The 57,671-nt window shown below is 62.0% G+C and carries 49 protein-coding genes and 1 riboswitch (2 of these 50 running past the window's edge); of the genes, 22 read left to right on the forward strand and 27 right to left on the reverse strand.

The window, feature by feature from the left end; genetic code table 11:
* Positions 1-878, forward strand: partial view of an ROK family protein gene (locus tag AMK05_RS19850; protein WP_064840802.1) — the 3' portion only. 40 nt of this gene lie to the left of the window's left edge; only the last 878 of its 918 coding nucleotides appear in the window; its start codon lies beyond the left edge, outside the window; the stop codon is at positions 876-878.
* Here the strand turns inward: AMK05_RS19850 and AMK05_RS19855 are convergent.
* The 10 genes from AMK05_RS19855 to AMK05_RS19900 all read right to left on the reverse strand — a co-directional run bounded on the left by AMK05_RS19855 (position 875) and on the right by AMK05_RS19900 (position 13,977).
* Positions 875-2,785: a beta-N-acetylhexosaminidase gene (locus tag AMK05_RS19855; RefSeq protein WP_064840803.1), complete on the reverse strand. Its 1,911-nt coding sequence runs from the start codon at positions 2,783-2,785 to the stop codon at positions 875-877. The two genes, AMK05_RS19850 and AMK05_RS19855, sit on opposite strands and share 4 nt — an antisense overlap.
* 174 nt (positions 2,786-2,959) lie before the next feature.
* Positions 2,960-6,106 (reverse strand): efflux RND transporter permease subunit, encoded by a 3,147-nt coding sequence (locus AMK05_RS19860; protein ID WP_064840804.1) that lies wholly within the window; start codon positions 6,104-6,106, stop codon positions 2,960-2,962.
* 25 nt (positions 6,107-6,131) lie between these two features.
* A complete protein-coding gene (locus AMK05_RS19865) occupies positions 6,132-7,271 on the reverse strand; it encodes an efflux RND transporter periplasmic adaptor subunit (RefSeq protein WP_064840805.1) in 1,140 nt (379 codons plus the stop codon).
* Between the two features lie 50 nt (positions 7,272-7,321).
* A complete protein-coding gene (locus tag AMK05_RS19870) occupies positions 7,322-7,930 on the reverse strand; it encodes a TetR family transcriptional regulator (RefSeq protein WP_064840806.1) in 609 nt (202 codons plus the stop codon).
* A gap of 214 nt (positions 7,931-8,144) precedes the next feature.
* Positions 8,145-8,576 (reverse strand): OsmC family protein, encoded by a 432-nt coding sequence (locus tag AMK05_RS19875; protein ID WP_064840807.1) that lies wholly within the window; start codon positions 8,574-8,576, stop codon positions 8,145-8,147.
* A gap of 210 nt (positions 8,577-8,786) precedes the next feature.
* Positions 8,787-9,566 carry an SDR family oxidoreductase gene (locus tag AMK05_RS19880; protein WP_064840808.1) on the reverse strand — a complete coding sequence of 260 codons (780 nt, stop codon included), beginning with the start codon at positions 9,564-9,566 and terminating at the stop codon, positions 8,787-8,789.
* Positions 9,567-10,457, reverse strand: coding sequence for an aldose 1-epimerase (locus AMK05_RS19885; RefSeq protein WP_064840809.1), 891 nt, complete (start codon positions 10,455-10,457; stop codon positions 9,567-9,569).
* Entirely contained in the window at positions 10,454-11,404 is a 951-nt protein-coding gene (gene araH, locus AMK05_RS19890; RefSeq protein WP_064840810.1) for an L-arabinose ABC transporter permease AraH, read from the reverse strand. The genes AMK05_RS19885 and araH overlap by 4 nt, the downstream gene beginning before the upstream one ends.
* Positions 11,405-11,421: 17 nt before the next feature.
* Complete coding sequence (gene araG / locus AMK05_RS19895) at positions 11,422-12,927, reverse strand: L-arabinose ABC transporter ATP-binding protein AraG (RefSeq protein WP_064840811.1); 1,506 nt, start codon at positions 12,925-12,927, stop codon at positions 11,422-11,424.
* Between the two features lie 66 nt (positions 12,928-12,993).
* Positions 12,994-13,977, reverse strand: coding sequence for an arabinose ABC transporter substrate-binding protein (locus tag AMK05_RS19900; protein WP_064840812.1), 984 nt, complete (start codon positions 13,975-13,977; stop codon positions 12,994-12,996).
* 212 nt (positions 13,978-14,189) lie between these two features.
* Here AMK05_RS19900 and AMK05_RS19905 point away from each other — a divergent pair, with 212 nt between their 5' ends.
* From AMK05_RS19905 to AMK05_RS19920, 4 genes are all read left to right on the forward strand, one after another.
* Positions 14,190-14,945, forward strand: a complete 756-nt coding sequence (locus AMK05_RS19905; protein ID WP_064840813.1) for a FadR/GntR family transcriptional regulator — start codon at positions 14,190-14,192, stop codon at positions 14,943-14,945.
* Positions 14,946-15,009: 64 nt separating this feature from the next.
* Positions 15,010-16,158, forward strand: coding sequence for a galactonate dehydratase (dgoD, locus tag AMK05_RS19910; protein WP_064840814.1), 1,149 nt, complete (start codon positions 15,010-15,012; stop codon positions 16,156-16,158).
* 152 nt (positions 16,159-16,310) lie between these two features.
* A complete protein-coding gene (locus tag AMK05_RS19915) occupies positions 16,311-16,712 on the forward strand; it encodes a DoxX family protein (RefSeq protein WP_064840815.1) in 402 nt (133 codons plus the stop codon).
* 76 nt (positions 16,713-16,788) lie between these two features.
* The gene (locus tag AMK05_RS19920) at positions 16,789-17,568 is read left to right on the forward strand and encodes an SDR family oxidoreductase (protein ID WP_064840816.1); all 780 of its coding nucleotides are present in this window, start codon (positions 16,789-16,791) and stop codon (positions 17,566-17,568) included.
* Positions 17,569-17,586: 18 nt separating this feature from the next.
* On the opposite strand, the gene AMK05_RS19925 is transcribed toward AMK05_RS19920, so the two are convergent.
* Both AMK05_RS19925 and AMK05_RS19930 read right to left on the reverse strand, forming a co-directional pair.
* Positions 17,587-18,804, reverse strand: a complete 1,218-nt coding sequence (locus AMK05_RS19925; RefSeq protein ID WP_064840817.1) for an adenylate/guanylate cyclase domain-containing protein — start codon at positions 18,802-18,804, stop codon at positions 17,587-17,589.
* Between the two features lie 64 nt (positions 18,805-18,868).
* Positions 18,869-19,894 carry a LacI family DNA-binding transcriptional regulator gene (locus AMK05_RS19930; RefSeq protein ID WP_064840818.1) on the reverse strand — a complete coding sequence of 342 codons (1,026 nt, stop codon included), beginning with the start codon at positions 19,892-19,894 and terminating at the stop codon, positions 18,869-18,871.
* A 92-nt stretch (positions 19,895-19,986) separates the two neighbouring features.
* Between AMK05_RS19930 and AMK05_RS19935 the strand changes: the two genes are divergently transcribed.
* From AMK05_RS19935 to AMK05_RS19950, 4 genes are all read left to right on the forward strand, one after another.
* The gene (locus AMK05_RS19935; protein WP_064840819.1) at positions 19,987-21,174 is read left to right on the forward strand and encodes a phytanoyl-CoA dioxygenase family protein; all 1,188 of its coding nucleotides are present in this window, start codon (positions 19,987-19,989) and stop codon (positions 21,172-21,174) included.
* A gap of 201 nt (positions 21,175-21,375) precedes the next feature.
* Positions 21,376-22,197, forward strand: a complete 822-nt coding sequence (locus tag AMK05_RS19940; protein WP_064840820.1) for an SDR family oxidoreductase — start codon at positions 21,376-21,378, stop codon at positions 22,195-22,197.
* Positions 22,198-22,294: 97 nt separating this feature from the next.
* Positions 22,295-23,206: an SMP-30/gluconolactonase/LRE family protein gene (locus tag AMK05_RS19945; RefSeq protein WP_064840821.1), complete on the forward strand. Its 912-nt coding sequence runs from the start codon at positions 22,295-22,297 to the stop codon at positions 23,204-23,206.
* Between the two features lie 277 nt (positions 23,207-23,483).
* Complete coding sequence (locus tag AMK05_RS19950) at positions 23,484-25,730, forward strand: glycoside hydrolase family 2 protein (RefSeq protein ID WP_064840822.1); 2,247 nt, start codon at positions 23,484-23,486, stop codon at positions 25,728-25,730.
* 48 nt (positions 25,731-25,778) lie between these two features.
* Here AMK05_RS19950 and AMK05_RS19955 read toward each other — a convergent pair whose 3' ends face one another.
* The 4 genes from AMK05_RS19955 to AMK05_RS19970 all read right to left on the reverse strand — a co-directional run bounded on the left by AMK05_RS19955 (position 25,779) and on the right by AMK05_RS19970 (position 30,144).
* Positions 25,779-26,894, reverse strand: a complete 1,116-nt coding sequence (locus AMK05_RS19955; protein ID WP_064838138.1) for an ABC transporter ATP-binding protein — start codon at positions 26,892-26,894, stop codon at positions 25,779-25,781.
* A gap of 3 nt (positions 26,895-26,897) precedes the next feature.
* A complete protein-coding gene (locus tag AMK05_RS19960) occupies positions 26,898-27,833 on the reverse strand; it encodes a carbohydrate ABC transporter permease (RefSeq protein ID WP_064838137.1) in 936 nt (311 codons plus the stop codon).
* Positions 27,830-28,783 carry a carbohydrate ABC transporter permease gene (locus AMK05_RS19965; protein WP_064838136.1) on the reverse strand — a complete coding sequence of 318 codons (954 nt, stop codon included), beginning with the start codon at positions 28,781-28,783 and terminating at the stop codon, positions 27,830-27,832. The genes AMK05_RS19960 and AMK05_RS19965 overlap by 4 nt, the downstream gene beginning before the upstream one ends.
* A 101-nt stretch (positions 28,784-28,884) precedes the next feature.
* A complete protein-coding gene (locus AMK05_RS19970) occupies positions 28,885-30,144 on the reverse strand; it encodes an ABC transporter substrate-binding protein (protein WP_064840823.1) in 1,260 nt (419 codons plus the stop codon).
* Between the two features lie 478 nt (positions 30,145-30,622).
* On the opposite strand from AMK05_RS19970, the gene queC reads away from it, so the two are divergent.
* From queC to queE, 3 genes are read left to right on the forward strand one after another with little or no spacing between them, the layout of a single operon-like run.
* A complete protein-coding gene (gene queC, locus AMK05_RS19975) occupies positions 30,623-31,333 on the forward strand; it encodes a 7-cyano-7-deazaguanine synthase QueC (RefSeq protein WP_064840824.1) in 711 nt (236 codons plus the stop codon).
* The gene (gene queD / locus AMK05_RS19980; protein WP_064840825.1) at positions 31,333-31,689 is read left to right on the forward strand and encodes a 6-carboxytetrahydropterin synthase QueD; all 357 of its coding nucleotides are present in this window, start codon (positions 31,333-31,335) and stop codon (positions 31,687-31,689) included. The genes queC and queD overlap by 1 nt, the downstream gene beginning before the upstream one ends.
* Positions 31,686-32,414 carry a 7-carboxy-7-deazaguanine synthase QueE gene (queE, locus tag AMK05_RS19985; protein ID WP_064840826.1) on the forward strand — a complete coding sequence of 243 codons (729 nt, stop codon included), beginning with the start codon at positions 31,686-31,688 and terminating at the stop codon, positions 32,412-32,414. Before queD ends, queE begins: the two co-directional genes overlap by 4 nt.
* A gap of 141 nt (positions 32,415-32,555) precedes the next feature.
* On the opposite strand, the gene AMK05_RS19990 is transcribed toward queE, so the two are convergent.
* From AMK05_RS19990 to AMK05_RS20015, 6 genes are all read right to left on the reverse strand, one after another.
* Positions 32,556-33,779 (reverse strand): adenylate/guanylate cyclase domain-containing protein, encoded by a 1,224-nt coding sequence (locus AMK05_RS19990; protein WP_064840827.1) that lies wholly within the window; start codon positions 33,777-33,779, stop codon positions 32,556-32,558.
* Between the two features lie 104 nt (positions 33,780-33,883).
* Positions 33,884-34,858 (reverse strand): class 1b ribonucleoside-diphosphate reductase subunit beta, encoded by a 975-nt coding sequence (gene nrdF, locus AMK05_RS19995; RefSeq protein ID WP_064840828.1) that lies wholly within the window; start codon positions 34,856-34,858, stop codon positions 33,884-33,886.
* A 198-nt stretch (positions 34,859-35,056) separates the two neighbouring features.
* The gene (nrdE, locus tag AMK05_RS20000; RefSeq protein ID WP_064840829.1) at positions 35,057-37,261 is read right to left on the reverse strand and encodes a class 1b ribonucleoside-diphosphate reductase subunit alpha; all 2,205 of its coding nucleotides are present in this window, start codon (positions 37,259-37,261) and stop codon (positions 35,057-35,059) included.
* Entirely contained in the window at positions 37,240-37,644 is a 405-nt protein-coding gene (nrdI, locus tag AMK05_RS20005) for a class Ib ribonucleoside-diphosphate reductase assembly flavoprotein NrdI (RefSeq protein WP_064840830.1), read from the reverse strand. The genes nrdE and nrdI overlap by 22 nt, the downstream gene beginning before the upstream one ends.
* Before the next feature lie 16 nt (positions 37,645-37,660).
* Positions 37,661-37,882: a glutaredoxin-like protein NrdH gene (gene nrdH / locus AMK05_RS20010; RefSeq protein ID WP_010068756.1), complete on the reverse strand. Its 222-nt coding sequence runs from the start codon at positions 37,880-37,882 to the stop codon at positions 37,661-37,663.
* A 263-nt stretch (positions 37,883-38,145) separates the two neighbouring features.
* Positions 38,146-38,371, reverse strand: a riboswitch (cobalamin riboswitch).
* A gap of 421 nt (positions 38,372-38,792) precedes the next feature.
* Entirely contained in the window at positions 38,793-41,054 is a 2,262-nt protein-coding gene (locus AMK05_RS20015; RefSeq protein WP_064840831.1) for a heavy metal translocating P-type ATPase, read from the reverse strand.
* Positions 41,055-41,125: 71 nt separating this feature from the next.
* Here AMK05_RS20015 and AMK05_RS20020 point away from each other — a divergent pair, with 71 nt between their 5' ends.
* Positions 41,126-41,548 carry a MerR family transcriptional regulator gene (locus tag AMK05_RS20020; protein ID WP_011426929.1) on the forward strand — a complete coding sequence of 141 codons (423 nt, stop codon included), beginning with the start codon at positions 41,126-41,128 and terminating at the stop codon, positions 41,546-41,548.
* A gap of 67 nt (positions 41,549-41,615) precedes the next feature.
* Positions 41,616-42,824, forward strand: coding sequence for a TIGR03862 family flavoprotein (locus AMK05_RS20025; RefSeq protein WP_064840832.1), 1,209 nt, complete (start codon positions 41,616-41,618; stop codon positions 42,822-42,824).
* 45 nt (positions 42,825-42,869) lie between these two features.
* Here AMK05_RS20025 and msrB read toward each other — a convergent pair whose 3' ends face one another.
* Positions 42,870-43,355, reverse strand: coding sequence for a peptide-methionine (R)-S-oxide reductase MsrB (gene msrB / locus AMK05_RS20030; RefSeq protein ID WP_064840833.1), 486 nt, complete (start codon positions 43,353-43,355; stop codon positions 42,870-42,872).
* A 198-nt stretch (positions 43,356-43,553) separates the two neighbouring features.
* Between msrB and AMK05_RS20035 the strand changes: the two genes are divergently transcribed.
* The 8 genes from AMK05_RS20035 to AMK05_RS20070 all read left to right on the forward strand — a co-directional run bounded on the left by AMK05_RS20035 (position 43,554) and on the right by AMK05_RS20070 (position 54,393).
* Complete coding sequence (locus tag AMK05_RS20035; protein WP_064840834.1) at positions 43,554-44,513, forward strand: helix-turn-helix domain-containing protein; 960 nt, start codon at positions 43,554-43,556, stop codon at positions 44,511-44,513.
* 165 nt (positions 44,514-44,678) lie between these two features.
* The gene (adh, locus tag AMK05_RS20040) at positions 44,679-46,187 is read left to right on the forward strand and encodes an aldehyde dehydrogenase (protein WP_064840835.1); all 1,509 of its coding nucleotides are present in this window, start codon (positions 44,679-44,681) and stop codon (positions 46,185-46,187) included.
* Positions 46,188-46,405: 218 nt separating this feature from the next.
* Positions 46,406-46,801 (forward strand): DUF779 domain-containing protein, encoded by a 396-nt coding sequence (locus AMK05_RS20045; protein ID WP_064840836.1) that lies wholly within the window; start codon positions 46,406-46,408, stop codon positions 46,799-46,801.
* Positions 46,802-46,919: 118 nt separating this feature from the next.
* Positions 46,920-47,627 carry an SDR family NAD(P)-dependent oxidoreductase gene (locus AMK05_RS20050; protein ID WP_064841458.1) on the forward strand — a complete coding sequence of 236 codons (708 nt, stop codon included), beginning with the start codon at positions 46,920-46,922 and terminating at the stop codon, positions 47,625-47,627.
* Between the two features lie 142 nt (positions 47,628-47,769).
* On the forward strand, positions 47,770-48,903 hold the full coding sequence (locus tag AMK05_RS20055; RefSeq protein ID WP_064841459.1) for a calcium:proton antiporter: 1,134 nt from the start codon (positions 47,770-47,772) through the stop codon (positions 48,901-48,903).
* Positions 48,904-49,033: 130 nt separating this feature from the next.
* Entirely contained in the window at positions 49,034-49,798 is a 765-nt protein-coding gene (locus tag AMK05_RS20060) for a bestrophin-like domain (protein WP_064840837.1), read from the forward strand.
* 175 nt (positions 49,799-49,973) lie between these two features.
* Positions 49,974-51,170, forward strand: coding sequence for an efflux RND transporter periplasmic adaptor subunit (locus AMK05_RS20065; RefSeq protein ID WP_064840838.1), 1,197 nt, complete (start codon positions 49,974-49,976; stop codon positions 51,168-51,170).
* Between the two features lie 40 nt (positions 51,171-51,210).
* On the forward strand, positions 51,211-54,393 hold the full coding sequence (locus AMK05_RS20070) for an efflux RND transporter permease subunit (protein ID WP_064840839.1): 3,183 nt from the start codon (positions 51,211-51,213) through the stop codon (positions 54,391-54,393).
* Positions 54,394-54,406: 13 nt separating this feature from the next.
* On the opposite strand, the gene AMK05_RS20075 is transcribed toward AMK05_RS20070, so the two are convergent.
* The 4 genes from AMK05_RS20075 to AMK05_RS20090 form a co-directional block, all read right to left on the reverse strand.
* The gene (locus AMK05_RS20075) at positions 54,407-54,730 is read right to left on the reverse strand and encodes a hypothetical protein (RefSeq protein WP_064840840.1); all 324 of its coding nucleotides are present in this window, start codon (positions 54,728-54,730) and stop codon (positions 54,407-54,409) included.
* Entirely contained in the window at positions 54,727-55,515 is a 789-nt protein-coding gene (locus AMK05_RS20080) for a DUF2092 domain-containing protein (RefSeq protein WP_064841460.1), read from the reverse strand. Before AMK05_RS20080 ends, AMK05_RS20075 begins: the two co-directional genes overlap by 4 nt.
* Positions 55,516-55,716: 201 nt before the next feature.
* A complete protein-coding gene (locus tag AMK05_RS20085) occupies positions 55,717-56,511 on the reverse strand; it encodes a hypothetical protein (protein ID WP_064840841.1) in 795 nt (264 codons plus the stop codon).
* A 515-nt stretch (positions 56,512-57,026) separates the two neighbouring features.
* Positions 57,027-57,671, reverse strand: the 3' portion of a protein-coding gene (locus tag AMK05_RS20090) for a TetR family transcriptional regulator (RefSeq protein WP_064840842.1). It continues 90 nt past the right edge of the window; only the last 645 of its 735 coding nucleotides appear in the window; its start codon lies beyond the right edge, outside the window — the gene reads right to left on this strand; it ends in the stop codon at positions 57,027-57,029.

Here is a 57,671-nt window from a genome sequence, read left to right on the forward strand (position 1 = left end):
GCGGCATCGCCCGCTCCGAGACGGACATCATTCCCCTCGGCCGGCGCCCGACGCCGAAGGACGATTTCGCCGCCTTCGTCGACACCCTGCGCGCCACCATCGCCGAAACCGGCGAGAAACCCAGCCGCATCGCGCTCTCCATCGCCGGCGTCGTCGACCCTGATACCCAGCGGCTGATCTGCGCCAACATTCCCTGCATCCATGACCGCGCGTTGGCCGCCGACCTCGAAGCCGAACTCGGTCTGCCGGCACTGATCGCCAACGACGCCGACTGTTTTGCAATGGCAGAAGCCGGCCTTGGCGCCGGCCTTGGCCATCGCATCGTTTTCGGCGCCATCCTCGGCACCGGCGTCGGCGGCGGCCTGATTGCCGATGGCCGCCTCGTCAACGAGGCCGGCGGTTTTGCCGGCGAATGGGGTCATGGCCCGATCATCGCGTCGGCAGCCGGCAATCCGCCGGCCGCCATCCCCGCCTATGCCTGCGGCTGCGGCCAGAAAGGCTGCGTCGATACGGTCGGCGGCGCCCGCGGCTTGGAACGGCTGCACAAGACGCTGCACGATCTCGACCTTTCCAGCGAAGAGATCATCGCGCAATGGCAAGATGGCGATGTGAAGGCAAAACGGACGATCGACGTCTATGTCGATCTCGTCGCCTCGCCGCTGGCGCTGACGATCAACATCACCGGCGCGACAATCGTGCCGGTCGGCGGCGGCCTATCCAATGTCGAGCCGTTGCTTGCCGAACTCGACCACGCCGTGCGCGCCCGCATCCTGCGTAAATTCGACCGGCCGCTGGTGGTGCGCAGCCAATGCCGCATCGAACCAGGTCTGATCGGCGCAGCGCTGCTGGGGCTGAAGGCTGAAGCGGCAGCGGCTTAAAGCACCGGCCACATCCGCACGATCGCTGCGAACCGATCCCAGTCTTTGCGCTCCAGAGGCGTCCATGCGGCTTCGGCAACGGCCGGAAGACGCGGAAAGACCAGCCGGTTGAAATAGGCGCGTGAGATGAAGTTTTCAGTCCAGATGCAGGCCTGGATACCGCGCATCTTCTCTCGCAGCGCCTGCGGCAGCTCGCCCTCGGCCTCGTAAGCATAGCTATGTTCCGGGGCCGAATGGCCTGCCCATGCCGCGCCGGGCTCGGCCCAGGCTTCGGACTGCGCCATGTCGAGATAATAGGCCTGCCCCGGCGTCATCACCACGTCGTAACCCTGCTGCGCCAGCTCGATGCCGACATCGGACTTTTCCCACGCCATCAGCAGCGTGCCGTCGCGATCGACGCCGCCGCCATGCGAGACCTCGTTCCAGCCGGCGAGCTTCCTGCCACGCTCCGACAGCATCGTCTTGATGCGTTTCAGGAAATAGGACTGCAGCTCGGCGGTGCCGGCAAGCTCCTCCCGCTTCATCAGCGCCTGACAGAGCGGCGAAGAAAGCCAGGCGCCCTGCGCCACCTCATCACCGCCGATATGGAGATACGCGCTCGGAAACAGCGCCACGATCTCGTCGAACACCTTGCCGAGAAATTCATAGGTGAATTCGACCGCGGGATTGAGGGCATTGTTGGGATAACCCTGCACCGCGCGATAGCTGTCCGGCGCCTCCTGCCCGTCGACGAGCTCCGGCAGCGAGAGCAAGGCTGCGGTGCTGTGGCCGGGAATGTCGATTTCCGGCACGACCTCGACACCGAGCGAGGCGGCATGCGCAACGATCCGCCTGATATCATCCTGCGTGTAATGGCCGGCGCGTGTTTCCGCCCCGTCACCGAGTTGCGGCACGAGGACCTCATCCGGCCCGCGTCGCGCGCCGATCTCCGTCAGCGCCGGATAGGCCTTGATCTCCAGCCGCCAGGCTTCGTCGTCGGTCAGGTGCCAATGAAAGATATTGAGCTTGTTCCAGGCCAGGATATCGATCAGCCGCAGGACGTCGGCGACCGGATAGAACTGCCGGGATACATCGAGAAGGCAACCGCGCCAGTCATAACGCGGCTGGTCGGCGATCGCGCCGAAACTGGGGAACTTGAAGCGCTCGCCATCGGCGCGGGCGCCATGCAGCAGCTGCGCCAGGCTGATCAGCCCATATTGCCGCCCCGTTTCATCCGCGCTCGACAGCACGACCTCATGCGCAGTGAAACGCAGCTCGTAGGCGAAGGCAGCAATCGACGATTCGGCAGAGAAACGAATACGCCGCCCGCCTTCGACGGCACTCAGCGAAAACGGCGCGTTATCGGCAGGATAAAGCCGCCGGTAGAGTCCAAGAACCAGGGAAAGCGTCTTGATCGCATCTGGCCGCGTTTTCTCGGCCGGATAAAGAACCACCGGCAGATCGCCCGCCTTGAGCCCGAGCGCCAGCGGCCAGGGCAGCAGCGCATAGGGTTCGTCGGCCCGGCCCGGCGGCAGAAGCTGCGGCGCCACACCGCCATCCCGGCCTTCGAGCATCAGATCGCCGAAATCGACCGGAACGTGCCGACCGTCGACAAGCGTCAGATAGGCAGATTTAACGCCTGATGTCACATGTTTCGGCTCTCGGGTCAGTCCCTCGACCGTGAACCGCCAGCGCCCGCCAGGCGCCACGCTCAGCCCCTCTGGCGGCAGGAACTCATGGAGATGCGCGACCTGCCGCTTGAGGCTGCCGCCGTCGCAGACATGCTTATCGGCAACCCGCGTCTCCGACGTGTAGGCGAGCGAGAAGCCGGACAGCGGCTCGGCGGAAAGATTGAAGAGCGTGAAGGTCAAGCGCCCGAAACTGTTTTCGACCGGGCGCCAGCTTGTTTCCAGACGATAATCGGCCATGGTCGCGCCCTCCGCTGGTCTCCTGGCATGCTTTGCAGCTTAGCTTTTTTGAGACGGCAAGGGAATCGGCGCAAACCCGGGCAAAGCCGACGGTGATGGGAACCGGCAGCGACACATTTTGGCGAGAGTCAGTGACTTATAAGGGAAAACGGCGCGGCTTTCGCCGCGCCGTCCTCACTCGGCTGCCAACGCCGGCGGATGTCTGTCATCCGCCTCTTCCTGGATGGCGTCGGCATTCCGGCCTGGCTCGTCCTTTGCCTTCGGCTCCCGGCCGAAGAACAGCGCGTAGCCGGCGGGCAGAACCAGGATGGTCAATACGGTCGCAACCAGGATGCCGCCCATCATCGCGTAGGCGAGCGGACCCCAGAAGACGCCGCGCGAGATCGGGATCAGCGCCAGGACGGCGGTCAGCGCCGTCAGCATGATCGGCCGGAAACGCCGCACGGCAGCACCGACGATCGCCTCCTGCCGGTGCATGCCGGCCTTGATATCCTGGTCGATCTGGTCGACCAGGATGATCGAGTTGCGCATGATGATGCCGAGCAGCGCGATGACGCCGAGGATCGCCACGAAGCCGAAGGGCGCGCCGCTGATCAGCAAGGCGGCCGCAGCACCGATGATGCCGAGCGGGCCGGTCGCCAGCACCAGCATCGCCTTGCCGAAATGCTGCAGCTGCACCATCAGCAGCACGATGATGACGGCGAGCATGATCGGCGCCTTGGCGGCGATCGACATCTGGCTTTCCGCCGCATCCTCGGCGCCGCCCTGGATCTCGACATTATAGCCGGCCGGCAGGCTGTCGCGCATGTCCTTCATGTCGGCATACATCTTCATCACCACGTCGTTCGGCTGCACGCCGTCGGGCAGCGTCGCCCGCACGGTGATGGTCGGCAGCCTGTCGCGCCGCCATTCGATGCCCTGCTCCATGACAGGCATGACCTTGGCGACCTGCGAGACCGGCACGAAACCACCGAAATCCGTCGGCACATAGACCGAGTTGACGGCCGACAGCAGCGAGCGGCTGGCATCCGGCTCGCGGGCGACGATCGAAACCGTCTCCTCGCCGTCGCGGAAATCGTCGAGCGCCGCCCCGGACATGGCGGTCTGCAGCATCTGGCGCACACGCTGCGAGGTGACGCCCAGCGCCCGAGCGCGGTCCTGGTCGATCACCAGCTTCATCGCCGGCACCTGTTCCAGCCAGTCGTCGTGGATGGCGCCGAGCATCGGGTTGGCCGCAAAGCGCGCCTTCACCTGATCGGCGATGGCCCGTACTTCCTGGCGGTCCGGCCCCATGACGCGCATCTGCACCGGCCAGCCTGTGGGTGGGCCGAGGAAGAGGCGGTCGACCTTGCCGCGGATCTCGGGGAAATCTTCCGCAAGGATCGTGCGCAGCTTGACGATCAGCCGTTCGCGCGCCGGTTCGTCATTGGCCATGACGAGAAGCTGAGCGAAGTTCGGGTTGCGCAGCTGCTGGTCGAGCGGCAGGAAGAAGCGCGGTGCGCCTTCGCCGATATAGGTGGCGATGAACTTCTTGTCAGGATCATCCATCATCTTGGCTTCGAGCGCCTTCGCCTGGACCTCAACCTCCTTGATGCTGGTGCCCTCGGGCAGCCAGAGATCGACGAGGATTTCCGGCCGCGACGATTGCGGGAAGAAATTCTGCGGAATGAACTGGAAGGCCCAGAGGCTGGTGACGAAGGTGCCGAGCGTCAAGAGCAGCACGATGACCCGATGGCGAACCGCCCAGCCGACCGTGCCGCGCAGACGCCGATAGAAGCCGGTGTCGAAGGCGTCGTGATGCTCGCCGGCGTGATGGCGCTGCTTGAGGATCATGTAGCCGAGCCATGGCGTGAAATAGACCGCGACGAACCATGAGGTGACGAGCGCAATGCCGACGACATAAAACAGCGAACGCACATATTCGCCGGCCGTCGATGCGGCAAAACCGACCGGAATGAAGCCGGCCGTGGTGATCAGCGTGCCGGTCAGCATCGGGAAGGCGGTCGAGGAATAGGCAAAGCTCGCCGCTTCGATCTTGACCAGCCCCTCCTCCAGCTTTCGCTCCATCATCTCGACAACGATCATCGCGTCGTCGACGAGCAGGCCGAGCGCGATGATCAGGGCGCCGAGCGAAATGCGCTGCAGGTCGATGCCGAGTTCATACATCAGCGCGAAGGTGGCGGCGAGCACCAGCGGAATGGCGATGGCGATGACGAGGCCCGAGCGCCAGCCGATCGACAGGAACGAGACGACGAGCACGATGACGAGGGCTTCGCCGAGCGCGTGCATGAATTCGCTGACCGCATCCGTCACAACGTCGGGCTGGTTGGCGATCTGGTCGACGGCGACGCCGTAAGGCAGCGCCTCCTCGAAGCGCTGATAGGTCGCCTCGACGCCCTTGCCGACATCGGTGACGTTGAAGCCCTTGGCCATCACGACGCCGACCTGGACGCTGTCATGGCCGTTGAAACGGTACTTGCGCTGATAGGGGTCTTCGAGCCCGGAACTGACGGTGGCGATATCGCCGAGGCGCGTCACCTGGCCGCCGGCGCGAAGGCGCAGCTCGCGGATATCGGCCGCCTTCTTCACGTCGCCTTCGACGGAGATGCGCACCGAACGCAGGCCGGTATCGACGGAGCCGGCCGGATCGACATTGTTCTGGCCCTTGATGGCGTTCTGAAGATCTAGGATCGTCAGGCCGCGCTCGGCGAGCGCCTTGGACGAGACGTCGATGTAGATCTTCTCAGGCTGGTCGCCGATGATGACAGCCTTCTCGACACCCGGTGTCGTCAGCAGCATATCGCGCGCCTGGATCGCGAATTTCTTCAGCTCCGGATAGGAATAGCCCTCGCCGCTGATCGAATGCAGCGTGATGAAGGTATCGCCGAATTCGTCGTTGAAATAGGGGCCGAGCAGGCCCTGCGGCAGCTCGCTGGAGATGTCGCCGACCTTCTTGCGCACCTGGTAGAAGGCATCCGCCACGTCTTTCGAATTCGTGTCGCCCTTGACCTGCAGGGTGATGATCGCGCTGCCCGCCCGGGTATAGGATTTGACCCAGTCGATATGCGGCGTTTCCTGCAGCTTGCGCTCGATCTTGTTGACGACCTGGTCTTCCATTTCCTGGATGGAAGCGCCGGGCCAGACCGCCTGGACGACCATGACGCGGAAGGTGAATTCGGGGTCCTCGCGCTGACCCATGCGCATCAGGCCGAGCACGCCGGTGATGATGATCAGCCCGAAGAGGAAGCGGGCGATGCTCGGATGGCCGATCGCCCAGCGCGACAGGTTGAAGGGCCGCTTTTCGGTGGTGTTGGCGTCCATGGTTTTCTTCCCTTTTGCGACGCAATCAGCGGACGGTCTGGTCCGTATCGGCGAGCGCCGACTGCTGGTTGGGCACCTTCACCTTCAGATTTTCGCTCATGAACTGCGTGCCGGCCGCAACGACGAGATCGCCGGTATCGAGGCCCTCGGTCACATGCACGCCGTCGCCGGTGAAATCGGCGACCTTGATGTCGCGGCCATGCACGGTCGCGGTGTCGCGGTCGACGGTCCAGACCATCTGCTTGCCATCCTTTTCAGCAAGCGCACTGAGCGGGATCGAAACGTAGCTGGCGGCGTTGCTGACATCGGCCTCGATCGTCGCCGTCATGCCGAGCAACACGCGCGGATCGTTCGGCAGGCTGACCCGCACCGCGAAGGTGCGCGACTGCTGGTCGGCGCTGCCGGAAACCTCCCGCACCTTGCCGTCGAGCAGCAGCTTATTGTCGGCCCAGAAGCTTGTCCTGACGGTTTTGCCCGGCTTGAATTCGGCAATGTCGTTTTCCGGAACCGCGATCTGCACTTCCTTCTCGCCGTCGACGGCAACGGTGACGACGGCGGCACCGGAACCGACGACCTGACCGGTATCGGCATTGATTGACGTGACGATGCCGTTCTGGCCGGCCTTGAGTTCGGTATAGCTCACCTGGTTCTTCGCCTGATCCAGCGCCGACAGGGCTGCATCGCGCTGCGAAATCGCCTGGTCGTGGCTCAGCGCCGCCTGTTCGAGTTGCGACTTCGGAGCGACGCTCTTGTCGAAAAGCTGCTCGGCGCGTCGATTGGCGAGATCGGCGGTCTCGACGCTTCTTTCGGCCGCGGCAAGATTGGCTTCCGCCGTTTTGACCGCCAGCTGGTAATCGGTGGCGTCGACACGGGCAAGAACGTCGCCCGGCGTCACCCGGTCGCCGATATCGACGAGGCGCTCGGTGATCTTGCCGGCGACCCGAAACCCGAGATTCATCTCCGTGCGTGCCTTGACTGAACCCGAATAGTCGAGCTTGCGGGTGTCGCCGGCCTTGGCGATCTCGACGACCTTTACCGGCCGGATAACCTCCTTGACCTCAGCTTTTTCTTCCGAGCAGGCGGAAAGGCCAATGCCGATGGCGCCGACGAGCGCGAGGCTCAGGGCGGACGGCATGCGATGGCTGAGGGTCTTGAGCGAAAACATCTTCCGCACTCCTGGATCGTTTGGGGGGTCTCGGCGGCGGCTGCCGTCCATTATTTCTTCAGCGCCCTGATCACGTAGTCGATCAGTTCGTCGACGCTCGCGCGGTTGGTTTTGGCAAGACATTGCGCCACCATTTGCGGATGGCAGAGATTGATCGTCGCCGCGCCGAAGCAACGTGACGCGACGACCGGGTCCTGCTCGGCGAATTCGCCGGCAGCGATCCCTTCGGCAATGATTTCGGCGATCAAATCATGGACGCGGTCGATATGTTTTTCGATGACATGCCAGTCGCGCTCGATCGCGACGATGATCATCTCATGCACCTTCATCTCGTCGAGCATCAGATCGAGCGTCAACTGATGCTGGGTCTCGACATAGCGACGCAGCCGCTCAGTGGCGCTGATCGGCTGATGGCGGATGTCGTAGGCGATTTGGTAGGCGGTGGCGAGCATGCGCCCGCAGAGCGCCTGGTGGATTTCCACCTTGGAGGCAAAGAACCGATAGATATTGGCCGGCGACATGCCGAGATCGCGGGCAATGTCGGCCACGGTCGTCTTGCTGTAGCCATAGTGGCGAAACAGCCGCTCGGCGGCATCGAGAATGCGGGTGACATTCTCCTGCCGGGTGACGTCGAGTGTATTTTCCGCGATGTCGTCCATAGTTTCGATGCCCGAATTACGACTGACGAATTTTGAATTTCGTCAGTCGTAAAATATCAGGTGTCATTTGTCAATACTCGAACGGGACAACGGGCGCCGTCAACCGATCGCGCCGATAGACAACCAGGATTTATATGGAGATGATGAACACCCGGTAAAATTGAAAGTGCCGCGTCTCGGAAGCACGCGGCACATCGTCGGCGCAGCGCGGGAATCAGCCGAGCTTGACGTCGAGCGTAATCGGAACGGCGGCAAGCGCCTTGGAAATCGGGCAGCCGGCCTTGGCCTTGTTGGCGAGTTCGGTGAAGGTTGCTTCGTCAGCGCCGGGAATACGGCCAGTGAGCGAAAGATGGATGGCCGTGATGGCAAAGCCGACCTCGACGCTTTCGAGCGTCACTTTGGCCGAGGTTTCCATATGCTCGGCGGTAAAGCCGGCCTCACCGAGAATCAAGGACAGCGCCATGGTGAAGCAGCCGGCATGGGCAGCGCCGATCAGTTCTTCCGGGTTGGTGCCGGGAATGCCTTCGAAGCGGCTGGCAAAGCCGTAGGGATAGTCCTTCAGGGCGCCGCTCTGCGTCGAGATCAGGCCTTTGCCGTCTTTGAGGCCACCGGTCCAATGGGCCGAAGCCGTGCGATTGATCTGCATGCCGTCCTCCTGTTTCGATTGTGCTTTCAGAGCATGATGCCGAAAAGTGTGCGCGGTTTTCGGACAACACCATGCTCCAACTGTTTCCAGGAAGCGGCAGGGCGCCGCTCCATGCCTGCGGGAGATCTGAGAGCCTTCCCGATGGACAATATAATGCTCTATCCCGAGAAGACGACAGGCCTGTAAAAATCGGCGGGAATCGAAGCGCTTTCAGGCGGGATGCTGCAAGACGCTGAGGCCGCCGTCGATCGTCAGGCAGGTGGCATTCATGAACGGGCACTCGTCGGAGATCATGAACACGGCCGCCATGGCGATCTCCTCAGGTGTGGCGATGCGCCCGCCGGGATGCAGCCTCATCGTCTCGGCTTTGGCGTCTTCCGGATCGGGGAAGCCGTTCCAGTAGTCGATGACCTTCTGCGTCGAGACATAGCCCGGCGCCAGCGCATTCACCCGGATATTGCGGGCGGCATATTCGAGACCCAGGGATTTCGTCATCCCCAGCAGCGCATGTTTTGCCAGCGGATAGGGAAATGTGTGCGGGATGACGGTGAAGGCATGTGTCGAAGCGATGTTGAGGATGACCCCGCCGCCCTGTTCGATCAGCCCAGGCAGCACCGCCTTGCAGCAGTTCCACGCACCCTTGAGATTGATGTCGAAGCAGCGGTTCCACACCTCGTCCGTCGTCTCGAGCGGTTCGGAAAAGACGTTGACGCCGGCATTGTTGACGAGCGCGTTCAACTGCCCGATCTCTTCATTCGCCTGCGCGACCAACGTCGTGATCGTTCCGGCATCGGTAATGTCGGCCGGCAAATAACCAAGCCGCCCACCGATGCCTTTGAGCTCTTTGGCCGACTTCGCCAGCAGTGCGGCGTCGCGGTCGACGAGAAAGACGGCGGCATCCTCCCTCAGAAAGGCCTTCGCCATCGCAAGACCGATACCCTGCGCGGCACCTGTTATCAGGATGTGCTTGCCCTGCAGGCGGCTGCCCATCTATCTCCCCTCCGTTTGAGCCGGCAGCCCCGACATCACGATCCTCACCGTACCGGCGAGACTTTCGCCGGGCGCAAGCCGCGCGAGCCCGCCGAAGTCAGGCAGGTGGTGGCCGTTCGGCAGGTGGCTCATCGGCTCGAGGCAGAAGAAGTCGCTCCGATCAAGCGGCATATAGAGCATGAAGCGCTCAAGCGCGCCGTCGGCTTCCAGCGCCGCCTGCATGCCAAGCTCCGGCCAAGCGATGGCGGCCCGCCCGTTCCAGCCCTCGAAGGCATTGTTCATCCATCTCTGCGGCAACAGCTTTTCCGATCTGAAATCGAAATCGTCGGGCACAGGTCCGGCCATGTCGGGCAGATGGTCCGGCCGCTCACTCCAATAACGATCGGCCGCAATCGTCAGTCTCGTCTGTGGCGTCCGTGCGAAGAAGGGATGTTGCCCGAGCCCGAAGGGGAGCGCCGCCTCGCCGCGGTTTTCCACGGACAGCGTCAGCACCAGCACATCGCCGGCGAGACGGATCTCCTGCCGGGTCAGATAGGCATAGGGTGAAACCTTGTCGGCGCTGCGGGAAAAGGAAAACTGCGCGTGTTCTGAACCGGAGTCTTCAAGCTGCCAGAGGCTGAGCCAGCCGTCGCCGTGCCGATAGAGCGGATCTGCGGTATTCGGCTGGAAGGCATAGTCGCGTCCGGCATAGGACATGGTGTTGCCTTCGACGCGGTTGCCGAACGGCACCATCGCAAAATTCGCCATCGCTCCGTCGGGCCCGCCGGCCGCCACGAGAAAGGGGATGCCTCGAAACGTCGCGGCGGTGACCGCGGCACCCCGGGGGCTGACCCGGACGGCGAGAGCGCCGTGCCTCAGCTCGATGTCGCTCACGGCTCGTTCTTGGTTCATCCACGTCGTCCGGCAGCCGAAGATCTCAAATTGTCGAGCAGCACCGCGATCAGCAGGATCAGCCCGCGCACGACATACTGGTAGAATGCCTGGATATTGAGGAGATTCATAACATTTTCGGCAATGCCCATGATCAGCACGCCGACGATGACGCCGCTCATGGCCGCCCGTCCGCCGGCCAGCGAAACGCCGCCGAGAACGCAAGCCGAAATGACCGAAAGTTCAAGTCCCGTCGCCGCATTCGGCTGACCGGAGGTGATGCGCGAGGCAAGCAGGATGCCGGCAATGCCGCAGACGAGGCCCTGCAACGCAAAGATCCAGATGCGCATGTTGACGACGTTGACGCCGGCAAGCCGCGAGGCCTCGGGATTGCCGCCGATCGCCAGCGTGTTCTTGCCGAAGACGGTGCGGTTGAGCACGAAACCGAACAGCAGGAAAAGCATCAGCATGATCCAGATCGGCATCGGCACGGTCAGGAAGCGCGACAGGGCCAGTTGATAGAAGGCAGGATCGTTGATCCCGACGGCGCGGCCATCCGAAGCGATCAGCGCCAGCCCGCGCACGATCTGCATGGTCGCCAGCGTGGTGATCAGCGCGTTGATGCGGAACCGGGCGATGACGATGCCGTTGACGAAGCCGACGACGGCGCCGCACAGCAGGGCCGCGAGCAACCCCAGCGGAATGGAGCCCGTAGCGTTCGAGACCATCACGGCGATCATGCCGGAGAAGGCGACGATCGACCCGACCGAAAGATCGAAATCGCGCGACGCCAGGCAGAACATCATCGTGCAGGCGACGATACCGATGGTGACGACCGACTGCAGCAGCCCCAGCATGTTTCGCTCGGTCAGGAAGTTCGGAACGAAGAGCGAGACGATCACAAAGGCGGCAGCGAAGATCACCACCAGCCCCTGTTCGCCGAGAAGGATTTTTTTCAACGCATTCATCGTCCGTATTCCTGATCTTAAATGGTGCCGGCGGCATTCTTGTCGGGCAGTGCCGCCGTCAGGATCGCGCGCTCGTCGAAATCCTGGCGGGCGACATTGGCCGCCACCCTGCCCTGGCACATCACCATGATGCGATCGCAGATGCCCATCACTTCGGGCAATTCGCTTGATATCACCACGATCGCCATGCCGCCCGCCGCCAGCTCATAGAGGATCTCGTAGATTTCCGATTTCGCCCCGACATCGATGCCGCGCGTCGGCTCGTCGATGACCAGCACCTTGATGCCCTGCTCGGAAAGCCAGCGGCCGAGAATGACCTTCTGCTGGTTGCCGCCGGAGAGATTGATGATGTCCTGCTTGCGCGACGGGGTTCGCACCCGAAGCCGGGCAATGAACCGCTCGGCAAGTGCCGCCTCCCTTTTCGGGCTCAGAATGCCGAAGGGCGAGAAATGCCGGCGCGACGAAATCGCGATATTCTCTTCGATCGATCGACCCTGGACGATGCCGTCGAATTTGCGGTCCTCGGGGCAGAGCACCATGCCGGCATTGATCGCCGCTTTCGGATTGTTCGGCGGGACGGCTACGCCGTCGATGGCGACCTGGCCCTGATGCCTGGCATCGGCGCCGTAGAGCAGCCGCGCCATCTCGCTGCGGCCGGCGCCGATCAGCCCGAAGAAGCCGACAATCTCGCCCCGGCGGACGGAAAAACCGATCGGGTTGCGCAGCTTCGGTCCCGACAGGCCCTTGACCTCCAGCCTGATGCCGCCGAGCGGACGTTCACGCCACCCCCAGACATTGCTGATCTCGCGCCCGACCATTTCCGAGATGATCTGCTCCCGCGTCGTCTCGGCAATATCGGGATGGTGGGCGGCAAGCTTGCCGTCGCGCAGCACCGTCATGCTGTCGCAAAGCCGAAAAATCTCGTCGAGGCGATGCGAGACGTAGAGAATGACCGTGCCATTCGCCCTCAGTCTGTCGATGAGGGAAAACAGGATTTCGCTCTCGCGCGAGGAGAGCGAGGAGGTCGGCTCGTCGAGCGCGATCACCCGCGCGTCGAGCATGACGGCTTTGGCGATCTCGATCATCTGCCGCGCGCCGATCGACAGCGACGCGACCTTGGCCGACGGATCGACATCGATGCCGATTTCCTCGAGCTTCGTCCGCACCGTCTCTATCAGCGTCTTTAAATGGATGACGCCGCCCTTGGCTGGAAAGCGGCCCAGCCAGAGATTCTCGGCGACCGTCAACTCCGGAACGAGCTGCAGTTCCTGATGGATGACGACGATCCCGGCATGAAAGGCGTCACGCACGGAGCCATATTTTTGCTCCTCGCCGTCGATCAGGATGCGGCCGTCATCAGCGGCCTGATCGCCGGAGAGAACGCGGATCAGCGTCGATTTGCCGGCGCCGTTCTCGCCCATCAGGCCATGCACCGCGCCCTTCTCGACGGAGAAGGAAACATCCGCCAGCGCCTGCACGCCGGGATAACCCTTGGAGATATGGTTGAATTCGAGGAAAGCCATCGCCGCTCCGCCGAGAGAACCCGGCAGCTGCAAGCTGCCGGGTATAAGATCATCCCGAACGGACGATCACTCGATGCCGAGATCCTTACGGACCTTGTCGTAGTCGCCGCGCAGCGCCAGCGAACCGGAGGTCAGCGTCAGCTTTTCCGGCGCCTTGTCGTTGGCGATCCAGTCGTACATGTTCATCGCCGTCTCGTAGCCGTGGCGCTTCGGCGAGATGATGACCGTGCCGAAGAAGCCGGTCGCCGCCGGCTTCTTGAACTCGTTGATCGCCGATTCCGCGCCGCCGATGCCGACACCGATGACATTGGCCGCCGGAATGCCGACCGATTCCGAAGCGCGGACAGCGCCGAGAACGGCTTCGTCGTTGAGGCCGAAGGCAACCCAGTATTTGACGTCGGCATGTTTGTTGAGAACGGTGGTTGCGGCATTGAGAGCCGCTTCCGTATCGGTCTTTGCCTGCGGCGCGTCATAGATGTTTTCGGCCGGGAAGCCGGCGGACTTCAGCACCGCGATGGCGCCCTCGACGCGGTCGACGGCGGTGGGCAGCTGATCGTAGGAGACCCGGATCGCGCCGACATTCTTCATGTCCCAGCCGCGCTTCTTGATCTCGTCGACGATCGCCTGGCCGACAGTCTCGCCGATCTTGGTGGCCGAGATGCCCATATGCGGCACCTCTTCCAGTGGTTTGCCGTCGGCGCTGACCAGACGGTCGTCGACCGTCATCAGCTTCAGCTGGTTGGCTTCGGCCTTGGCGACGATGCCGGGACCGAGCTTGACGTCGGGCGTGCAGATGATGAAGCCCTGTGCACCTTGAGCGCCGAGATTGTCGATGGCCGACTGGACCTTCTCGCCGTCTTCGGCGCCGATCTTGACGACCGTAAAGCCTTTTTCCTTAGCGGCCTGGTCGGCGAATTTCCATTCGTCCTGGAACCACGGCTCTTCAGGCTGCTTGACGATGAACCCGATCTTGACGTCTGCGGAAAATGCCGAGCCCGCTGTCAGGATGGCGAAGGTGCCAGCCATGATGGCTGCTTTGAACAAGCGCATGTCTCTCTCCCAAAATCCCAAAAAATCATGCAGCCGCCTCCCGGGCAGCGTCTTTGAATTAAGATAAATCATCATACCAGTCAATTGCCAATGTATGATGATTGCAATAATACGATAAAGGAGAAGCGGGCTGGAGGAAGCGTCGCAAAGCGGATCGAATTCGGATAATGAGGTTCGATTGCCTGGCGCCAGGGATAGAGCGGAGAGGTGAGTTGGAAACAAACGAGCGACAGGGCGGGGCCGAAAGCCCCGGTATCGAGCGCCGCCCGCGTGTACGCCGCAACGTGACAGCGGCGATCGCTCAGGATATCTGCGCGGAGCGTTATCCCTCGGGCTCGCCGCTGCCCCGCGAAAACGATCTCTGCGAACTCTACGGCGTCAGCCGCACCGTCATCCGCGAATCGTTGAAAGTGCTGGAATCCAAGGGGCTCGTCCGCGGCAAGCCGCGCATCGGAACCACCGTCTGCGACAGAGACGATTGGAATATTCTGGATGCAGACGTGCTCGATTGGATAGGTCCTTATATCAAGGACTTCGACCTGCTCGGCTGCATTCTCGAAGCCCGCCGCACCATCGAGCCGGCAGCGGCCGAATATGCCGCCGAGCGCGCCAGCGCCCAGGAGATCGCCGATCTCGACAAGGCCTGGCGGCAGATGCGCGACAGTGCCGGCGACCCGGAAGGCTTCACCGACGCCGATGTCATGTTCCATACGGTGCTGCTCACCGCCAGCCACAACCAGGTCTTCCGCCGCCTGTCGAGCGCCATTCACGCGGCGCTGAAATATGCGCTGCACGCCTCCAACATCGGCGTCGAGAATCGTGAGGATGCGGTGCTCGTCCACGGCCAACTGGTCGAGGCCCTGCGCATGCGCGACAAGGCTGGCGCCCGCGACTGCGCCAACCGCATGCTCGATCTTGCGGTGCGCGATCTCGCCGCCGCCGAAAAGGCGATCGGCAGAACGAAATGATCGATCACCAGCAATCCGCGGCTCGGCCGTCGGTCAAAAACCCGAGAAGAGACTGAAGAACGCGATGAAGATCACCAAACTCACCACCTATATCGTTCCGCCGCGCTGGCTGTTTTTGAAGATCGAGACCGACGAGGGCATTGTGGGCTGGGGCGAACCGGTCGTCGAAGGCCGCGCGCTGACCGTCAAGGCCGCCGTCCACGAACTGGAAGATTATCTGATCGGCAAGGACCCCTTCCTGATCGAGGACCATTGGACGGTGATGTATCGCGGCGGCTTCTATCGCGGTGGTGCTGCCCATATGAGCGCGATCTCCGGCATCGACCAGGCGCTGTGGGACATCAAGGGCAAGGCCCTCGGCCAGCCGATCCATTCCCTGCTCGGCGGCCAGCTGCGCGACCGCATCAAGGTCTATTCCTGGATCGGCGGCGACCGTCCTGCCGATGTCGCCAACAATGCCAGGGAGGTGGTCGCCCGCGGCTTCCAGGCGATCAAGCTCAACGGCTGCGAGGAGATGCAGATCGTCGACACCAATGAGAAGGTGGAGAAGGCAGTCGAAACCATCGCCGCCATCCGCGAGGCGATCGGACCGCATATCGGCATCGGCGTCGATTTCCACGGCCGCGTGCACAAGCCGATGGCCAAGGTGCTCGCCAAGGAACTCGAGCCCTACAAGCTGATGTTCATCGAGGAGCCGGTGCTTTCGGAAAACAAGGAAGCGCTGCGCGATATCGTCAACCATACCTCGACGCCGATCGCACTCGGCGAGCGGCTCTATTCGCGCTGGGACTTCAAGCAGGTGCTTGCTGACGGCTATGTCGATATCATCCAGCCCGATCTTTCGCATGCCGGCGGCATCACCGAATGCCGCAAGATCGCGGCGATGGCCGAAGCCTACGACGTGGCGCTGGCGCCGCATTGCCCGCTCGGCCCGATCGCGCTCGCCGCCTGCCTGCAGGTCGATGCCGTCAGCTACAATGCCTTCATCCAGGAACAGAGCCTCGGCATCCACTACAACACCGGCAACGACATCCTCGACTACATCTCCAACAAGGAGGTGTTCCACTATGCCGATGGTTTCGTCTCGATCCCGCAGGGGCCCGGTCTCGGCATCGAGGTCGACGAGGCCTATGTCATCGAGCGCGCCAAGGAGGGCCACCGCTGGCGCAACCCGATCTGGCGTCATGCCGACGGCAGCTTTGCCGAGTGGTAAAAGCGCACGCCCCGAAAATCGGACCCGATTTTCGGAAAGGATGATACGCAGTTCACAGTGATAGGGGTCGCGCAAGCGGCCCTTTTTTGTTCCTGATGTCGGATATCAGGCATTTCGTCCGTCATAGTGGAAACTCAAAGAGGAGATTCAGCATGGCCAGAGCAATCGCAATCATCGTCGCCCGCATCATTTTCAGCTTCATCTTCTTCATGGCCGCCGGCTTCAAGTTCGCCGATATCGGCGCCACGGCCGGTTACATCACCGCTGCCGGCTTTCCGATGGCGACATTCCTCGCCTGGGTCGCAGCCTTTTTCGAGATCGCGCTGGCGCTCGCCTTTATCTCCGGCGCCTTCTTCACCGAGGCCAGTCTGCTGGCGGGCATCTACGTGGTCTTCCTTGCCTTCGCCTTCCATGGACCGTCCCATTGGCAGCAGAATCAGGCTGAGTTCGGCTTCTTCGTCGATCACTTCACCTTCCTCGCCGGACTGCTCTTTGCCGCCGTCCATGGACCGGAGAAGTGGGCATTGCGGCACAGCTTCCTTGGAAAGCTTTGACGACCCGCCCTCCCTCCGGAACCAACAGCCATGCAGAACATTGGCTTAGCGGCAAACGGCAAGGGAGAGCCTGCGTATGGAGCTGAAGGGGAAGATCGCATTGGTGACGGGCGCCGGATCCGGCATCGGCAAGGCGGCCGCCTTGAGGCTCGCCGCCGAGGGAGCAAGGGTCGCCGTCTTGAGCCGCACTGCCAGCGAGGTCGAAAAGACTTGCGCCGAGATCAAGGCCGCCGGCGGCGGATCGATCGCACTGGCGGCCGATACCAGCGACGAAGCGCAAATGCGCGCCGCCATGGAGCAATTGACCACCGCCTTCGGCGACCTCGACATCGTTGTCGCCAATGCCGGCATCAACGGCGTCTGGGCGCCGATCGACGATCTGAGGCCGGATGAATGGGACAAGACCATCGCCGTCAATTTGCGCGGCACCTATCTGACCCTGCATCTGACAGTCCCGTATCTGAAGCGCCGCGGCGGGTCGATCGTCGTCGTCTCCTCGATCAACGGCACCCGCACCTTCACCACGCCGGGCGCCACCGCCTATACCGCAACCAAGGCCGGCCAGGTCGCCATGGTCCAGCAGCTCGCCCTCGAACTCGGCCGTCACGGCATCCGCGTCAATGCCGTCTGCCCCGGCGAGATCGAGACCAATATCGGCGCCAACACGGACAGCCGCCACCGCGAGGAGACGGAGGTGCCGGTCATCTGGCCGCAAGGGGATATCCCGATCGCCGGCGGTAAAGCGGGCAAGAGCGAGGACGTCGCCGAAACCATTCTCTTCCTCGCCTCCGACCGCGCCCGGCACATCACCGGGACGCCGATCTGGATCGACGGCGGCCAGGGGCTGCTGCGATAGCGCCCGATCCTGCGACGATCAGGTGTTGAGGCGTGCACCGTCGAGCGTATAGAGTTCCTGCGCGCGCTGCACGCCGCGCAATGCATAGCGCCCGACGCAGGCGATTGCCGCGCGCTGCTCCTCCGGTATCGCAGCGACGAAATCGGAGGAGATCAGCAGGTTGAGATCGACTGAACGGCACATCGAGGCGATGCGGCTGACCTCGTTGACGGCAGGGCCGATAACCGTGAAATCCAGCCGGTCCTGACTGCCGATATTGCCGTAGAAGACGTCGCCGATATGCAGGCCGATATAGACATCCGTCGTTGGCCGGCCATCGGCGGCGCGCGCAGCGTTGAGCTTGCCAAGCTTTTCCCGCAGCAGCGCTTCGGCGCGTAGCGCCGCGCGGCAGGTCTCGGCCGGCACCTCGCCTTTGAAGATGGCAAGCACGCCGTCGCCGATCAGCTTCAGCACGTTGCCGCCCGCCTCGTGGATCGCCGAGATCGCCACCTCGCTGTAATCGTTGAGCAGCGGGATGATTTCCTCCGGCGGCACGCGATCGGAAATCTTGGTGTAGTTCAACAGATCGGAAAACCACAGCGCCGCCGAAATCCGTTCCGATTTGCCGCGGCTGATCTTGCCTTCCATCACCTGGCGCGCCGCATCCTCGCCGAGATAGACCTCGGCAATGGTGCGGGCGATGCGTCCGAGCGCGACGCACTTGATCGCCAGCCCCAGCACCGGCACCAGCTTGCGCAGGATGGCGAGGTCGTGATCGGAAAAGCCTTGCGGGTGTCTGGTTGCGAAATGCGAAAAGAAGCAATCCATTTCGCCGATCGTGCCGGCCTCCGTGAAACGATGCATCAGCGCCACGAAATCCGTGTGGCCGGCTTCAGCGATCGTATCGAGCATGGTGAAATCAATCGGATCGCCGAAGCCGATGCGCCGGCGGATCTCCCGTTCATTGCTGGACCAAAGATGATAGAAGGCCGAACGTTGCCAGTTCGACGCCGCCTCGCCCGAGCTCGTCGGGCCATATTCGAATTCGGTCTCGACCTCCTCCACGCTGTCCCAGCGGAAGGCGCGGCCTTCATGCACCGGGTGCAGCGTATCCATCAGCGCCAGGCCGCGGTCGAGCGGCAGGCCGGCATTCCGGCAGGCTGCGCAAAAGCCGGTCATGAGTTCGACTTCGGAAGCGCCCTTCAGTCCCTGCTCCGTGATCCAGGCTGCAATCGTGCTGACGTCGCTATAATCCATGCCGCTCACCTTCACTCTCGCCCAAGCTGTAGTCCGAATTCGCCATCGAAGAAAGCCAATTGCCTCAATCGGCGGCGGGCATGTTGTAGGGCGTGACGATTTCGACTGAAGAAAGCGAGGCCGGAACCGCCCGTCCCGCTGACGTCGCCCGACCCGCGATCGCCCTGAAAGCCGAACGCGCATCGGTTCTGAGATCATGATGCAGCACGAAGCCGATCCGGCGCGCGGCAAGCAAGGCCCGATTGTCGGCGTCGAGATCATGCGCGACGAAGACGCGGACCGGCCGGCTGGCCGCATCGAAGGCCGCCAGCACCGCCCGATTGCCGCCGCCGATCGAATAGACGGCGTTGATGGCGGGATCGGCCACCAAGGCTGCCGCCGCAAGCGTTCCCGTCGCCGCATCGCTGCCGTGGCCCTCGCTGATTTCGGTGATGCCGATGTCGGAATAGTGTGCGCGGATGATGCGGCGAAAGCCGATCTCGCGCTCCTCCTCGCCGCGAAACCGCCCACTCGACAGCGTCACGAGCACCTTGCCGCCGCGGCTGCCGAGCACTTCGCCGATCAGATAGGCGGCGGTCTCCCCCGCCGCCCGGTTGTCGGCGCCGGCATAGGCGATGCGCGCCGAATTCGGTAGGTCGGTCACCAGCGTCACCACAGGAATGCCGGCCGAATCCGCCCGCGCGACGGCGGCCGCCACCTCAACGACATCTGGCGCCTTGAGCACGATGCCATCACTGCCGCGCAGCCGGATGCGGTCGAGAAGCTGCACCATCTCGGCCGGCTTCATCACCTCAGCGAAATGGAACCGGCAGCGAAAGACGCCGGGCAGAAAAGCCGCCATTTCCGCCTCGAAGGCGGCACGCACCGCATCGCTGAAACGCTGCGGCGTCTCCATGACGATATCGATCGCCAGCGTTCGCCCGCTCGCCACCGCCCCGGCCTGCTGCTTTTCCAACTCGGCGATCGCCGCCTTCACCCGCATTTCCGTCTGTTGACGCACACCCGGCCGGCCGTTCAGCACCCGGTCGACAGTCGCGGTGCTGAGGCCCGCCTGAAAGGCGATATCCTTGACAAGGAAGAGATGGGTCATGGATTCCGTTTGATGGCTTTTTGATGGATTTCTGATCTATATCACCTCTCATCACGGCGTATAGTGCCTCATTCGAAAAAGGAGGAGGCATCATGAAGACCGACAATCCGAGAAAATTGCGCGCCGACCGTGTCTGGCTGAGCGAAGACAGCTGCGATCTCGATGATTTTCGACGCCTGGCGGAAAAGACCACCGCGCTTGCCGATTATCCCACCGCGTCAGCAGTCGAAAAGAACGTGCTGGTCTATGACAGCCGCAAGGTGACGGCAGCAACCGCGACGCCGGAAGATCGGCGCGCCGTGCTGGCCGAAATCTGCGAGGCCTTCGGTGAAGGCCCTGGTGTCGTCGTATTCAAACACGCCTATGAAGATACCGGTATCATCGACCGCGCCAGCGCGATCTTCGATGCGATCATCGAGGAGCAGCATCGCACCTCGACCGGCGGCGGCGATCACTTTGCCAAGCCCGGCGCCAACGACCGCATCTGGAACTCGCTGGAGAAACATTGCCTCGCCGACCCAACGAATTTTGCCGAATATTACGGCAATGCCATTGTAGCCCTGGCAAGCCAAGCCTGGCTCGGCCTGAGTTACCAGATGACGGCGCAGGTCAACCGGGTCAATCCGGGCGGGGCGGCGCAGTCGGCCCATCGCGACTACCATCTCGGCTTCCAGTCGTCTCAGGTCATCGAGCAGTTTCCGGCGCATGTGCACCGCCTTTCGCCGGTGCTGACCCTGCAGGGCGCGGTCGCCCATTGCGACATGCCGCTCGAAAGCGGCCCGACGCTCTTCCTGCCGCACAGCCAGACCTATGTGCCCGGCTATCTCGCGCTCAAGCGTCAGGAGTTCCGGGATTATTTCGAGGCCAACCATATCCAGCTGCCGCTCGAAAAAGGCGACGTCGTCTTCTTCAATCCCGCCCTCTTCCACGCCGCCGGCACCAACCGCTCGACCGACATCAAGCGCGTCGCCAACCTGCTGCAGGTCTCCTCCGCCTTCGGCCGGGCAATGGAAACCGTCAACCGCGAGAGAATGAGCGCCAGGCTCTTTCCCGCCTTGAAAGCCCTGCACGGCAGGCTCTCGCCCGATGAAATCGCCAACGCCGTCGCCGCCTGCGCCGAAGGTTATTCCTTCCCGACCAATCTCGACCGCGACCCGCCGCTCGGCGGCCTGGCGCCGAAGACGCAGGCACAGTTGATGCATGAGGCGCTGCAGGAAGGCTGGAGCGACGAAGCCTTTACGGCAGCGCTTGCCGAGCAGGCGCGGAAGAAATTGAGCTGAACTTGGAGACTGGAGCCCCCTCATCCGCCTGCCGGCACCTTCTCCCCGCCGGGGAGAAGAGACTTGCCGCAACGTCTCGATTCCCCCTTCTACCCAACGGGGAGAAGGTGCCCGTAGGGCGGATGAGGGGGCCACCCGCACTGCCATAATCCCTTCCCGCACGCGGGAGGCCCTTCGCATATCATCACCAGGAGGAACCATATGAGCACGGACCACGGCCGTCTCGACGGCAAGATCGCCATCGTCACCGGCGGCACGCAAGGATTGGGCGCCGCCATCGCCCATCTCTTCGCCGAACGCGGCGCGGAGGGCATCGTCATCTGCGGCCGCAACGAAGCCAAGGGCAAGGCGAAGGCGGCGGAGATTTCGGCCGCGACCGGCGCGAAGGTCGTCTACGTCAGAGCCGATCTCGGCAAGGTCGAGGATGCGCAGAATGTCGTCCACGCCTGTGACGAGGCCTTCGGCCGGATCGACGCGCTGGTCAATGCCGCCGCCATCACCGATCGCGGCACCATCCTCGACACCAGCCCCGAACTCTTCGACGCCATGTTCGCCGTCAATGTGCGCGCGCCGTTCTTCCTGATGCAGGAGACGGTGAAGGTCATGCGCCGCGAAAAGACCGAGGGCACGATCGTCAATATCGGCTCGATGTCGGCCAAGGCAGGCCAGCCCTTCATCGCCGCCTATTGCGCCTCCAAGGGGGCGCTGGAAACGCTGACGAAAAACACCGCCTATGCGCTATTGCGCAACCGTATCCGCGTCAACGGCCTGAATATCGGCTGGATGGCTTCCGAGGGTGAGGATCGGATCCAGCGCGAATTTCACAATGCACCCGCCGACTGGTTGGAGAAGGCGGCCGCAAGCCAGCCCTTCGGCCGGCTCGTCGATCCGCATGAGGTAGCGCGCGCCTGCGCCTATCTGTCGTCGGCCGAATCCGGGCTGATGACCGGCTCGGTCATCTGCTTCGACCAGTCGATCTGGGGCGCTTACGACGGCTCGCCGCATCCTGTCGTCGCCCTCTGATGAACACCGGAGCCAGGCATTTCCCACCGCCTGGCTCTGGCACCTCCCCGCATTTGTCGTTAGGAAGAGGGCGACAGCATTTGAGGAGGAAACCGCCGTGGCCGAGAACCCAATTTATGACATCCGCGACGAACGCTTCAATGCTCTGGTCATCGGCAACGCCGCTCTCGAAGAGCTTTATTCCGGCTGCCGCTGGACGGAAGGCCCGGTCTGGTTTTCCGACCTCAACTGTCTTCTCTGGAGCGATATCCCGAACGAACGCATGATGCGCTGGACGCCGGATGGCACAGTTTCGATCTTCCGCTCGCCCTCCAACTACGTCAACGGCAACACCCGCGACCGGCAGGGCCGGCTGGTCTCCTGCGAACATGGCGGCCGCCGCGTCACCCGCACCGAACCGGACGGCACCATCACCATTCTCGCCGACAGCTACAAGGGCAAAAGGCTGAACTCGCCGAACGACGTCGTCGTGCATTCCGACGGTGGGATTTGGTTCACCGATCCGACCTACGGCGTCCTGTCGGATTACGAAGGCCACAAGGCCGAGCCCGAACAGCCGACCCGTAACGTCTACCGGATCGATCCTGCAAGCGGCGCGATCGAGGCCGTCATCGAGGATTTCATCCAGCCGAACGGCCTTGCCTTCTCGCCCGACGAGACGAAGCTTTACATCGCCGATTCCGGCTCGGCAAAACATGAGGTGCCCTGCCACATAAGAGTTTTCGACGTCGTCGACGGCAGGAGGCTTACAAACAGCCGCTATTTCTGCAGCCTCGATGCAGGCCACCCCGACGGTTTCCGCTTCGACGTCAGCGGCAATCTCTGGACGAGTGCCGGCGACGGCGTGCATTGCTTCTCACCCGACGGCACGCTGCTCGGCAAGATCAAGCTACCGCAGACCGTCTCCAACCTGACCTTCGGCGGCCCCAAGAAAAACCGGCTTTTCATCACCGCGACGCGTTCGGTCTATTCGATCTATACCAAGACCAACGGCGTCCAATATCCCTAGGGAACCCGGCACCGTGTGCGCGACAGCCACAGCCGACGACATCCCCATCGTCGACGAGAACGGCATCGCTCCAATGCATCTCGCCCGAAAAGGGTGAAGCGGTTGCGGATGACGGCAAGCCTGAAAAAAGCTAAAGCGCGTCGCATGAATCGAATGAAATGTGACGCGTTCCAGCTACTCGCAGCTTATTGCATCAAGGAGGAATACAAGATGACCCGATTTTCACGCGCCGAAAGACGCCGCACCGCTCCTGATGCCATGACCGGGAGGGGCTGAAATGCGTTCCATCGTTTCCTTCAACGAAGGCTGGAGTTTCCATGAGGGCTTCGGACAGCGCCTGCTCGAAAGCTTCGACGCCGCCAAGTCCGTCAGCCTGCCCCATACCGCCGTCGAACTGCCCTTCAACTATTTCGACGAGAAAAGCTATCAGCGCGCCTTCACCTACCAGAAGGTGCTGCGCTGGCTGCCGGAATTCGAAGGCCGCGAGGTGTCGCTCGTTTTCGACGCCGCCATGGCCGACAGCGTCGTCTATCTGAACGGCGAAGAAATCATCGCCCATAAGGATGGCTACACCCCCTTCGAAGCCCGCCTCACCGGCAAGCTCGTCAAGGGCGAGAACCTCGTGACCGTCAAGATCGACGGCAGCGAAAACCCCGAGATCCCGCCCTTCGGCGGCCGCATCGATTATCTGACCTATGCCGGCATTTACCGCGACGTCTGGCTGAAGGTCACCGACCCCGTCTCGATCCGCAATCTGAAGATCGAAACCACCGACGTGCTTGCCCCGGAAAAATCGGCGACCATCCGCGTCGATATCGCCAATCCCGAGGGCCGCAGCTTCTCGGCAACCGTCACCGCCACGCTGAAGCAGGCGGACGGCGCAGTGATCGCCACCGCGGCGACCGAAACGATCGGCGACCGCACCCGGCTTTCCTTCGGCGGCCTCACCGGCATCACCCTTTGGGACATCACCGATCCCACGCTCTACGAAGTCACCATCGAACTCCGGACCGAGCACGGCTCCGACCGTGTCTCCACCCGTTTCGGCTTCCGCACCGCCGAATTCACGCCGGAAGGTTTCCTGTTGAACGGCAGGCCGCTGAAGCTGCGCGGCCTCAATCGCCACCAGGCCTTCCCCTATGTCGGTTATGCCGCCGGCCGCTCCGCCCAGGAGCGCGACGCCGACATTATGAAGAACGTGCTGAAGTGCAATATCGTCCGCACCTCGCATTATCCGCAGTCGAAATGGTTCCTCAACCGCTGCGACGCGATCGGCCTGCTGGTCTTCGAAGAGATCCCCGGCTGGCAGCATATCGGCGATGCAGACTGGCAGAAGGAATCGATCGAAAACGTCCGCCGCATGATCGAGCGCGACTGGAACCACCCCTCGATCATCATCTGGGGCGTGCGCATCAACGAATCCCAGGATAATCACGATTTCTACGCCGAGACCAATCGCCTCGCCCGCGAGCTCGACAGCACCCGCCAGACCGGCGGCGTGCGTTATATCACCGAGAGCGAGCTGCTCGAAGACGTCTACACGATGAACGACTTCATCCTCGGCAACGAGGAACTACCGGGCGCCAACCGCCCGCGCACCGTGCTGCGCGGCCAGCAGGAAAATACCGGGCTTTCCGCCAAGGTGCCGTACCTCATCACCGAGTTCAACGGCCATATGCACCCGACCAAGATCTATGACCAGGAACAGCGCCAGGCCGAGCATGTGCGCCGTCACCTCGATGTGCTGAACGCCGCCTATGGCGATCCGGATATCTCGGGCGCCATCGGCTGGTGCATGTTCGATTACAACACCCACAAGGATTTCGGCTCCGGCGACCGCATCTGCTATCACGGCGTCATGGACATGTTCCGCGAGCCGAAATTCGCCGCCTATGCCTATATCAGCCAGTGTGATCCGTCCGAGGAGATCGTCATGAAGCCGGCGACCTTCTGGGCGCGCGGCGAGCGCAATATCGGCGGCGCGCTGCCGCTGATCATCCTGACCAATTGCGACGAGGTCGAACTGCAATATGGCGGGCTCAGCAAGCGCATTGGCCCGGACCGCGAGAATTATCCGCACCTGCCGCATCCGCCCGTCGTGCTCGATCATCGCCACTTCACTGCAGATGAGCTTGGCACCTGGGGCCTCGAATGGATCGACGGCACCTTGACCGGTTATATCGGCGGCGAGCCGGTGGCCAGCCTGACGCTGGCCGCCGATCCCTTGCCGACGACGCTGGAAATCGTCGCCGACAGCTCGACGCTGAAGGCCCGCGAACGCGACAGCACCCGCGTCATCATTCGCGCGCTCGACCAGTGCGGCCAGCGCCTGCCTTTCATGAACGACAGCATTTCGCTGAAGGTGCATGGGCCAGCAAAGATCGTCGGCCCGGCCAATGTGCCGCTGCAGGGCGGCACCGCCGGCTTCTGGCTGGAGGCGACGGGGCTGGTCGGTGAAATCACCGTCGAAGCGGTTTCCTCGCGTTTCCCCCCGGTGACCCTCAGCGTGACGGCGGCCGCCTAATTTAGTGCAGAACCGCGCGTCTTATCAGGCGCGCGGCTCCGATGGCCATCATGCGATCCGCACCTGGCTCTGCGGATCGAAGAACACGGCCTTGTCGAGATTGAAGGCGAGGCGTGTGGTCTGTCCCGGGGCGATGCCGGCATCGGCGCGCAGGCGGGCGACGACGGATTTGCCGCCGAGCTTGGTGACGGCGAAGGTGTCGGAGCCGGCCGGTTCGACGACCTCGATCAGGCAGTCGTCCTCGGTCAGCGAACGCGCCTTGCGGTCGGCACCATCAGGGTCGGTTAGCGCCTCCGGGCGGATGCCGAAGATCACCTGCTTGCCGGCATAGGCCGACAACCCGTTGGCGCCGGCGACCACCGGCAATCTCAGCGGCGCGCCGTTCGGCCGTTCGAGTGCGACGGCAAGCCCGGAGGCGCCATTTTCGACGGTGGCGTTGAGCAGGTTCATCGCCGGCGATCCCATGAAGTCGGCGACGAAGAGATTGGCCGGGCTGTTATAGATCTCGGCCGGCGTGCCGAACTGCTGCAGCACCCCGTCCTTCAGCACGGCGATCTTGGTCGCCAGCGTCATCGCCTCGATCTGGTCGTGGGTGACATAGACGAAGGTGGTGCCCATGCGCTGATGCAGCCGCTTGATCTCGGTGCGCATGTCGACGCGCAGCTTGGCGTCGAGATTGGAAAGCGGCTCGTCGAACAGGAAGACCTGCGGATTGCGCACCAAAGCCCGGCCCATGGCGACGCGCTGGCGCTGGCCGCCGGACAATTGCGACGGCTTGCGGTCGAGCAGATGGCCGATCTGCAGCATGTCGGAGACCTGCTTGATCGCCTTGGCCCGCTCCTCCTTCGGCACGCCGCGGATCTCCATGCCGAAGGCGATATTGCCCGCCACCGTCATGTTCGGATAGAGCGCATAGGACTGGAATACCATGGCGATGTCGCGCTTGGAGGGATGCAGGCCGCTGATGTCGCGCCCGTCGATCCTGATGTCGCCCGAGGTGATCGTCTCCAGCCCGGCAATGGTGTTGAGCAGGGTCGACTTGCCGCAGCCGGACGGGCCGACCAGCACCAGGAAGCCGCCCTTTTCGAGTTCGAGGTCGATGCCCTTGAGAATGTCGACGGCGCCGAAGCGTTTTCTGAGACCGGAGATTTCCAGGAAGGCCATGACTTACCCTTTGACTGCGCCCGCCATCAGACCGCGCACGAAGTAGCGGCCGGCGAGGATATAGACGATGAGTGTCGGAACGGCCGCGATCATCGCCGCCGCCATGTTGACATTGTATTCGACCACTCCGGTCGAGGTGTTGACGACATTGTTGAGCGCCACCGTCATCGGCATGGAGTCGCCAGTGCCGGCATAGGCCGAGGCAAACAGGAAGTCGTTCCAGATGTTGGTGAACTGGTAGATGACGGTGACGACGATGATCGGCAGCGAGTTCGGCAGCATGATGCGGCGGAAGATCTGGAAGAAGCTGGCGCCGTCGACCTGGGCGGCGCGGACCAGCTCGGTCGGAAAGGCCTCGTAGAAATTGCGGAAGAACAGCGTGGTGAAGCCCAAGCCATAGACGACATGGACGAAGACCAGGTTGATCGTGGAATTGCCGAAGCCGAAGTTCCAGCCGGTGGCGTTCTGCAGGGTGACGCCGAAGCGGCCGAGCGAGCCGAGGATGGTCGCCATCGGCAAGAGCACCGACTGGAACGGGATGAAGCAGGCAAACAGCATCAGCCCGAACACCAGCGTATGGCCGGGGAAACGCCATTTGGTCAGGATATAGCCGTTCAGCGCTCCCATGATGGTGGAGATGGCCACCGCCGGCACCACCATCTTGATCGAGTTCCAGAAGTAGCCCTTGATGCCGGCGCAGGTCAGCCCGACGCAGGTCTCGCCCCAGGCCTTGATCCAGGGATCGAAGGTCGGGGCCTCAGGCAGCGCCAGCATGTTGCCGCCCTGGATCTCGTCCATCGTCTTGAACGAGGTCACGAGCATGACGAAGAGCGGCATCAGGTAGAGGATGGCGAAGATCACCAGCAGGCCGTAGATGACCAGCCGGCCGATCCAGCGGGTGTTGCTGGAATGGGAGGGAGAGGAAGCCGAGATGCTCATCGCGCCTTCTCCTTCAGTTCGGAATAGAGATAGGGCACGATGATCGCCGAGATCGTCATCAGCATGATGATGGCGCTGGCCGAGCCGACGGCCATCTCGTTGCGCTTGAAGGTGTATTCATACATGAAGTTGGACGGCAGCCAGGCCGAGCCGCCCGGCCCGCCCGAGGTCAGCGCCACCACAAGGTCGTAGGACTTGATCGCCATATGGGCGAGCACGATGAAGGCGGAGAGGAAGATCGGCCGCAGCAGCGGAATGACGATGCGGCGATAAAGCTGCAAGGGCGAGGCGCCGTCGATCTGCGCCGCCTTCATGATCTCGCCGTCGATGCCGCGAAGCCCCGCCAGGAACATCGCCATGACGAAGCCCGACGCCTGCCAGACACCGGCGATGACGACGGTATAGATGACGAAGTCCTTGTTCTTGATCCAGTCGAAGTGGAAGCTCGTCCAGCCGAAGTGATGCAGCGTCTGCTCCAGCCCGAGGCCGGGATCGAGGAACCACTTCCAGGCCACCCCGGTGACGATGAAGGAGAGCGCCATCGGATAGAGGAAGATCGGCCGCAGCAACCCCTCGCCGCGGATCTTCTGGTCGAGCAGGATGGCCAGGAAAAGGCCGAGCGCCAGGCAGATGCCGACATAGAGGAAGCCGAAGATCGCCATGTTGGTGATCGAGGTATACCAGGATGACGGCGGATCGCTCTCGAAGGTCCAGCGCCACAGCCGCTGATAGGCGCGTGGCCCCGTCAGCGCATAAGACGGAAAGGTCTTGGAATTGGTGAAGGAGAGATAGGCCGTCCAGACGATGAAGCCGTAGACGAAGATGAGGGTGATAACGAAGCTCGGCGCCAGCACGATCTTCGGCAGCGCATCCTGCAGCCGGCCTCTGAGCGAGATCGGCGTCGCTCGCCGGGGTGTCAGAACCGGATCGGTGGTGGCAACTGTGCTCATGGATATCATCTCCCTTCCCGCAGGATCGCTCGGCATTTATCGCTGCGGAGCCTGACGCTTCCCCGCGGCAGGCGCGGGGAAGCCATGTGCATCGACTGATCTCAGCGAGCGTCGTCGATCGCCTGGACCAGCTGGGTGACGGCTTCGTCGGAGCTCTTGATCTGGCCATGGACGAACTTCGAGACGACGTCCTTATAGGCATTGGCGATCGCCGGCGGCGCGCCGTACCCTTGAGCGAGCGAACCGAACAGCGTGCCGCCCTCGTTGGCCGCCTTCAGGTCGGCAATGCCCTTCTTGCCGCAGGCGTCGAAGTCGGTGTCGGGAACGTCGGTACGGGCCGGCACCGAACCCTTGACGACGTTGAAGGCCGACTGGAAGCTCTTCGACAGCGTTGCCGTTGCCAGCGCCACCTGCGCCGCCTTGCGGTCGTCGGGGACGTTGAACATGCCGAACATGTCGGAGTTGTAGATGACGCTGCCGTCGGTGCCGGGGAAGCGGTAGCACAGGAAGTCCTTGTCCGGGGTCTTCTTGGCGGCGACGAATTCGCCCTTCGCCCAGTCGCCCATCACCTGCACCAGCGCATCACCCTTGATGACCATGGCGGTCGCGAGATTCCAGTCGCGGCCGGAGAAGTTCGGATCGACGTATTTGACGATCTTCGCCAGGTTGTCGAAGGACGTCTTCATCGTGTCCGACTTCAGCGACGCCTCGTCGAGGTCGTTGAAGGCCTTCTTGTAAAATTCCGGGCCGCCGGTCGACAGCACGATGGAATCGAACATCGTCGCTTCCTGCCAGTTCTGGCCACCGAGCGCCAAGGGGATGACACCGGCCGCCTTCGCCTTGTCGAGCAGGGCGATCAGGTCGTCGAAGCTCTTCGGCTCAGTGCCGCCGATCTTGTCCATCACCGCCTTGTTGATCCACAGCCAGTTGACCGAGTGCACGTTGACGGGGGCTGCAACCCACTTGCCGTCATAGACGGAGAACTTCTGCAGGGCCGCCGGCACCGACTTGTCCCAGCCTTCCTTCTTGGCCGTCTCGGTCAGGTCGCCCATGACGCCGGCCTGGGCATAATCGAGCACGGTATAACCGAGCATCTGCGAGGCCGTCGGATAGGTGCCGGCCGCCACCATCGCCTTCAGCGCCGTCATCGCCGCATCACCGCCGCCGCCGGCAACCGGAACGTCCTTCCAGGCAAAACCTTCCTTCGACAGATCCTCCTTCAAAACGTTCAAAGCAGCCGCCTCGCCGCCAGACGTCCACCAGTGCAGCATCTGCACTTCTTTTACGTCGGCTGCGCGGGCGCCGCCGAGGCCAGCCATCATCACGACGGCAATCGCCGCCGAGCTCAAAAACTTGCGCATGAATTTCCTCCCATTTGAAAATCGGCGGCGGGCCCTCCCTGCCGCCCGATGTTTTCCGCCGTTACAGCGGTCGACATACGGCCACGCTCCTCCGCGCGGTTGCTAATTTAAAACGTTATAAGCCACGGATCGTCAAGTCCTTTCTCGACTCCCGAGAAAAATATGGTTATTCCATCATCATATTGAATTAATTGTATATTTCTTCCTCTTGATAACAATCGCCGAAAGTCGACACGATGCAAGACGAGGCGACGGTGGCCGACGAGGATCGCGGACGCCTGCTGCGTCAGCGCCATCAACAATGCTGACGCTGAGGACCTGCGCGCCCTGCCGCCGCCGCAATTAGATTTGGCGATCAGCGAGACCGAACAACTTTCGAGGCTGACATCTTAAAACTGTTTGCATCGCGCGTGATTTCGCCTAGAAGCACGCCGTAATCCGGTCGCAGCCCACCCGGTCAAAACAAGGGATCCAAAATATGAAGACCATCGTCGTCTGCTCTGGCGGACTCGACTCCGTTTCGCTCGCCCATAGAATAGCGGCGGAACAACAACTGATCGGCCTCGTCTCCTTCGACTACGGCCAGCGCCACCGCAAGGAACTCGACTTCGCCGCCAAGTGTGCCGCGCGCCTTGCCGTTCCCCATCATGTCATCGACATCGCCGCCATCGGCGGCCATCTCAGCGGATCGGCGCTGACCGACAATGTCGAGGTCCCGGACGGCCACTATGCCGAGGAGACCATGAAGGCCACCGTAGTGCCGAACCGCAATGCCATCATGCTGGCGATCGCCTTCGGCCTAGCGGCCGCGCAAAAGGCGGATGCTGTTGCCGTCGCCGTGCATGGCGGCGACCACTTCATTTACCCCGACTGCCGGCCGGGCTTCATCGATGCCTTCCAGCGCATGCAGAACGAAGCGCTGGACGGTTATGCCAGTGTCAGACTGCTCGCCCCCTATGTCGATGCTCCCAAGGCGGCGATCGTCGCCGACGGAGCGAAACACGGCACACCCTTTGCGGAAACCTGGTCCTGCTACAAAGGCGGCAGGCTCCACTGCGGGCGCTGCGGAACCTGCGTCGAACGCCGTGAAGCTTTCCATCTTGCCGGTATTTCCGATCCGACCGACTATGAAGACCGGGATTTCTGGAAAGCGGCGGTGTCGCAATATTCCGCGGCGGAGGTGCGTTGATGTACCGCATCACCAAGGAGTTCCATCTCTCCGCTTCGCACCAGCTGGATCATCTGCCGGCCGACCATCAATGCGCCAGGCTCCACGGCCATAACTACATCGTGGTCGTCGAACTCTCGGCCGAAAGCCTGAACGACGACGGCTTCGTTCGCGACTATCACGACCTGTCGCCGCTCAAGCGCTATATCGACGAAACCCTCGATCATCGCCACCTGAACGAGGTCTTCGGCCATTCGAAAGTCACGTCCGAATTCCTGGCAAAGCACTTTTACGACTGGTGCAGAGAGCGCTTCCCGGAGACATCGTCCGTCCGCGTCAGCGAGACGCCGAAGACCTGGGCGGAGTACCGGCCATGAGCGGAGAGACCATTCGCGTCAGCGAGATCTTCGGCCCGACCATCCAGGGCGAAGGCGCTTTGATCGGGCTGCCGACGGTGTTCGTCCGGACGGGCGGCTGTGACTACCGCTGTTCCTGGTGCGACAGCCTTCACGCGGTCGACAGCGCCTTCCGGGATCAGTGGATTCCCATGTCCACCGAAGCGATCTGGCAGGAGGTCACCAAGCTCTCCGCCGGCCGGCCGATGACGGTTTCCCTTTCCGGCGGCAATCCGGCGATCCAGCCGCTGGGGCCACTGATCGAATTCGGCCATTCTCAAGGGTACCGCTTCGCGCTGGAAACGCAGGGGAGCGTCGCCCGCAACTGGTTTCGCGATCTCGACATGCTGGTCTTGAGCCCGAAGCCGCCGTCAAGCGGAATGCTGACAGATTGGGAAGAGGTCGACAACTGCCTCCGGCTCGCCGCCGGCGGTCCGGAGATCGCCTTGAAAATCGTCGTCTTCGACGATGACGACTACGCCTTCGCCCGAGAGGCGGGCCGGCGCTATCCCTATGTCCCCTTGTACCTTCAGCCGGGCAACCATACGCCGCCGCCCCCCGATGACAACGACGCCCGTATCGATATTGACGGCGTGATGGACCGGATGCACTGGCTCGTCGAGAAAGTGACTGTTGATGGATGGTTTTCCCCGCGCGTGCTGCCCCAGCTGCACGTGCTGCTGTGGGGGAACAAACGCGGCGTCTGAACCTGCCTGAGCCTAAAGCGCGTCGCGATCCTTTAGATTCGCTCCTCGCGCCTTAGCTCTTTATTTTCTCGCATGTCGTTGCCGCAAAAGCGCTTCGCGCTTTGCCTGGGAAAACCGCGGCACACTTTTGCGCGACATGCTTTAACGCTCCGGAAAAGCGAAGACATCGACAGGCTCTCCGAGCCCGCGCAGCGGAAAGGTGCCGAGGCTGTCCATGTCTTTCGCACAGCCCGCCATTTCGACGAAGGCCCGCGACAGCAGCACCGGACGCTTGACCTCCTTGGTCAGGCTTTCCAGCCGCGAGGCGACATTGACCGCCGGGCCGATGACGGTGAAATCCAGCCGCCGGCGCGAGCCGATATTGCCGTACATGACGTCGCCGACATGCACGCCGACGCCATAACGCAGCGGCTCTCGCCCCGCCCGTATATGCTGCTCGTTCAGCTCGGCCATCGACGCCTGCCCTTCGCGGATCGCCTGCAGCAGGTCGGCGCAGGCTGTTTCCTTGCTCAGTGGGAAGATTGCCAGCAATCCATCACCCATGAACTTCAGGATTTCGCCGCCATAGCGTTCGATCGGGTCCGACATCGCGTCGAAATAATCGTTGAGCAGATGGATGACATCGTCGCGCGGCCAGAGATCGGAGATCGCCGTAAAATCGCGCAGGTCGCAGATCATGATTGCCGCGCCGACGGTGGCGCCGCTGCCGCGTGTCGTCACACCCGACAGGATCTGCTCGCTCGCATGCGGCCCGACATAGGTCTGCAGCAACGTGCGCGCCATGATGTTTTTCAGCCGGATTTCGCTGACAAGCGTTAGCGCCGGCAGGAGATCGCGCAGGAAATCGATGTGCTCGCGCTCGAAGCCGCCCGGCCGGCCGGTGGAAAATGTAGCGACATGGCGTTTGCCTAAGGTGTGTTCGAGTGGCCAGGCGATATATTCGGTCAAGCCGTCGTCGCGCAGGTCCTGATAGAATGAATCCATCTCGCCGTCGGCTGCGCCTTCCAGCTGCCTGCGCACCTCCTCCGCACCCTGATGGATCGCGTTGACCGGACTGGTCAGGAACTCCGGCGTGTTTTCGACCCCATAGGCGAATGTGTCGATCTTCGCCTCGGTGAGCCCTTCCTTCCAGAGAAGGCGCGCACCCACCCATTGCGGGTGGTTCACCCTGAAATGCAGCGTTGCCCGGGCCACCGGCACCCCAGCCGCCAGCAGCTTCTCACACATGTCCACCAGGATGTTGTCGATGAAGCGCTCGCCGCGCGTCTCGTTCACCAACCAGTCGAGAATTCGTCTCCGGCGAATCGGCCAGACGCCTTCGTCCGCCTCGGCGGCAGTTCCGACCTTGTTTAAAAAAGACGACATCTAAAACTCCCGCTACACCACTTCACTGGCGAGTGCCGAACTCAATTTCCCGCTGAATGTGGTCGATGAGAGAGCAAATGATAAGGGGAGGCATCGATTAAACCTCAGAAATCCCAATCCTCGTCCTCGGTCGCCACGGCCTTGCCGATGACATAGGACGAGCCGGAGCCGGAGAAGAAGTCATGGTTCTCGTCGGCATTCGGCGAAAGCGCCGACAGGATCGCCGGATTGACCTTGCAAGCCTCGGCCGGGAAAAGCGCCTCATAGCCGAGGTTCATCAGCGCCTTGTTGGCGTTGTAATGCAGGAATTTCTTGACGTCCTCGGTCAGCCCGACGCCGTCATAGAGCGCCTCGGTATATCTGGCCTCGTTATCATAGAGTTCGAGCAGCAGATCGAAGGCGAAATCCTTGATCTCCTGCCGTCTCTCCTCGGACAGCCGCTCCAGCCCGCGCTGGAATTTGTAGCCGATATAATAGCCGTGCACCGCCTCGTCGCGGATGATCAGCCGGATCATGTCGGCCGTGTTGGTCAGCTTGGCGCGGCTCGACCAGTACATCGGCAGATAGAAGCCGGAATAGAACAGGAAGCTTTCGAGGAAGACGCTGGCAACCTTCTTCTTCAGGGGATCGCCGGAACCGTACTGCTCCATGATCAGCGCCGATTTCCGCTGCAGGAACTCGTTTTCTTCAGACCAGCGATAGGCATCGTCGACGTCGGGCGTCGAGCACAGCGTCGAGAAGATCGAGGAATAGGAGCGCGCATGCACCGCCTCCATGAACGAGACGTTGGAAAGCACCGCCTCCTCATGCGGGGTGACCGCATCCTCCATCAGCCTGATTGCGCCGACGCCGTTCTGGATCGTGTCGAGCAGTGTCAGCCCGGTGAAGACCCGGATAGTGAACTGCTGCTCGGCCGGCGTCAGCGTCGCCCAGGACGGAATGTCGTTGGAAAGCGGCACTTTCTCCGGCAGCCAGAAATTGCCGGTCAGCCGGTTCCAGACCTCGAGATCCTTATCGTCCTCGATGCGGTTCCAGTTGATGGCACGCACGCGGGAAACAGGTTTTAATTGCATGTTCATTGAGTGGTCCCTCTTGAGGAATTTGCCTGGGTTTTGCCCCTCATCCGCCTGCCGGCACCTTCTCCCCGTAAACGGGGCGAAGGAGATATGCGGCAACCTCTCCATCCCCATCTAGGTCTCGCAGGGCACGTCCCCTCTCCCCGTGAGAACGGGGAGAGGGTTAGGGTGAGGGGCAAAATGCTCCGGAGCGAATTCGAATCAAAGCGTACAAGACACGCAGCCCTGCACCTCGGTGCCGGACAGCGCCATCTGGCGAAGGCGGATGTAGTAGATCGTCTTGATGCCCTTCTTCCAGGCGTAAATCTGCGCCTTGTTGATGTCGCGCGTCGTCGCCGTGTCGCGGAAGAACAGGGTCAGCGACAGGCCCTGGTCGACATGCTGGGTTGCCGCCGCATAGGTATCGATGATCTTCTCCGCCCCGATCTCGTAGGCGTCCTGGTAATAATCGAGGTTGTCGTTGGTCATGAACGGCGCCGGATAGTAGACGCGGCCGATCTTGCCTTCCTTGCGAATCTCGATCTTCGAGACGATCGGATGGATCGAGGAGGTCGAGTGGTTGATATAGGAGATCGAGCCCGTCGGCGGCACCGCCTGCAGGTTCTGGTTATAGAGGCCGGAGGTCATGACCGCCGCCTTCAGCGCCACCCAATCGTCCTGCGTCGGAATATGGATTGCTGATTCGTCGAACAGCGCCTGCACTGTCTCGGTCACCGGCTTCCATTCCTTTTCGGTATATTTGTCGAAATAGTCGCCGGAGGCATATTTCGAATTTTCGAAGCCCTTGAAGCTTTGGCCTCGTTCGACCGCCAGCAGGTTAGAAGCGCGGATCGCGTGATAGGTCACCGTATAGAAATAGATATTGGTGAAATCGACGCCTTCCTCTGAGCCGTAGAAGATCCGCTCGCGGGCGAGATAGCCGTGCAGGTTCATCTGGCCGAGCCCGATCGCATGGCTCTCGTCATTGCCCTTCTCGATCGACGGAACAGAAGCGATATGGCTCATGTCGGAGACCGCCGTCAGCGCCCGGATCGAGGCCTCGATCGTCCTGCCGAAATCGGCGGAATCCATGGCCGCGGCGATATTCAGCGAGCCGAGATTGCAGGAAATATCCTTGCCGAGGTGCTTGTAGGAGAGGTCGTCGTTATATTCGCTCGCCTCGCTCACCTGCAGGATCTCCGAGCAGAGATTGCTCATGGAGATGCGACCCGCAACCGGGTTTGCCCGGTTCACCGTGTCCTCGAACATGATGTAGGGATAGCCGCTCTCGAACTGGATCTCGGCGATCACCTGGAAGAATTCACGCGCCTTGATCTTCTTCTTCGAGATGCGGGCATCCGCCACCATCTCGCGATACTTTTCCGTCACCGAAATCTCGGTGAAGGGCAGGCCGTAGACGCGCTCTACGTCATAGGGCGAGAACAGGTACATGTCCTCGTTGTTCCTCGCGAGTTCGAAGGTGATGTCGGGCACGACGACACCGAGCGACAGCGTCTTGATGCGGATCTTCTCGTCGGCATTCTCGCGCTTGGTGTCGAGGAAGCGCATGATATCGGGGTGATGGGCGTTGAGATAGACGGCGCCCGCCCCCTGGCGTGCACCGAGCTGGTTGGCATAGGAGAACGAGTCTTCGAGCAGCTTCATGACGGGGATGATGCCCGACGACTGGTTCTCGATCTGCTTGATCGGCGCGCCGGCCTCACGGATATTCGTCAGCGACAGCGCCACGCCGCCGCCACGCTTCGACAATTGCAGCGCCGAATTGATCGACCGGCCGATCGATTCCATATTGTCCTCGACCCGCAGCAGGAAGCAGGAAACGAGTTCGCCACGCTGCTTCTTGCCGGCATTGAGGAAGGTCGGCGTTGCCGGCTGGAAACGGCCGGAAATGATTTCGTCGACCATGTCGCGGGCAAGCGCCTCGTCGCCACGCGCCAGGGTCAGCGCCACCATGCAGATGCGATCCTCGTAGCGCTCGAGATAGCGCTTTCCGTCGAAGGTCTTCAGCGTATAGCTGGTGTAATATTTGAAGGCGCCGAGGAAGGTCGGGAAGCGGAACTTCCTGGCATAGGCGTGGTCGAACAGGTCGCGGACGAAATTGAAGGAATACTGGTCGAGCACCTCCTGCTCGTAATAGCCCTCGGTCACGAGGTAATCGAGCTTTTCCCTCAGATTGTGAAAGAACACGGTGTTCTGGTTCACATGCTGCAGAAAATACTGCTTGGCCGCCAAGCGGTCCTTGTCGAGCTGGATCCGTCCCTCATCGTCATAGAGGTTCAGCATGGCGTTCAGCGCGTGATAATCGAGCGCTTCCGCCGCTTTCAAAGGGCGTTCGCCGGTGGGATGAGCAAAAGTGTTATGCGGTTTTGCGCCCGCATCCCGCGTCAGAGTTGTTCCCGTGTCCAAAACCGTTCCATTCCGTGTTTGACGTTGGCGACATCCTCCTCCGTGCCCATGAGCTCGAACCTGTAGAGGTAAGGCACCTGGCATTTGCGCGAGATCACGTCGCCGGCGAGCCCGTATGTCTCGCCGAAATTGCTGTTGCCCGCGGCAATCACGCCGCGGAGGAGTCCACGGTTCTCCGCATCGTTCAGGAAACGGATCACCTGTTTGGGAACGGCGCCCTTGCCGTCGCCGCCGCTATAGGTCGGCACAACAAGCACGAAGGGTTCGCGGATAGGGAATGCGTCCGCACCGCCCGCCGGAATGCGCGCCGCGCGCAATCCAAGCCTGGCGACAAAGCGATGGGTATTGCCGGATCGGCTGGAATAATAAACGATCAGCCCCATCGCCTTTTCCCTCGGGTCAGGAGAGCGCGCTGATCATGTCGGGACGGAAACCCGCCCAATGCCGCTCACCGGCGATGACGACGGGGGCCTGCATGTAGCCGAGGCTGCGGACGCGATCGAGCGCTTCGGCATCCTGCGAGATATCGACGATGTCGTAATCGACGCCCAGACGGTCGAGGGCGCGATAGGTGGCGGTGCATTGGACGCAGGCGGGTTTGCTGTAGACGGTAACGCTCATCATGTTCCTCGTGATGTCAAAGAATTCAGGACGCAATACTGGGATCGGGCGCCTTGCGACGTCCGGGGCAACGTTTTGATGGTGATCTGGCAAAGTCGGCGCTTTAAACGCCTGATACGATCCCTTTCGGGATTTGCGCGGGCGGCGGCCTTGATATTCTGGACATGACTTCAACCCCGAAGTGCTCATGCGGACGTTCGGGGCAGCGCAACAGGCGCGGATCATTCCGCTTTCATGCACGCGACCTTCCGGACACCCCGCCGGTGGACATCTAGTTCAAGGCAGGTCTCCTGGCTCGCGGGTCGAAGCACCCTGCCCCAGCCTTCCCGAGGCATCATGCCTCAGTGACCTGAAATCGGACAGTTGCTCGCCGCTCACAGTTGCGGGGGCAGCTCCGGCCTTGTTGCGCCGTTATGGCGAAACGCACCGTATTCCCGTCTTAGCCTGCGATCCTGACGAATCGAAGGAACCTTGAACACTAGATATAGTATCTGAATCCAAAATCGCGTCAACGGGTGGTTTGCACATCTCGTTACGGCAGGTTTGAAATCACTGCGTTCCTGTGAAAAACATGGATAATAAAGGCTTAAACAAAACGAACTGCGGAGAAGGCCGTGATGAGCAGGGCAGCCTGGTCGGCTCCCAGGCTGCTGACAAACCACGGCCAAACCCGTGACGTCATCCTCGGCCTTGTGCCGAGGATCTACGGACGATCAATTAAGTATTTGAAAATAAATGTTTTCCTGTCAGGAAATTGCCGTGGTTAAATGCTCGGCACAAGGCCGAGCATGACGGAGGAGACTTTGTCGGCAAACCGAAAGCCGGCCTGACTGAGGATCGGCTCCGCTGTTTTCGCTTCTCGATCAGGCCCGAACCGGCAGCAGTCTTCACGCCGCCCCCGGAAAAACATTCATCCCTTTACGCGAAGCAATCGCAGCGCGTTGATCGTCACCAGCACGGTAGCGCCGGTATCGGCGAGGATCGCCGGCCAGAGGCCGGTGATGCCGGCAATGGTCGTCACCAGGAACACCGCCTTCAGACCGAGCGCGATGGTGATATTCTCTAGGATATTTCGCATCGTCCGTTTCGACAGTTCGATCATCCGCGCCACGTCGCCGACGCGGCCGTGCAGCACGGCGGCGTCCGCGGTCTCCAGCGCCACATCGGTGCCGCCGCCCATGGCGATGCCGATATCGGCGGCGGCCAGCGCCGGCGCGTCGTTGATGCCGTCGCCGACCTTGGCGACGATGAATCCCTGACGCTTCAATTCGCCGACGACCCGCTGCTTGTCCTCGGGCATCATCTCGCCGCGCCAGTCGATGCCGAGCATGCCGGCAACGGCGGCCGCCGTTCGTTTGTTGTCGCCGGTCAGCATCATCGCCTTGACGCCGGCCGAGCGGAGCGAGGAAAGCCCGGCCTCGGCATCCTCGCGCGGTTCATCGCGCATGGCGATCAGGCCGGCTGCCGCGCCATTGACGAGCAGCACCGACACGCTCTTGCCCTCGTCGTTCAATGCGGTAATGCGTGCATCCTTGTCGCCATCGAGTGCTTCGCGCTCGCGAGCAGCGGATGGCGACAGCAGATCGAGCGTCTCACCGCCGACTTTGCCGCTGACACCCTTGCCCGGCAACGCTTCCAGTTCGAAAGCCGGCGGCACGGGAACACCGTCCGCCCTGGCGCGGTTGAGGATCGCCAGCGCCAGGGGATGGCTGGAGCCCTGCTCCAGCACCGCCGCGCGCGACAAGACCTGCGCCTCGCTCAATCCGAAGGAAACGAGATCGGTGACCTGCGGCTTGCCTTCCGTCAGCGTGCCTGTCTTGTCGAAGGCGACCATCGTCACCTTGCCGAGCGTTTCCAACACCGCGCCGCCCTTCATCAGCAGCCCCCGCCGGGCGCCTGCTGAAAGCGAGGCCGCAATCGCCGCCGGCGTCGAGATGACAAGCGCGCAAGGGCAACCGATCAGCAGAATGGCAAGGCCCTTATAGATCCATTCGCTCCACGAGCCGCCAAAAAGGAGCGGCGGAACGACCGCCACCAGGGCTGCGACCAGCACCACGCCGGGCGTGTAGTAACGCGAGAACCGATCGATGAAACGTTCCGTCGGCGCCTTCGATTCCTGCGCCTCTTCCACCAGCTTGACGACGCGGGCGATGGTATTGTCGGCAGCCGCCGCCGTGACGCGAACCCTAAGCACGACATCGCCATTGACCGTGCCGGCAAAGACGGCGGCATCGACACCCTTGCGCACCGGCGTGCTCTCGCCCGTCACCGGCGCCTCGTCGATCGCGCTCTCGCCCGAGACGATGATGCCATCCGCCGAGATGCGATCGCCCGGGCGCACCATGATGATCGCGCCGACGGCAAGGCTTTCCGCCGGCACCTCCCGCGCCAGGCCATTGTCTTCGAGCAAGGCATTCTTCGGCACCAGCGTCGTCAGCGACTGGATGCTTTCGCGCGCCTTGCCGGCCGCCACCCCCTCCAGCAGTTCGCCGACGAGGAACAGGAACACGACGGTCGCCGCCTCCTCGCCGGCATTGATGATGACGGCGCCGACGGCAGCAATCGTCATCAGCATCTCGATCGAAAAAGGCGTGCCTGATAGAGCCGCCATGACGGCGCGCCGCGCGATCGGCACCAGGCCGACCAGCATGGCGACGATGAAGGCATAGGACGCGATCGAAGGCACGAGATGGCCGATGGCATAGGCGCCAATCAGCGCGGCACCCGAGAGAATTGTCAGCCGACCCTTCTTGCTTTGCCACCAGGGACCGGTCATCGGCCCATGATCGTGCCCATGCAGACCTTCGATTTCGGTCTTGCCATGCGCATGGTCATGATCGTGATCGTGATCGGCATGATCGTGGTCATGGCCGGCATGATCATGATTATGGCCCACGTGATCATGGTCGTGATGTTCATGTGAGCCGTGGTCATGCGCCGGCACCACGCTTCCGGCAAAAGGCGAGACCGAATAACCGAGCCCCGTCACCTTCTTCTCGATCGCCTTGAGATCGCTGCTGCCGTCATGCCGGACGGTCATCGTGCCCGCCATCACCGAGACGGAAACATCGGCCACCCCCGCCACGCGCCTGACCGCCGTATCGATCTTGGTTGCGCAGGCGGCGCAATCCATGCCGCCGACCCGGTATCGTGTCTCGCTCGTCTCAGCCATGATCCGCTTCCTTGTCAAACAGAAGCACCTCTCCTACATCCTCTAGCGACTAGAGGTGCAAGAGGAAAATCATGAAAAAGATCACGATCGGCGAAGCCGCTCGCCGGAGCGGGGTCAAAGTGCCGACGGTGCGTTATTACGAGAGCATCGGCCTGCTCGCGGCGCCGAGCCGCAGCGAAGGCAACCAGCGCTCCTTCGAACCTGCCGATATCAGCCGCCTCACCTTCATCCGCCATGCCCGCGAGCTCGGCTTCGAGATCGAGGCGATCCGCACGCTGCTCACCCTGCAGGATGATCCGCACCAATCCTGCGCCTCGGCCGATGCCATCGCCAAGGCCCGCCTCGTCGAGGTCGAGCAGCGTATCCGCAGCCTGATGGCTTTGAAGGCCGAGCTGGAAACCATGGTGGAAGGTTGCGGCCATGGCCGCGTCGACCAATGCCGTGTCATCGAGGTTCTCGCCGACCACGGCCAGTGCACACATTCGCATCACTGATCCCGCCCTTGCAGGCAAGGCGCAGCCGCGCCAAAACTGCACCGGAAAGAATCGGGCAAAGACATCCATGAACCAGAAGCGAATTGCCATCATCGGCGGTGGCCCGGCGGGCCTGGCGGCCGCCGAACTGCTTTCGCTCTCCGGCCATGCGGTGACGGTCTACGACGCCATGCCGACCTTCGCCCGCAAGTTTCTCCTGGCCGGCAAGTCGGGACTGAACATCACCCATTCCGAGGATTATGCCCGTTTCGTCACGCGCTTCGGCGCGGCCTCTGCCCGGCTGCGCCCGGCGCTCGATGCCTTTACCCCTGGCGATATCAGAGATTGGGCAGCAGGGCTCGGAACCGAGACTTTCGTCGGCTCGTCCGGCCGGGTTTTCCCGGATGTGATGAAAGCCTCCCCCTTGCTGCGCGCCTGGCTCAAACGGCTGGAGGCCAAGGGCGCTGCACTGCGCACCCGCCACCGCTGGATCGGTTTTGCCGATGAGGGCTATGTTTTCGAGACGCCGGAAGGACGCAGTATCGTCCATTGCGACGCAGCCCTGCTGGCGCTCGGTGGCGCCAGCTGGCCGCGCCTCGGCTCCGATGCAAGATGGCTGCCGTGGCTATTGGAGAGGGGTGTCGAGATCGACGCCTTCCGGCCCGCCAATTGCGGCTTCGTCGTCGGCTGGAGCGAAAGCTTCCGCGAGCGTTTCGCCGGCGAGCCGGTAAAATCGGTCACCGCCACCTCCGATGCCGGCACATTTCCCGGCGAATTCGTCATCACCGCAAACGGCATCGAGGGCAGCCTGGTCTATATGAATGCGGCGAGCCTTCGCGATCAACTGTTGACCCGCGGCAGTGCTGCCCTGACGCTCGACCTCGCCCCGGGCCGGACGGTCGAAAGGCTAACCCGCGACCTCACGCGCCAGGACGCCAAATCGAGCTTTTCAAACCGCCTGCGCAAGGGCGCCGGCCTCGACGGCGTCAAGGCGGCGTTGCTGCGGGAACTCGCTGCCGAGCGCGACCGAGCCGATCCCGGACGTCTCGCCGGCATGATCAAGGCTCTGCCGGTGCCGATTCTCGAAACGAGGCCAATCGGCGAGGCTATCTCCTCGGCCGGCGGCATCCGCTGGAGCAGCATCGATCAAGACTTCATGTTGAAGGCGCTGCCGGGCACCTTCGTCGCCGGCGAGATGCTCGACTGGGAAGCGCCGACCGGCGGCTACCTCCTCACCGCCTGCCTTGCGACCGGCCGCGCCGCCGCGCGCGGCATAGAAGCCTGGCTGCGCGGATAAGCGCCGGCGCTCGCAGGCTGAACAGCAAACAAGAACGTCCTTCGATCAGGCCGAAGCTGCACGAAACGTCATGATAAGACCATTCATGCAATAGCGAAGTCCAGTTGGCTTCGGGCCATCATCGAAGACATGTCCGAGATGGCCGCCACAGCGGCTACAATGGACCGCCGTGCGCGCCATCCCGAAGCTGGTGTCGTGTGTGGTGCCGACGGCATGGTCGAGAGGCGCCCAAAAGCTCGGCCAGCCGGTGCCGCTGTCGAATTTGGTCCCCGAGGAAAAGAGCTTTTGCTCGCAGCCGACGCAGGCGAAAGTGCCCTTGCGCTCCTCATGCAGCAACGGGCTGCTGAAGGGATTTTCCGTGCCCGCCTGACGCAGGATAACGAATTGATCCGGCGTCAGCAGCTTATGCCATTCCTCATCGGTATGGGTCACCGCAAACGTTTCGCCGGCGATCGCCTTGCCGGCCAGGCTGGCGCGAACGGCAAGCGCCCCGAAAACGGTCGTCATCAGCAACAATCGTCTGTTCAACATGATCAGGATCTCCCATCTGACAAAGCCTTGCTCTGTTGGAAAATACGGGCGAGAGAAGTCTTTGTTACATTCTCACCGCTCAAACACCGAAATGTGATGCCGCCCCTTTCACCGCACGCTGGCGACCACCACGTGCCGCCTGATTGCAAACCCGCGGTTTTTCCATCAGACTGTGCTGAAGTTCCGTGGGAGGAGCAGATGCACGAACAGTCAGCGCACGCGGAGCATGTCTATACCTCTGCTCAGCGCGATTCCGCCGCGGCCAGCTCTCCGGTGGTCGCCTCGTGGCGGCGATGCATGACCATGCACCAGCTCGCCCCCGAGGATGAGCGGGCGCCGCTGCGCCTGACCGATGAGGAATTTCGGCGCGCCCGCGAACAATCCGGGCAACTGATCGCCAGCGCGACTGAGGAACTCGATCGCCTCTTCACCACCGTCGGCAAGGCCGGCTGCTGCCTGCTTCTGACTGACAAGAATGGCATTGCGCTGGAGCGGCGGGGAGCGGCCGGCGACGACAAGGAATTCCGCGAACTCGGCCTCTGGACCGGCTCCGTCTGGACCGAGGCAAGCATCGGCACAAACGGCATCGGCACCGCCCTTGCCGATGAACGTGCCGTCGCCATCTTCCGCGACCAGCATTTCTTCTGCGCCAATACCAGCCTCAGCTGCACGACGGCGCCAATCCGCGATCATCGTGGCCGGCTGGCCGCGGCCCTCGACATCTCCACCTGCCGCGATGATGTCAACGAGATGACCCTGGCGATCCTGACGCAGACCGTGCGCGATGCGGCGATGCGCATCGAACTCAACCTCTTCCGTTCGGCCTTTCCCAGCGCCCGCTTTCTGATGGTTCCGGCCGGCGCCAACTCGGCCGCCGCCCTGCTGGCCGTCGACCGGCATGACCTCGTGCTCGGGGCGACGCGCGCCGCCCGCATCGCGCTGCAGCTGGACGACAAGCGGATCGCCGCCGGCATTCCGGCCGCCGATGCTCTCCGCGAGGCGAGCGTCTCGCAGCAGGAAGAGATGGTCGAGGCGGAGAAGGCAGCCTTGCTGCGGGCGCTGTCGCGCGCCGGCGGCAACGTCTCCCAGGCGGCGATCGCGCTTGGCATCAGCCGCGCCACCCTGCACAGGAAGATGAAGAAGCTCGACCTCCACTGATCGGCTCGAAGGTTCCGCCAAGACGGCAATGGTGACGCGATCCTGTCGCAACTCTGCGACACTGTGCACTGCGGTATGGAAGAGCTGCCCTGTTCCCTTCGCCAAAACACGCACATTTTCCTCCCACTGGTTCGCTTGGAACCTGGATCATCACGGGAGGATGACATGCTTCATCAGAAAATCGTCGAGTCGCCGTTCAAGCTGAAATACGGCAACTATATCGGCGGCGAATGGCGCGAGCCGGTCGGCGGAAAATACTTCGAAAACCTGACACCCGTTACCGGCGGCAAGCTCTGCGACATTCCCCGCTCCGATGAAAAGGACATCAATCTGGCGCTCGACGCCGCCCATGCGGCCAAGGAAAAATGGGGCCGCACCTCCGCTGCCGAGCGCTCCAATATCCTCATGAAGATCGCCCAGCGGATGGAGGACAAGCTGGAATTGCTCGCCCAGGCCGAGACCTGGGACAATGGCAAGCCGATCCGCGAGACCATGGCGGCCGACATTCCGCTGGCCATCGACCACTTCCGCTACTTCGCTTCCTGCATCCGCGCCCAGGAAGGCTCGATCGGTGAGATCGACCACGATACCGTCGCCTATCACTTCCACGAGCCGCTGGGCGTCGTCGGCCAGATCATTCCGTGGAATTTCCCGATCCTGATGGCCACCTGGAAACTCGCTCCGGCGCTTGCCGCCGGCAACTGCGTGGTGCTGAAGCCTGCCGAGCAGACACCGGCCTCGATCCTGCTCTGGGCCGAACTGGTCGGCGATCTGCTGCCGCCCGGCGTGCTCAACATCGTCAACGGTTTCGGCATCGAGGCCGGCAAGCCGCTGGCGACCAGCTCCCGCATCGCCAAGATCGCCTTCACCGGCGAGACGACGACCGGCCGGCTCATCATGCAATATGCCAGCCAGAACCTCATCCCGGTGACGCTGGAGCTCGGCGGCAAATCGCCGAACATCTTCTTCGCCGATGTGATGGCCGAGGATGACGACTTCCTCGACAAGGCGCTCGAAGGCTTTGCGATGTTTGCCCTCAACCAGGGCGAAGTCTGCACCTGCCCGAGCCGCGCCCTCGTCCAGGAATCGATCTATGACCGCTTCATGGAAAGGGCCGTCAAGCGCGTCGAGGCGATCAAGCAGGGCAATCCGCTCGACAGCGCGACGATGATCGGCGCCCAGGCCTCGACCGAGCAGCTGGAAAAGATCCTCGCCTATCTCGACATCGGCAAGCAGGAAGGCGCCGAGGTGCTGGCCGGCGGCACGCGCAACGATCTCGGCGGCGACTTGGCGAACGGCTATTACGTCAAGCCGACGATCTTCAAGGGCCACAACAAGATGCGTGTGTTCCAGGAGGAAATCTTCGGGCCGGTGGTCTCGGTCACAACCTTCAAGACCGAGAAGGAAGCGCTCGAAATCGCCAATGACACGCTCTACGGTCTCGGCGCCGGCGTCTGGAGCCGTGACGCCAATCGCTGCTACCGTTTCGGCCGCGAGATCCAGGCCGGCCGCGTCTGGACCAACTGCTACCACGCCTACCCCGCCCATGCCGCCTTTGGCGGCTACAAACAGTCGGGCATCGGCCGCGAAACCCACAAGATGATGCTCGAACACTACCAGCAGACCAAGAATATGCTGGTGAGCTACAGCCCGAAGGCGCTCGGTTTCTTCTGAGATGCTTGGTGCGGCGGGAGGGGGCAAAAACCCCTCCCCAACCCCTCCCCACAAGGGGGAGGGGCTTAACATGCGGCGCTCGTCGTATTCATTCTTGAGCGCAGCATATGCATCCGGCTTGTTGTTTTGCGAGCGGGTGCCACGGCTTAGCCCCTCCCCCTTGTGGGGAGGGGTTGGGGAGGGGACTTTCTTCCTCCCAAAACCCTGGAGGAAGACCGATGGAAGCCACCGTCAACGGCGAACCGCGTGTGCTCGCAACCGATGCGGCCCTCGACCTGATCGCCGAGATCAAGCGCGATCATCCCGATATCCTCTTCCACCAGTCCGGCGGCTGCTGCGACGGATCCTCGCCGATGTGTTATCCGGCTAACGAATTCATGATCGGCGACAGCGATGTCAAACTTGGCGAGATCGGCGGCGTGCCGGTCTATATCAGCGTCAGCCAGTTCGAGGCGTGGAAGCATACGCAGCTGATCATCGATGTCGTGCCGGGCCGGGGCGGCATGTTCTCGCTGGATAATGGCCGCGAGAAGCGTTTCCTGACCCGCTCGCGTGTCTTCGGCGGCGGCGAAGCCTGCGCCGTCCCGGATGTCAGCGGCAGGCGGGTGATTTAGGATAAGGATTTCGACTGCACTATCCCCGATCGCTTCTGCCCGTGCTTGCCTTGCCGTGCAACCTGGATCATCAATGCGCAACATTGTCCAATACCGGCACCGCCAGGAGATGATTGCCATGAAAGACCGGAAAGCCGTCATCGTCACAGGCGCCGGCGGAAACCTCGGCAGCGCCGTTGTCCGCGAGCTTGCCGCTGGCGGCGCCAAACTCGTCTGCATGAACCGGTCGAGCCAGGAACTGGAAGCCTTGGCCGGCGAGCTTCCCGCCTCCGCCGAGTTTCTGTCGATTGCCGGAACGGATCTCACCGATTATGCCTCCTGCGCCGCCGCCGTCGCCAGGGCTGTCAAGCGCTTCGGCGGCGTCAGCGCCTTGGTCAACACGGTCGGCGGCTTCCAGATGGGGGCGGTCGGGCCGGATGCACCCGCGCAATGGGAGACGATGATGAATGCCAACGCCCGCACGGCGCTGACGATCAGCGCCGCGGTTCTTCCGCCAATGAAGGCCGCGGGCTACGGCCGCATCGTTCATGTCGCTGCGGCACCCGGCCTGAAGGCCGGCGCCAACCAGGCCGCTTACGCCGCCTCGAAAGCCGCCGTCATCCGGCTGACCGAGGCGATCGCCGCAGAAAACCGCGACCACCGCATTACCGCCAACTGCATTCTGCCCGGAACGATCGACACGCCCGAGAACCGCGCCGCCATGCCCAATGCGAAAACGGACGGCTGGGTTACGCCGCAATCGATCGCCCGTCTGATCGCCTTCCTGATTTCCCCGGCCGCTGCCGTTGTTACCGGCGCAGCAATCCCGGCCACCGGACGCGAATAAGACCGGGGCTACTGCGCTTTAGACGGTTGCATGCCGCTCGGCTTGAGGTACGATTCCTCCTATAGGATGCGGGTAGCGGGCGGGGCGCGATGGTGTTGATGATCGCATTGCGGCGGCATTTGCCAGAAGGCGGGTGGTTTCGATGACGGACGGTCCCGCATTGCGCGCCGTCGGCGCTGCCAGACTGCTGCGCGAGGAATGGTTCCTCGGCGTCAGCCTCGCCACGAGCCTGGCATTTCTTGCTTTCCAGGAGCAGCTCTTCGGACAGCTTTCCGATCCGCTTTGGTTCACGGTCGTTTTCGGGTGGCTGTTTGCCGTCGTGCTCGGCTCCGCTCTGGCGGTCGTGCGGCACGCAGACCATCTGGCGGAGCGGCTGAAGGAGCCTTACGGCACGCTCATTCTAACGCTTGCCATCACCTCGATCGAGGTGATGGCAATATCGGCCGTCATGCTGCACGGCGAAAACAATCCCACGCTTGCGCGCGACACGCTGTTTGCCGTCGTCATGATCATCCTGAACGGCATGGTCGGCCTGTCGCTGCTGCTCGGCGCGTGGCGGCGACCGGAACAGCAGCATAACCTGCAGGGCGCCAACGCCTATCTCGGGGTGATCGTGCCGCTGGCGACCTTGAGTCTCGTCATGCCGACATTCCTGGCAGGCCCGGACGGACAGCATCCATCGGCACCGAGACAACTGATCCTAGGTATAATATCGGTCGGCCTTTATTCCACGTTTCTGTTTCTTCAGGCCGGCCGCCATCGAGACTATTTCGCTGACGACAGCAACCGTCAGGAACCTCGCTGTGAACACGTCCCTCGCCACGGACCGGTCTTGCCTCACGCCATCCTGCTGGTCGCCTATATGGCTCCCGTCGTCTTTCTGGTCGAACAGCTTGCGCGGCCGATCGATTACATTATCGAAACCCTGCATGCGCCAACCGCATTTGGCGGTGTTGTCATGGCCATCCTTGTCGCGACGCCTGAGGCAATCAGCGCCGTGCGCGCGTCTATCGCCAATAATCTTCAGCGCTCCGTCAACATCTTCCTCGGTTCGGTATTGTCGACGATCGGCCTGACGGTGCCGGCGATGCTTGTTGTCAGCCAGCTCTACGGACACGCCGTGACACTCGGCCTGGAACACGGCGATCTGGTGATGCTCCTGCTCACTCTTGCCGTCAGCATCATCACCTTCGCCAGCGGCCGCACGCATCTCATGCAAGGTGCGGTCCATCTGGTGCTTTTCCTAGCTTACGTGCTGCTCATTTTCCAGCAATGACCTCCGACCGCGCGAGCACTACAAAGTAAAGAGTTCCACCCTCCGCCTGTCTTCCGCTATGTTGACAGCAACGATGGCACCACTTGCAAGCGTCGCGGCGCTTGCAATTTGACGTGATGGAGACCAGATCTTGGGCTCACTGTTGATTGGCGGATTAGTCTTTGTTTTTCTGTCGGCGGCCACATCGATAGGGTTGCTGGTGCGTGGCCGCTTGCCGGATCACCACCTCAATGCCGAATCCAAAGATGCGATCCGGCTGGCGACCGCGGTGGTGGGAACGCTGTCTGCCCTGGCGCTCGGCCTGCTGATCGCATCCGCCAAATCGAGCTACGACAATGCCGAAGTGGAGATGAGAACGGCTGCGGCACGGGTTCTCCTGCTTGATCGCGTCATGGCGCAATACGGGCCGGAAACGGACAAGGCGCGGCAATTGCTGCGTGAATTGATCGCGAAACGGCTGAGCCGCGGCTGGTCCGCCGAGACCACCGACAATACCTCCGGCAAGGCGCTGGGGGAGTATCAGGATATCGAGGCGGTTCAGGGCGATCTTCGATCCCTCTCGCCGAGGGACGCCGTACAGCGTTCCCTCCAGGCACGCGCGCTGGATGTCAGCGGCATGGTGGCCGAGACCCACTGGCTGCTGGTCGAATCCGGCAAAGAGGGTTTGCCCTGGGCCTTCCTCGCCGTTCTCGTCTGCTGGCTCTCGCTGCTTTTCGCGACCTTCGGGCTGCAGGCCCCGGCCAACCCGACGGTGCTGTCAATTCTGCTCGTTTGCGCCCTGTCCGTCGCCGGCGCGATCTTTCTGGTTTCGGATATGGCCAATCCCTATGTCGGGCTGATCCGTGTTTCGGATGCACCTCTGCAGTCCGCCATCGAGCGGCTCGGAAAACCATAGCCATTTGTTGTCCGCGAACGCAAAATTCCGATCGAGTTCAATTGTGCACCAGCAGCTATTGCAATTTGGAGCAATGCCGCGACATAATATCGCATGCCCGGAACTTTTCGGAGAAGGGTCGTCTCCGCCGAGGCACGCATGAAGACTGAGGCTCGTAACCATCGGGGCGGCGGCAATGCGTGTGAGATTGGATCAGGGTCTGCACCTCCTAGTGGTGCTCGCCGGCATGACGATTCTCGCCGGCTGCGAGGAAAGCGGCAACACTTACGTTCCCCCTCCGCCAGCCTCGGTTCGCGTCGCCCAGCCGGTCCAGCAGCCGGTCACCCTCTATTTCGAACTCACCGGCAATACCGCGCCGCTCAATGCCGTCGATATCGAGGCGCGCGTCCAGGGCTATATCCAATCCATTGACTATCAGGACGGCATGATGGTGAAGAAGGGCACCAAGCTTTTCAGCATCGAGCGCGATACCTACCAGGCGCAACTGGATCAAGCGAAAGCATCGCTTGCCTCGCAGCAGGCCTCGCAGGTCGGCGCAAAGCAGGAATATGACCGGCAGCTCAATCTGATGAAGCAAGAGGTCACCACCCAGACCGCGGTCGACAGCGCCAAGGCAACCCTCGACGAGGCGAATGCCGCCATCCTCAACGCACAGGCCAATGTCGAACTCGCGACGATCAACCTCGGCTATACCGAGGTGCTCGCTCCTTTCGACGGCATCGTCACCGATCACCTCGTCGATATCGGCACGCTGGTCGGCGTGTCCGGCCCTACCAAACTCGCCGGCATCGTCCAGACCGATCCGCTGTATGCCTATTTCAACGTCAGCGAAACGCAGGTGCTGATGATCAAGGAAACCCTCGCAAAACAGGGACATACCTTCAGGCAGACGGACCTGCCGAGCATACCGGCGGAGATCGGTTTGCAGACGGAAGAAGGTTACCCGCACAAGGGGCACCTCGATTACGTATCGCCTCAGCTCGACGCCTCCACGGGCACGCTCCAGGTCCGTGCTCTGTTCGACAACAAGGATCACGCCATGCTGCCCGGCCTCTTCGTGCGCGTTCGGGTGCCGGTCGGCCATAACGACAAGGCTCTGCTGGTGCGCGACGATACGATCGGAACCAACCAGCTCGGCAGCTACGTGCTCGTTCTCGGCAAGGACGACGTCGTCGAGCAGAAGCAGGTCAAGACCGGCCAGCGGGAAGGTGCGCTCCGGGTCATTCAATCCGGCCTCGACCCGGCCGACTGGGTGGTGACTCAAGGGATCCAGCAGGCCATTCCCGGCAGCAAGGTCAAGCCCGACAAGATCGAAATGAACCCGACGGCCAATGCCGCCGGCGATGCCAAGGCCAATACCACCACGCAATGAATTCGCCACCACGCTTCCTCCGAACGTCTGAGGCAACAGCATGATCTCGCGTTTCTTCATCGAGCGACCGGTACTTGCCAACGTCCTGGCATTGGTTTTCGTGCTGGTCGGCGCGGTCGCCCTGTTCCAGCTGCCTGTGGCGCAATATCCAAATGTCGTCCCGCCGACGGTGCAGGTGACGACGCGCTTCCCCGGCGCCAGCGCCCAGACCCTCGTCGACACCGTCGCGCTGCCGATCGAGCAGCAGGTCAACGGCGTGCAGGACATGCTCTACATGCAGTCGACCAGCGCCAGCGACGGCACCTATTCGCTGATCGTGACCTTTGCCATCGGAACGGATCCGGATCAGGCCCAGGTTCTGGTGCAGAACCGCGTCGCTATTGCAATGTCGTCGCTTCCCGAAGCGGTGCAGCTTCAGGGCGTGACGACGCAGAAGAAATCGACGGCGATCCTCGGCTTCGTCAGCCTGACCTCGCCCGACAGCCGCTATGACAGCCTGTTCCTGTCGAACTACGCCGTCATCAATCTGCAGAACGAACTCGCTCGTCTGCCTGGCGTCGGCAACGTGACGGTGTTCGGCGCCGGCCAATATGCCATGCGGATCTGGATGGATCCGAACCTGCTGCAGGCTCGCGGCCTGACGCCGCAGGATGTGGTCAATGTCGTGCAGCAGCAAAGCCAGGAGGTCACCGCCGGCCAGATCGGCATTCCGCCGGTGCCGCAAGGGCAGGTCTTTCAATACACGCTGAACGTCAATGGCCGGCTGAACGAGGCCGCCGACTACGAGAACATCATCGTCAAGGTCGAAAGCGGACAGGGCGGCCGCATCACGCGCGTCCGCGATATCGGCCGCGTCGAACTCGGCGCCCAGACCTACAGCCAATCCTTCACGCAGAACGGCCGGCCGGCGGCCGGCATCGGTATTTTCCAGCTGCCGGAGGCAAACGCCATTGCCGTGGCGCAGGCGGTGGATGCGAAGATGGAGGAGCTCTCCAAGAGTTTTCCGCCGGGCCTTGAATACCACGTGCCGTTCGACACGACGAAATTCGTCAAGGCCTCCATCGACGAGGTTTACGTCACCCTGATCGAGGCTGGTGTGCTCGTTCTCATCGTCATTCTGGTTTTCCTGCAGGATTGGCGGGCAATGCTGGTGCCGGCGACCACCGTCCCCGTCACCATCATCGGCGCCTTCGCGGCCATGGCGGCCTTAGGCTTCACCGTCAACCTGTCGACGCTGTTTGCCATCGTTCTCGCCATTGGTATCGTCGTCGATGATGCCATCGTCATCGTCGAAGGCGTGGCCCGGCACATCGAGGCGGGCATGTCAGGCCGAAAGGCGGCCGAGAAAGCGATGGAGGAACTGCTTGGCCCCGTCATCGGCATCACTTTGGTGCTGATGGCCGTTTTCATTCCCGCTGCCTTCCTGCCCGGGCTGACCGGCCAGCTCTACAGGCAGTTCGCGCTTGTCATTGCCGCGACCGCGCTGATCAGCGCCATCAATGCCGTCACGCTCAAACCGACGCAATGCGCCCTCTGGCTGCGAGCGCCGGTGCCTGCCGAGAAGCGCAACGTCGTCTATCGCAGCTTCAACAGGGGCTATGATTGGGGAGAACGCCATTATGCCGGACTGATCGGATCGATGACCCGCCATAGCGGCCTCATGGCCATCGCAGCGCTCGCGCTGATCGGCGTCGCCGTCTGGGGGCTGACGCGCCTGCCGACGGCATTCCTGCCGATCGAGGATCAGGGTTATGTGCTGATCAGTACCCAATTGCCCGACGGCGCCTCGAAGGAGCGCACCGATGCCGTCATGGAAGAGGTCGGCAAGATCGCCGAAGCCACGCCTGGCGTCGATCAGGTGCTGACCATCAGCGGCCTTTCCGTTCTCGACAACAATGCCAGCCTGCAGAATGCCGGCGTCGCCTATGTCGTTCTCAAGGATTGGGACGAGCGCGGCAAGCAGAAGGGCCAGGATCTGCTGTCGATCTATCAGCATCTGAACGATGCCTTGCAGCATGTGCTGAGTGCAAAAACGCTGGTGGTCGTGCCGCCGCCGATCCAGGGCGTCGGCAATGCCAACGGCTTTACCATGCAGGTCGAGCTCCGCAACGGCGTATCCGACTATCCGCTGCTGCAATCGCTTGCCGATACGATCGTCAAGAACGGCAATGGCCAGTCATCGCTGCAGCGGCTGAGCACGCCTTTCCGCTCCAATGTGCCACAGCTTGCCGTCTCCGTCGATCGCGTCAAGGCGGAGACGCTGGGCATTACGGTGGGCCAGGTCTTCTCCGCCCTCTCCGGCTATGTCGGATCGAGCTATGTCACCCAGTTCAACAAATTCGGCCGCACTTTCCAGGTCTATGCGCAAGCCGCATCCGATTTCCGCGTCAGCCCTGACGATATCCGCAATCTGAAGGTCAAGGCCGGCGACGGGACGATGGTGCCGCTCGGCACGGTCGTCAATGTCACCACGACGCAAGGTCCCTCGCTGATCAGCCTCTACAATCTCTATCCGACCGCGACCATCGTCGGCGGACCGGCCGCCGGTTTCAGTTCCGGCCAATCGCTCGAGGTGATGGAGCAGATCGCTGATCATACATTGCCAATCGGAACCGGTTTCGAATGGACGGCGCTTTCCTATCAGGAGAAGGCCGTCGGCGGGCAGATCTACTTCATCTTCGCGCTCGCCATGCTGCTCGTCTATTTCGTACTCGCCGGCCAATATGAAAGCTGGATCCTGCCGCTGGCGGTCATCCTAGCCGTGCCGCTCGCCCTGCTCGGCACGGTGGCGGCACTGACGGCGGCAGGTGTCGCTAACAATCTCTACACGCAGATCGGTCTTATCCTGCTGATCGCGCTCGCAGCCAAGAATGCCATTCTCATCGTCGAATATGCGCGGGAAAAACGGGCGGAGGGCATGGAAATCCTCGACGCGGCCGTCGAGGCCGCCCGCCTGCGTTTCCGGCCGATCCTGATGACGTCCTTCGCCTTTATCCTCGGTGTCCTGCCGCTCGTGCTGGCCACGGGCGCCGGCGCATCGGCCCGCAAGTCGATCGGCATATCGGTCTTCAGCGGCATGATCGCCTCGACCTGCCTCGCCATCCTCTTCGTTCCGTCCTTCTACGTGCTGCTGCAGCGCTTCGAGGAGCACTGGAAGCGGCGCGGCGCGCCCGCAAATACGGCCGTGAGCGTGGCGGAAGTGGAGATATCGAACGTCGGGTAAGCGACCGCAGCAGTTACTGGACGATCACCTGCACATAGACGTTGCCGCTCTTGGCGTAATAATAACCGCCGCAGCGATAATAATAGCCGCCGTAATAGGGACCATAACGGCAGCCTGCCGGCAGCACGGCGATGGTCGTCGTCGTGCGTGTGACGACCCGCCGCGTCGTCCGGCGTGCCACGCCCGCATAAGAGAGCGGCGTCAGCGGCCTGCCGATGACGGCGCCGGCCGGCGTGGCAAAGCCGATCGACAATGGCCCGGATACCTGCTCCTCGATGTGAAAGCCGGTGAATGTCAGAACGCCGGCCAGGCCGAGGGCGAAGAACAGTTTCGTCATTTTACCTCTCCCATACTGGCAGCCTCAGGCAGTTCATCAAGGGATTGCAGTTCACTGAGATCGACCGTCTTCACGCTGGCTGGAACCTCGATGGTGTAGGAAACGGCCGCGACATCCGCTCCGCTTTTGAAGTCGCTGATTTCGAGCGTGTATTGCGGCGCCTGCACGACATGCTTGCTGGTGATGACGTAACGGCGGGGTATCGGTTGCGGGCCGCTCTGTATCCAGATCTGCCAGTCGATCTCGGGCGTTCGGAAGACCAGATATTCGCATTCGACCCCATCCACGAAAGCGCTGGAAATATGCTTGGCCTCCGTCACATCTGACATGAGCACGTCATAGACGTTGGAGGATAAAAGATCGGCGCCCGGGGCTTCGACACCTGCGGTCATCAGCCTGTCGATCAGATCATCCAGCGAACCTTTGCCATCGATCTTGGCATAGGCGTCGAGGTTCTTGCCGTGAACCGTCAACGACGAACCGTCGAAACTCACGTCGAGGTCGGCAAAACCACCGGTTCTCGTGACACGCAGCTTGTCGGGGCGGGTCAGGTTGGCTGTTCCCGAACTCACGAACTGGAGTTTCTCGAAATCGGGCGTCACCGCTTCGAGTGACGATTGATAGGTGAAGGAGATCGTCTTCTGCGCCGTCAGAAAATCGGACATCGTCTTTAAAAGCGCCTTCGCATCATCTGCCCACGCGCTCGTCGGCGGTGCGAGGCTAACGGCAAGCGAGGCATAGAGGAGGATCCGCTTCAACCGCGGGAAAGAAAAAGTCGATGACATGGCAATGCCTTTCGTTCGTGTCATTGATTTCATCGAATTGCAGATGGCAACTGGCAGACCTGCCGGAGCCGGACATGAAATGTGAGAGATGCAATGCACGCGGGCAAACGGCCGCCTGTCGGCCCTTGCGGGATCGCGCGCACCGAATTTATCGCTGGAGCGCCCGATGGTCTCTTTCTGAGAGCGAGTATCGAAGGGGCGCTACAATCCCGAGGTCAGCACGCGATGGCACGCTGGTGATACGCGCTGCAGATTGTCGCGCAGGCAGGCAATGCCCCGCCCTCCCCCCAAAGGCACCATGCGGCACAAGGTCCGGAAGTCCGCTCCGCAGGTTTCCCGCAGGATCATCACTTCCTCACGGGGGGAGAAGGCTGGCATCATCGCCGGAGGGGCGGGCGTGATCGCACCGGTCGCGGCCGCATCGCCGGCCGGCGGCGCCCCCGATCCCTCCAATGCCGCAACGGCTTGCTGACATGGTGCCGACAGAGCGGCATTATGCTGTTGCAGACAGCTGAGTGCCGCCGCACCGCCCGGCGTGACGCCGGAACATTGCGCCATGAAATCGCGCTGACAGGCGGATTTGACCGCATTGCGCTGCGCCTGCGTCGGCTGATGCGCCGGCGCGCCGGTCGCAGGCGCCGGGCTGGTCGCCGCAGTATTTGCAGGTGCCGCTGGCGCCGGCTCCGCAGATGTCGACTTGGGTTTGACGTTCACCGCAGAAACCGCCTTCCGGCAGCCTTCCGAAAGCGTAGCGCTATGCTGCTGCAGGCAGGTCAGCGCCTCGATACCGCCCGGCGTCACCCCGGAGCATTTCGCCATGAAATCGGAACGACATTCTGCCCTGATCGCATCACGCTGCTCTTCGGTCGGCGCCTGCGCGGATGCAATCCCGGCAAAGAGCACCACCGCGCAGAACGCGGCCAACCCAGAGATTGCCGTTAGAAGACGATGCCTCCCATATGCAGACGTCAGTAGAGAAGATCCCCATTTTCGCATGATTCCCCCCTATAAATCTCTGATCTACTTCATGAAATCGAGCTGCCCTCTGAATAGGATAATAGGCGCCGCCGAATGGACGGACGTTGCTTGCTGTCATAGAAATATAAGAAGCGCCTGAACCTAGGTATATTAGAATATTATCCTTTTTGCAACCGTATCGTCATCGCTCGAAAATCGATGACAACTTGCAAGGACATGTGTTCGTTTGGGCTGCGCTGATAAACAGTTGGGATTATGAGCGCCCCAAGGTTCTGCTCGCCAGAAACGCAAAAAGCCCGCTTTGCAGCGGGCTTTTGGGGATATGGAAGTTTGGTTGCGGGGCTCGGGTGTACGGAGACTTGTAAAATTTGTCGAATTTGGAGGGCCTCTGAAGCCTGCGCATATTTATGGAAACACAAGCACGACCAACTCCTCGCCCCTGAGGGGCGACCGTATCGATAGCTCGTGTGCCGGCCCTGATGAAATTCCCCGTGGTCGGGATCGCTTCACCGCCTGCAGCGCGGCCGAATGTGTCATATTGAAGTGGTCGGCGTCGAATATGAGCCTGCTGAGGCAGCGCTCGTATCGTTTGAAGTAGTTCCAGGCATCTTCAACAAAATGGAAGGAGCGCCGAGGGCGCTCAGGACGAATGCGATCTGGCCTCTCAGTTCCATGTCGATATCATTCTGGTTTTTTAAGCGCAGTTCAACCAGAAGAGGATGTAGAAACGGATTCATTGCATCGACAACAGCTTGTGCGGTTTCCGCTGAACCATCGATGCTCAGTTTAGATGATGCATTCATCTCGCGGAGGATTTTTGCGAGAATTGCGGTCAATCGTTGAAGATAGAGGCGCGTTACTGTCCAATTGTCCAAGTAAGCTGCGACGTAGAGCGCGTGGATATTCGGCGCATTGATAAGATCTTCGCGAACCCGACGATGTAGGACTTGCAGGATCGTAACCAGCCTTGCCGGAGCGGTATCGGGACCGCCGGCGATATGAGTGATCGCCGACAGCGTGTCGTCGGTTAGCCTGGCAAAAACGCCATGGTCTATAGCCGCTCTCGTTGGGAAAAAGCGATAGATGTTCGCCCGGCTCATGTCCAGGTTATCTGCTATATCGGCGACGTTGGTTTTCTTGTGGCCAATACGACGGATATATGCCTCGGCATGATCAAG

The sequence above is a fragment of the Rhizobium sp. N324 genome (genome assembly GCF_001664485.1).
GTDB lineage: Bacteria > Pseudomonadota > Alphaproteobacteria > Rhizobiales > Rhizobiaceae > Rhizobium.

Coding starts and splice junctions, on each gene's coding strand:
- AMK05_RS19855 (WP_064840803.1), bottom strand. CDS start 2,785: ATGGCCGATTATCGTCTGGAAACAAGCTGGCGCCCGGTCGAAAACAGT.
- AMK05_RS19860 (WP_064840804.1), bottom strand. CDS start 6,106: ATGGACGCCAACACCACCGAAAAGCGGCCCTTCAACCTGTCGCGCTGG.
- AMK05_RS19865 (WP_064840805.1), bottom strand. CDS start 7,271: ATGTTTTCGCTCAAGACCCTCAGCCATCGCATGCCGTCCGCCCTGAGC.
- AMK05_RS19870 (WP_064840806.1), bottom strand. CDS start 7,930: ATGGACGACATCGCGGAAAATACACTCGACGTCACCCGGCAGGAGAAT.
- AMK05_RS19875 (WP_064840807.1), bottom strand. CDS start 8,576: ATGCAGATCAATCGCACGGCTTCGGCCCATTGGACCGGTGGCCTCAAA.
- AMK05_RS19880 (WP_064840808.1), bottom strand. CDS start 9,566: ATGGGCAGCCGCCTGCAGGGCAAGCACATCCTGATAACAGGTGCCGCG.
- AMK05_RS19885 (WP_064840809.1), bottom strand. CDS start 10,457: ATGAACCAAGAACGAGCCGTGAGCGACATCGAGCTGAGGCACGGCGCT.
- araH (WP_064840810.1), bottom strand. CDS start 11,404: ATGAATGCGTTGAAAAAAATCCTTCTCGGCGAACAGGGGCTGGTGGTG.
- araG (WP_064840811.1), bottom strand. CDS start 12,927: ATGGCTTTCCTCGAATTCAACCATATCTCCAAGGGTTATCCCGGCGTG.
- AMK05_RS19900 (WP_064840812.1), bottom strand. CDS start 13,977: ATGCGCTTGTTCAAAGCAGCCATCATGGCTGGCACCTTCGCCATCCTG.
- dgoD (WP_064840814.1), top strand. CDS start 15,010: ATGAAGATCACCAAACTCACCACCTATATCGTTCCGCCGCGCTGGCTG.
- AMK05_RS19915 (WP_064840815.1), top strand. CDS start 16,311: ATGGCCAGAGCAATCGCAATCATCGTCGCCCGCATCATTTTCAGCTTC.
- AMK05_RS19920 (WP_064840816.1), top strand. CDS start 16,789: ATGGAGCTGAAGGGGAAGATCGCATTGGTGACGGGCGCCGGATCCGGC.
- AMK05_RS19925 (WP_064840817.1), bottom strand. CDS start 18,804: ATGGATTATAGCGACGTCAGCACGATTGCAGCCTGGATCACGGAGCAG.
- AMK05_RS19930 (WP_064840818.1), bottom strand. CDS start 19,894: ATGACCCATCTCTTCCTTGTCAAGGATATCGCCTTTCAGGCGGGCCTC.
- AMK05_RS19935 (WP_064840819.1), top strand. CDS start 19,987: ATGAAGACCGACAATCCGAGAAAATTGCGCGCCGACCGTGTCTGGCTG.
- AMK05_RS19940 (WP_064840820.1), top strand. CDS start 21,376: ATGAGCACGGACCACGGCCGTCTCGACGGCAAGATCGCCATCGTCACC.
- AMK05_RS19950 (WP_064840822.1), top strand. CDS start 23,484: ATGCGTTCCATCGTTTCCTTCAACGAAGGCTGGAGTTTCCATGAGGGC.
- AMK05_RS19955 (WP_064838138.1), bottom strand. CDS start 26,894: ATGGCCTTCCTGGAAATCTCCGGTCTCAGAAAACGCTTCGGCGCCGTC.
- AMK05_RS19960 (WP_064838137.1), bottom strand. CDS start 27,833: ATGAGCATCTCGGCTTCCTCTCCCTCCCATTCCAGCAACACCCGCTGG.
- AMK05_RS19965 (WP_064838136.1), bottom strand. CDS start 28,783: ATGAGCACAGTTGCCACCACCGATCCGGTTCTGACACCCCGGCGAGCG.
- AMK05_RS19970 (WP_064840823.1), bottom strand. CDS start 30,144: ATGCGCAAGTTTTTGAGCTCGGCGGCGATTGCCGTCGTGATGATGGCT.
- queC (WP_064840824.1), top strand. CDS start 30,623: ATGAAGACCATCGTCGTCTGCTCTGGCGGACTCGACTCCGTTTCGCTC.
- queD (WP_064840825.1), top strand. CDS start 31,333: ATGTACCGCATCACCAAGGAGTTCCATCTCTCCGCTTCGCACCAGCTG.
- queE (WP_064840826.1), top strand. CDS start 31,686: ATGAGCGGAGAGACCATTCGCGTCAGCGAGATCTTCGGCCCGACCATC.
- AMK05_RS19990 (WP_064840827.1), bottom strand. CDS start 33,779: ATGTCGTCTTTTTTAAACAAGGTCGGAACTGCCGCCGAGGCGGACGAA.
- nrdF (WP_064840828.1), bottom strand. CDS start 34,858: ATGAACATGCAATTAAAACCTGTTTCCCGCGTGCGTGCCATCAACTGG.
- nrdI (WP_064840830.1), bottom strand. CDS start 37,644: ATGGGGCTGATCGTTTATTATTCCAGCCGATCCGGCAATACCCATCGC.
- nrdH (WP_010068756.1), bottom strand. CDS start 37,882: ATGAGCGTTACCGTCTACAGCAAACCCGCCTGCGTCCAATGCACCGCC.
- AMK05_RS20015 (WP_064840831.1), bottom strand. CDS start 41,054: ATGGCTGAGACGAGCGAGACACGATACCGGGTCGGCGGCATGGATTGC.
- AMK05_RS20020 (WP_011426929.1), top strand. CDS start 41,126: ATGAAAAAGATCACGATCGGCGAAGCCGCTCGCCGGAGCGGGGTCAAA.
- AMK05_RS20025 (WP_064840832.1), top strand. CDS start 41,616: ATGAACCAGAAGCGAATTGCCATCATCGGCGGTGGCCCGGCGGGCCTG.
- msrB (WP_064840833.1), bottom strand. CDS start 43,355: ATGTTGAACAGACGATTGTTGCTGATGACGACCGTTTTCGGGGCGCTT.
- AMK05_RS20035 (WP_064840834.1), top strand. CDS start 43,554: ATGCACGAACAGTCAGCGCACGCGGAGCATGTCTATACCTCTGCTCAG.
- adh (WP_064840835.1), top strand. CDS start 44,679: ATGCTTCATCAGAAAATCGTCGAGTCGCCGTTCAAGCTGAAATACGGC.
- AMK05_RS20045 (WP_064840836.1), top strand. CDS start 46,406: ATGGAAGCCACCGTCAACGGCGAACCGCGTGTGCTCGCAACCGATGCG.
- AMK05_RS20050 (WP_064841458.1), top strand. CDS start 46,920: ATGAAAGACCGGAAAGCCGTCATCGTCACAGGCGCCGGCGGAAACCTC.
- AMK05_RS20055 (WP_064841459.1), top strand. CDS start 47,770: ATGACGGACGGTCCCGCATTGCGCGCCGTCGGCGCTGCCAGACTGCTG.
- AMK05_RS20065 (WP_064840838.1), top strand. CDS start 49,974: ATGCGTGTGAGATTGGATCAGGGTCTGCACCTCCTAGTGGTGCTCGCC.
- AMK05_RS20070 (WP_064840839.1), top strand. CDS start 51,211: ATGATCTCGCGTTTCTTCATCGAGCGACCGGTACTTGCCAACGTCCTG.
- AMK05_RS20075 (WP_064840840.1), bottom strand. CDS start 54,730: ATGACGAAACTGTTCTTCGCCCTCGGCCTGGCCGGCGTTCTGACATTC.
- AMK05_RS20080 (WP_064841460.1), bottom strand. CDS start 55,515: ATGTCATCGACTTTTTCTTTCCCGCGGTTGAAGCGGATCCTCCTCTAT.
- AMK05_RS20085 (WP_064840841.1), bottom strand. CDS start 56,511: ATGCGAAAATGGGGATCTTCTCTACTGACGTCTGCATATGGGAGGCAT.